Here is a 57,671-nt window from a genome sequence, read left to right on the forward strand (position 1 = left end):
CCTAAGGTCAAGCGAATATAAATACTACTATGATCCTTCATCCATTTTAAAAGAGGTGAATCTAAGATGAAAAGACAGGTGAAACCTAGTAGGAAAAGAAGACCTGCCTCCAGACTGCAGCCTAAACGTAGTTTAATTCTTAAAGCAAAAGCGCAAATCATTAACTTTGCGGTTATTGGTGATAGTCATGTGGGGTATGGAAACAGCTCAAGCATTTTTAGTAATCTTTTGCCTAAAGCTGTGAATAACGGGAATAAGAGATTTGTTATTTTTGGAGGAGATAATACGCAAGCGGGAGCTAATCATGGAAATAATGCGAATGCTTACTACAAGGACTTCAAGGATACGGTAACAAGCACGCTTGGGAGTATTCCTTATAAAGCATCTATAGGAAATTGGGAGGCAAGCACACAGTCCTTATTCACACAATATTTAGGTGCTGTTGAAGGTCAAATGAATTTTCCGGGTACGCAGGGGAAGGTCAAGTATGTATGGCTTAATTGTGCGCTTGGACGGTTTACTCCGGGTAGTATAAATTTGTTGAGAAATTTAGATGATAGTTTTTATTATATTATAGATTTTCATTGGCCTCTCAAAGTAAGTGGGATTACGGTGGACCCAACCCATGTATTAAGCGCATCGGAGACGAATAAGTTTTTTTCATCCATTCCTACAAAAGTGAGAGATAAGGTGTTAGCTATTTTTACGCATCATGGACATCTGTTTTACCGAAAGCTTAGTAATATATATCCCGGTTACAACAAAACTAAATTTTTCGTATGCGGATGTTCTGGGGAATATAAATGCAAAACAAATGGTGATCGGGGTTATTACAATGCCACATTATCCATCAACGGGACAACATTTAATGTAGATGCTTTTAAGGTAGCGGTAATTTAGTGAAAACTAAGCTGAAGCTGATTTTCGGGAGAAACCGGGGTCAGCTTTAGTTTTTTTAGCAAATAGCTAATAGAAACTCAACAATTCAGTCACAGGATAATAGTAAACTAGCAGGATTATTTAATATATTTGTATAATAGTTTATATATGTATTAAATGAATCATATTGGAGGGCTAACGATGAGAGGGTTAGTATTTAATTCTTTAGAACAGGCGGGTGTCTCGGCTTTTGGTGTGGAGCGTATTCGTACAGCCGCCGCACAAATGGTTGAAGACAATATCACACCTGCGCAAGTTATTGTTGCTGCGAGAAAGGGGACGCTGCTGGTCCATCAAGCGAATGGAAAATTCGGTCCTGAAGCAGACGCAGCAGATTTAACAGCGGATGCTATATTTCCACTCTGTTCCATCACAAAACTATTTACTGCAACCGCTATTATGATGTTAGTGGAACAAGGGAAAGTGGGCCTAAATAGGCCGGTTTCTGATTACATCCCCGAATTTACAGGGGAGAACAAAACAAAAGTATGCGTACATCATTTGTTGACACATACCTCTGGAATTGAGGTTAATGGCGGTTATGATGCACCACTAAGCCACGAGCCAGGTACTGTGATGTCTTACTGTGGATATGGTTATGAGCTGTTGGGTGAAATTATACGGCGAGTTAGTGGACAAGCTTATGATGTATTCGTAAAGGAAACCATTTTTAAACCACTTGGAATGGAAAATACATATTATCGTGTGCCAAAGGAAGTGCGGAACAGAGTAGTTAGACGTGCCCCTGAGGCAGCATGCGCGGAATGGGTAGACAGCGAATACAATTTGAATTCTGTATCTGCGGGGGGCGGCGCTTACTCAACGGCTATGGATTTGGCTGTTTTTAGCCAGATGTTCCTTAACGGCGGAATTTATAACGGAGTACGATTGCTTAGTCCGGTAACAGTAAAAGAAATGACCCGCAATCAAATTCCGGGCGTATCCTCACAATATAGAGACGAAGTTTTCCCTGAAGCATACTGGGGGTACGGATGGGCGATTAATGGCACGAAGCGTGACGGTGGAGATCTGCTCTCTGCAGATGCCTATTCACACTGGGGAGCGGCAGGTCCTTTCCTCTGCGTGGATCCGATTTATCAGACAGTGACGGTTCATTTATCCGTAGAGTTGGATCACCAGAAGCCATTTAAAAATATGTATGTTGATTACTTCAACAATACTGTTCTTGCAGCAATCACAGAGCTGTGATGTCAGCTGCTATTTTCATATCCATTTAGAATTTTTGTTGTGTCTACTTTTCTTAAAGTGTGTTTTCCCTATTTGTTCTAAATTGTTTAGGGGTGATTCCGGTATATTTCTTAAACACTTTGGTAAAGTAGCTCTGATCATTAAAATGTAGGCGTGAGGCGATGTCCGATAAGCTTATCTCTGGTACTTCTATTAGTCGTTTTGCCTCTTCAATCCGCTCCAATTGAATAAAATCGCTGATGGTGATGCCGGTCTCCTTCTTAAATAATAGGGAGAGATAACTTCTATTTAATCCTGCAACCTCAGCCAGTCTATCTAAGGAAAGTTCCTCATATAGGTGATTGAAAATATAGTTCTGACAGAGAGCCACGGTGCGCGACAGTTTCGCCATCCGGCTCTCTTTGACATGGTCTGCGAAATCGCAAAGGGCATAAAGAACGGCATGATCTACAGCGGGAATATCTTTTAGTTCTTCGATATGCTGGATATGAAAGTCGCTTAGGGTATAAGAAATTTCCCAGTACAGCCCTCCATCTATAGCTGCACGTGTAGCGAGTGTAATACAAGAGATTGCCAGATTCTTTTTGTTACGTAATTGGCTCCTTTTAGAGAGAAGCCCGTAACTCTCTTCGGAGAACGAAGCTTGAACGCGTAGCAGCTCAGTTTTATTGCCTTTTTTGACATAGTGAAAGAGATTTTTTTCTAGCATAGGCTCGTGGTGCAGCCACGTATTCTCACGGCGATAAGAAATATCCAAATCCAAACTGCCTGAGGGCAGTTGTTTATAGGCAAGAATGCGGGAGTCCAGCAGCAGTTCGCTAAGGGTCAAGGTTTTTCCAGTAACGAGCGAGTATAGCAGCATAGCGGTATGGTATAGTCTCATTTTATTTAACACGGTCAGGCTGCGGTAATAGTTAAGCCATTGCTCCTGAAACTTAAGGGGAACTTCATGATCACGCATCAGACTTGCCACATTATCCTCCGTAGGTTGAGCATACAATGAAGGGCCAATCACAATGCTTCCCTCGTTACTGTTGTCTGAGGGTAAATGGAGAATGATGTAATTCTCTAGAAAATTTGTGGTACGAACGATGGGTATGGTAGAAGTCCGTCCATTGCCATTAGAGTTGTTTTCACGATTAAAAGATTTAGTAATTTCAGAAAGTGGCTCATTAAGGTTATGAACCCAAGGGGCGCACTCGAAGGAGGAAGGCATAGCAAATTCAATTTCCCGATTGGCGTCGAGCAGGAACACGGGAATTTGCTGTGACTCATACATCACTTTACAGATATATTGGACTCTTTCCTTATCCTCCAAATGATCTAACATGTTATGACCTCCTCGCCTAACAAGAATACCAAAAACACGATAATAATGCCATAAATCAAGCATGAAGTATATTAAAATGGGGATAGTATACATTCAGAGGAGGCATTTTTATGAAAACCAAAATTCATGAACTCATATCACAATTGACCCTTGAGGAGAAAGCGGGACTCTGTTCAGGGCTTGATTTCTGGCATACCAAGGGGATTGAACGACTCGGAATCCCTTCTTTGATGGTAACGGACGGACCCCATGGTTTACGCAAGCAAAAAGAGAGTGCCGATCACCTCGGGCTTCATAACAGTGTTCCCGCAACTTGTTTTCCTTCAGCAGCAGGGTTGGCTTCTTCGTGGGATCGGGAACTAATTGAGCGAGTGGGGAAGGCGCTTGGTAAGGAGTGCCAGGCAGAAAACGTTGCTGTTCTGTTGGGACCGGGGACGAATATTAAACGCTCTCCACTGAACGGTCGTAACTTTGAATATTTCTCGGAAGACCCGTATCTTTCTGCCGAGATGGGGGGGAACCATATCAAAGGTGTGCAAAGCGAAGGAGTAGGAACCTCGCTTAAGCATTTTGCCGCCAATAATCAGGAACACCGGAGAATGTCGGTAGATGCGGTTATTGATGAACGGACGCTGCGGGAGATTTATCTGGCTAGCTTTGAAGGTGCAGTTAAGAACAGTCAACCTTGGAGCGTAATGTGTTCTTACAACCGGGTTAACGGTGAATACGCTTCTGAGAGTGAAACGCTTCTAACGCGGATTCTTAGAGATGAATGGGGTTTCGAAGGATTTGTAGTTTCGGATTGGGGTGCGGTCAATGAGCGAGTGAAGGCGCTGCAAGCAGGGCTGGAGCTGGAAATGCCGTCAACGGGAGGACTTGGCGATGCCAAGATTGTCGCAGCCGTGCAAAGTGGGGAACTAGCTGAAGAAACGTTAAACCTTGCGGTGGAGCGGCTGCTCACTTTTATTTTTAAAGCGGTAGACAATCGTAAAGATAATACTTCATTTAATGCTGAAGAGCATCACCAACTGGCACGGAAAGTGGCGAGGGAAAGCATGGTGCTTCTTAGAAATGAGGAGGAAGTTCTACCCTTATCTAAACAAGGTACTATTGCGATCATTGGGGAATTTGCTAAAAATCCGCGTTATCAAGGTGGGGGAAGCTCGCATGTGAATCCAACTCAATTGGATGATGCTTTTGAAGAGATGAGAGGTCTTGCGGGGTCTGCTGAGCTGCTATATGCCCAAGGATATGAACTGGAGCATGATGAGATTAATGAGGTTTTGCTGCAAGAGGCAAGAGAAACAGCGGCAAAAGGTGATGTAGCGGTGTTGTTCCTTGGACTGCCGGATAATTATGAGTCAGAGGGTTATGATCGCAGCCACTTGTCTCTTCCAGAGAGCCACAAAGCGCTGATCGATGTGGTAGCTGAGGTGCAGAGTAATATCGTTGTTGTACTCAGTAATGGCTCACCTGTAGAGATGCCTTGGATTGATAAAACAAAAGGAGTCCTTGAGGGTTATCTAGGTGGGCAGGCGTTTGGGGGTGCCGTAGCAGATTTATTGTTTGGAGAGGTCAGCCCAAGCGGTAAACTGGCAGAGACGTTCCCCATGAAGCTGAGCGACAATCCATCCTTTCTTAATTTCCCGGGGGAAGGGGACAAGGTAGAGTATAAGGAAGGTTTGTTCGTAGGTTATCGTTATTATGATAAAAAAGAGATAAAACCGCTGTTTCCTTTCGGCTTTGGTCTCAGCTACACAGAGTTTCAATACAGTCATTTAACAATTTCCAAGAGTAGCATAAAGGACACCGAGACTATTCAGGTTAAGGCTACTGTTAAAAATACGGGCACTCGCGCAGGAAAAGAAATCGTTCAGCTCTATGTTAGTGATGTGGAGAGCAGCGTGATCCGTCCACTGAAGGAACTAAAAGGCTTCCAGAAGCTAGAGCTTCAGCCTGAAGAAGAGCAGGAGGTAACCTTTGAGTTAGATAAACGCTCCTTTGCTTATTACAACGTTAACATTGGTGATTGGCATGTGGAAAGTGGAGATTTTGAAATTGCTATTGGCTCATCATCGCGGGATATTCGTCTGACAACTTGTATCGGAGTAGAATCGACCAATCCGCTTACGATGCGTTATCATCGGAATAGTACTATTGGTGATTTGCTGGATAATCCACGGACAGCGGAAAAAGTGAAGAAATTCAGCAGTGTTTTTGGCTTAGAGGGTGCGATGGATGATAACCCGGAAATGTACATGGCGATGATGAAATATATGCCGCTGCGGGCAATGATCGGTTTCGGCCAAGGGAAATACACGGAAGAAGATTTAGCCAAGGATCTGCAAGAATTTAATACATTGGCTACTAAGTAGAAGTAAGCCAGTGGCACATATTAGTCCTATCTAATATGTGCCACTGGTCTTATTTGTGTAAATTTCTTGTCTGGATACCGTTACCCATAAACTCGATAGGTGTGCCTCAACGTTTCCTTGAAGGAAATCCGTAATCTTTAGCGCGCCACGCTACTAGCAGCGCAAGAATCAATAGTATAAACATTACCCACGGGAAGGAGCGGACACCAAGTGTTTCAATAAGAATTCCGCCTATCACTCCGCCACCGCCAATAGCTAGGTTCCATGCCGTCACCAGCATCGATTGGGCCACATCTGCACTTTCGCCAGCGGTTTCGGCAACGGCTGTCTGTAGCAAAGTAGCTGCTCCTCCGAACGTCAACCCCCATACACCAACCACTAAATAGATCACTATGGGCTGGCTGCTACTAATGCCTAGTACAATGGATGACAAGGCAAAAGCAGCTAGGCTGATCAGAACCAATGGACGCAGTTTGCGGTCGATCCAAATACCGATGACCCAGATGCCAACAAGCGCTGTAATGCCGAAAACAAGCAATACCAAGTCAACCCGCTGGGTTAGCCCGGCCTGAGTAAGATAGGGGGCAATATAGGTATACAAGATGTTGTGTGCTAGTACCCATACCAGAACGACAAACAATACCGGCCGTACCCCCGGAATAACAAAAACCTTGTAGAGAGGGAGCCGTTTATCAGGGGCTTCTCCTGGATAGTCCGGTAGCTTCCAAAATACCCAAGCGATCAGCATGAGAGCTAATAGCGACATGAACCCGAAGATAGAGCGCCAGCCTACAAGGGTGCCAAGAAGGGTTCCAGCAGGGACACCGAGTGCCAGAGCGAGAGGTGTGCCAACCATCGCTACCGCCATTGCTCGTCCCTTGAGTGACTCCGGCACCATGCGCCGGGCGTAACCTGCTATCATGCCCCATAAGACTCCAGCGGATACGCCGGCGAAGAACCGAGCTGTTAGCGTAAGTATATAATTGGAAGAAAAAGTGGTGACGGTGTTGAATATGAGAAAACCAAGGATGCACATTAGTAGCAGTGGTCGCCGCCGCCATCCACGCGTCACGGTAGTTAAGGGAATCGCGGCCAACAGGGAACCAAGAGCATACAAAGTGACAAGTTGACCGGCAAGGGCCTCGGAGACACCAAGCCCCTCACCTATTTGGAGCAACAAGCCTGCCGGAATCGTTTCGGTAAGAATACAGATAAACCCCGTCATAGCTAAGGCAAGTAATCCAGCCCATGGCAGACGTTCAGAAGAGGGAGTGCTGGGGGCACTTTGTGTGGCAGAAGATGTGTTTTGGCTCATAGAGAAGCCCCTCTCTTATATAATTTTAGCAAACTCAATGATATAGACGACGAATAGGGTCTACTGGACAGAGAGCCTAGGCTGGTTCATTCCGGCCCCAGGCTTCTTGTGTTCATGCTCTATTTATTACGTCTATCATAAATGGCATCACAAAGGTCTACAGTAAACTGACCCGACATGCCTTCCAATGCGGTATTAGTGAAAGCGACGACACTGAGGCGTTGCTTGGGATCTACGAACCACGAATGACCATAAGTACCACCCATGCGCCAAGTACCCGGAGATTCTGGAGTGTCTGCGGCGACAGGATCCTTTAGTACCGTGATGCCTAGGCCAAAGCCTCGTCCTGGCCAGAAGGCCATTGGCAGATCACCGATCTGGTTGGTCGTCATATCGTGAACCAGTGACTCCGGTAGCAGCGGCGCTCCGCCCTTACGTAATGTTTCCAGCAGTTGCAAAAAATCTCCGGCGCTGCCGACCATGCCAGCTCCTCCAGAAGGATAGGCAGTAGTGTCAAGTGCTCGGCTAGGGGCAAGCAGGAACCCAGCCGTTCCCTCCACAAAGGCAATACTGTCGGGATCAAGTAAGGGCCGTGGCTCTGGAGTATCATTGGCATAGGAAGTGGCCAGCCGTTCTCGATCGACTGCAATAAAACCCGTGTCGCTCATGCCAAGCGGCTTGGTCACGAGTGAATGTACAGCCTCACTGAGCGGTGTTTCTGTGACCTTTGCAATTACTGCTCCCAGCACATCTGTCGCGATGGAATATTTCCACTCGGTACCTGGCGTATAAAGGAGGGGGACAGAGGCAAGACGGCGCAGGTTCTCTTCCAATGTGATGCCGGACTGATCCATACCATCTGATACCCCTGCTGACTGATAGGAACCCTTCTCTTCTTGGAAAAATCGGTAAGACAGGCCCGCGGTGTGCGTCATCAAATGACGAATCGTCAAGGAAGCGAACTCGCCATTCTGCAAACGCGGCTGAAACTCTGGAAGCCAACGATCAACGCGGTCGTCCAGTTGTAGACGACCTTGCGCAACTAATACTAGGGCTGCCGTTGAAACGATAGGTTTAGTAACTGAAGCGAGCCGGAATAAGGCATCTTCTCGCATAAGTCGGCCTAGCTCGCGGTCGGCAAAACCGGCAGCACGGCTATAAACCAGTTCCCCATCTATCGCCACTTTAATGACAGCACCGACCAAGCGCTTGTCAGCGAGGGTTCGATCGATTACTCTATCGATGCGACCTGATAAACATTCTGTAATTATTTTATTTGAATCCAATATACTCAACGGTCTTCATCCCTTCGGAATAGTTAAAGTCAAGAACACTTTACTATTGTAGGGTTATTATATATAACAAGTTATCTTGATTACATAAGGCAACTAAGCTAAATTAGCTTTATAACGGTTAATTACAATCTAGTTAATATAGAAAACCTTAAATTTAAAGGAGGCGATTTTGATGGACCATGTTGATAAGCAAATTCTCTTCCATCTTCAAAATCAAGCAAGAATTTCTATGACAGAGCTGGGCAAATGTGTCGGTTTATCGCAACCTGCGGTTACGGAGAGAGTTAGGCGTATGGAGGAAAAAGGCATCATCAGCGAATATCGCACCATAATTTCTCCTGAAAAGATTGGGAAACAAGCAGCTGCCTACATGTTATTTCATTCTAGGGATTGTAATGCATTCCTTGATTTCTGCCGCTCAAGTCCTGATGTCGTCGAATGTTACCGTATAAGTGGGGAACACAACTACTTATTGAAGGTAGTAACCGACTCTACACGAGCCCTCGAGGAGTTCGGAAATCAATGTGACAAATACGGTACTTACACGATTCTGATCGTGATGTCATCACCAATCGATCATAAATTTCTTATACCCTCGCTTGAAGAAGCAAGCCTAAACTTGCGGAGTTAGATTTTAAACATAATCCGTTAGCCTGTCGTAACAAAAAAAAGACTCTTCTATATAAATAGAGGAGTCTTTTTGGTTTAGATATTGTAATAAAAATGATTGCAGCTACTCCTTTTTCGTAGATACATCATGGACTTTCTATCTTATAAGTCTGGCGGTATTTTAGTGGAGAAAGCCCGGTGATTACCTTAAATACCCGACCAAAGTGAGTCATATTATCAAATCCAACATTTTCAGCTATCTTGGCTACTTTAAAGGCAGTATTGATTAACAAGGCACGAGCTTCCTTTATCCGCACATTATTCAAATATTCTGTAAAGGTGAAGCCTGTACTATCACGAAAAGTTTTGCAGAAGTAGGAAGGACTGATATAGAATCTGTTGGCAATATCGCGTATGGAATGACGTTGGTCGTAATAACGGTTGAGATAGTCAACAATTTCAAATATCTTTTTGTTCACTACACTGATTTCTTCAGTGATTGCAGGAGGCATCGCTTCCTGGTGGCGATAAATATAAATAAGCAGCTCAAACATAAGCGTTTTTAGATAGAATTCATAGCCGGGAGGTTGCTTCGTAAATTCAGAGACATTTTTATTGAATAATTTCTCGATAAAGTTTTGTTCAGAACCATTAAATCGAAGCAGATGACAATCTCGTGTAAAAGTGGACAGAAGCACTGGATTTCACCCTGCAAATCGTTGCAGCAAGTGACGTAGTTCTCGAAATTAATACTTCTGACGATAACTGTGTCCCAGATACGGCTTTTCTAGAAAGAGCTCTGTTTCATGGTGTGAAGGTCACGATTGGATCAGATGCACATGAACCCGAACGGGTGGGAGATCAGTTCGAAGAAGTCCGGAAAAACCTGCAGGCCATTGGCTATCGAGAATGGGCTACCTTCCATAAACGGGTAAGAACAATGGTTAGTCTAGACCAACTATAAAGTGAATCAAGTAGCCAAGCTAATGCCGGCATCACCTAGTTTCCAACGGCAGGTCATTATCAGCTTCTCACCCTCCAGTTCGGCTGTCAGCGTGCCACCCATTTTATTCATTAGACTTTTGGCGATGGAGAGACCCAGCCCGGAAGCTTGAGAAGATCGGGTACGGTCTGCGGTATAGAATCGGTCAAATAAGAGGTTAACATCGCTTCCGGCTAGTTCCTTCGCATCGTTTACTATCGTTAAGTCAGCTGTTTCCTGCCGTCGTTCGAAACGGATTTCCACATACCCGGTCGCGTGTTTGACCGTATTGACAAGTAAATTCTCGACAACTCTCCGCACAGCGGATTCATCGGCGTATACGGATACATTTTCCTCAGGTAGCCGTATATCCGGTGTAATATTGCGTTCGTTGAAAGAATCGTAAAATCCGACCAGAATTTCCGAGAGTAGGGCCGTCATCCCAAGCTTTTCGGAATGTAGAGGATAATCTAGCGATTCGATCAAGGAAAGCTCAAAAAAATCATTCAGCAGCGCCTGCAGCCGTTTCGTCCGATTTTTAACGATGGCAACATATTCAAGCTTTTCACCAGGGGTAATAGACTCATCCTCCAACAGTTGAATATAACCGAAGATGGAGGTGAGGGGTGTACGGATATCATGTGAAATATTTGCAACAGCCTGACGGAATTCTTGTTCGACACGTTTTCGCTGGGCGTCCGCTTCGACGATTAAATCAGATTGACGATTGATTTGTCCCGCAAGCGCCTCAAGCTTCTGGTCGAATAGAGCCACATCAATTTTTTTACCGGTTGCTCGCTCATTGTAGGTATGCAATTGCCCTGTTATCCGCCCTAGCTCTCGCCTTAACATCAACAAACGGAAAAGAAGGAGAGCTCCTGCCACAAACAATATGATTGTCAGAATAAGCAACACTCTCCTGCACCCCCCATTTGTTATTTGATTTCTTTTCTGTGGAATACGAGAATACCGAGTACCCCGGAAACGCCTATTGTCAACAACGGCACGAGTAGAAGCGCTGGCCAATCTCCGCTGTCGATACTGGGCTTACCGATATCGCTCACCAGTTTGAAGATGGAATAATCGTACAAATTACTAAAGAAAGAGATCTTCGAACCTATACTAGCTAAAACCGTATCGATCATAAGGAAGAAAATCATTGAGAAGCCGATAGTTTTGCCGCTGTCGGTTAGGATTACGGTGAACAGCGCCCCGATGGCTGCGTAACCAGCCGTGTACAACAACGTTAGCCCGAGGGCTCGCGGTATAAAAAGTGTAGTGCTTCCTTCCGGCAGATGACCGAAACCCGAAAGCAACGTGACTTCGACTGTGCTGACAATAGGAAAGACGAGCGAAATCGCCATGGCTCCAACTGCGAATACGATTAGTTTTGCTGCGAACAGCCGGCCTCTGGTGTTGCCCGAAGATGCGATCGTCTTCATGACCCCTGTGGAATATTCGTTAGAGATAAAGAATCCAGCCAGAATGGCTACGCCGAATTTAATAATGTAGGCATTGCTTGAAATAAAGGTAGTCAGAAATTCAGCGCCGGTGATCTGAGGTTCCCCATTGGACCGATGATCAAAATAATATAGCAATGGGTAAGCAAGTGAGAGGACGGAAAGTGCCAATAGAAAAGTCCAAAATGATCTATTCTTACGGAGCTTGAAAAACTCCACTCTGATCAGATTATACATTTGGATTCCCCCCAATCCGCTTCGTAAAATAACTTTCCAAGTCTTCACCCATAGGCATAAACTTCTCGATCTCGAGGCCGGCAGAGAATAACGCTGTTGATACTTTGCCTGGCTGTTCAAGGCGGCTATATAACTTGATGGTTCCATCCTGCATCACTTCGAAATCGGCCGTACCCAGCTCGTTCTGAATGACGGCTGTTGCCTTGCCCGGATCATCCACTTTGATAAATAAATACTGCTGACATTTCTCGTTTAATTCCTCCGCAGTGAGTTGTTCAAGCAACTGACCGTGATGAATAATGCCATAATGACTTGCCATTAAATGCAGCTCACTTAGAATATGACTTGAGATCATTATCGTAATGCCTAGCTCACGGTTTAGTCGCTTGAGCAGTTCGCGCATTTCGACGACACCCATCGGATCCAACCCATTGGTCGGCTCGTCCAGAATCAGAAATTCTGGATCTCCCAGTAAGGCGATGGCAAGACCTAACCGCTGCTTCATTCCAAGTGAGAAATTTTTGGCTTTCTTCTTGCCAGCGCCCTGTAGTCCAACTTGCTCTAGCATTCTAGGAACACAATCTTTGCCGGGAATACCACGTAGAATCCGGTTTGCTTCTAAATTTTCGCTCGCAGTCATATGGGGGAACAAAGCGGGGCTCTCGATAATCGAGCCGATTCGCTTACGAGCTTGGATCAAGGCCTGCTCTTCACTGGCTCCGAACAGCTCGATCGTCCCCTGAGTCGGAAAAGCAAGTCCGGTCACAATCCGGATTAATGTTGATTTTCCGGCTCCGTTTTGCCCAATAAAACCATAAATAGAGCCTTTACGGATTGACAAATTGACTTTGTCCAGCGCTGTATGGCCCTTGAACTTTTTGGATAGCTGATTTGTTTTTAATACATACTCGTACATCTCGTCTTGGCCTCCTTTTCGTGATAGACCAAGTATAGAATTGAAAACATAAGAAGAGCTAAAGCCAAATCTTAAGAATGTCTTAAGGCTTGAGCCGATAACCTATGCCCCATACCGTCTCGATAAATTCGCTTCCTGGCGCGGCCTTGGTTAGCTTGCTGCGCAAATTGCTCATATGGACATTGACCGTATTGTCGTCCCCGTAATATGGCTCGTGCCAGACTTTTTCATACAAATTCGCTTTCGTAAACACCTTTTTGGGAGCTGATAAAAGTAACGAGAGAATCTCAAACTCTAGAGCTGTGAGCGTCAGTTCCGCACCATTTGCCGTGACCGACATCGCATCTCGATGAAGTACAAGGCCCTGATGCTGGAGCAGGTTAGGCAAAGCCGATTGCGCAATCCGCGAATACAAACGTAGATGAGAATCGATCCGTGCAGAGACTTCTTCAACGTCGAAGGGTTTCGTAATGAAATCATCCGCCCCCGCCCGCAGAGCAGACACCTTGGTCTGAGGCTCACCCTTGGCAGAAATGATAATTACCGACATATTGTCCCGCCCGGCAATCCTCTCAAGTAGTTCCTCACCCGACATGCCAGGCAGCATCAGATCCAGTAGCAGCATGCTCCATTGACGTTGCTCCAGATAGAGAAGTGCCTCCGTTCCCGAGTAAGCAGGTTGGGGAATGTAGCCGCTTTTCTTAATTATGTTGCATAGCAATCGGTTGATGTCGCTGTCGTCCTCAGCAACAAGAATATGTATCGGGGTATTCATTTAATCTCCTTTTTTTACCTGAAATGGGTCGTTGTTCGGATGAATGTCTATTAAATAGGATAGCAGGTTTTAGATTCTGTATCCAGATCCAGTCAATTTGCATTTTGGTTATTCAAATCTATATCACCGATTCTCGTGAGTTTATTTTTATATAAGAAAGAGACTCTTCTATTTAAATAGAGGAGTCTCTTTGCGGTGTTAAGGTATTTAGATAAATAGATTATGACCCGACTGATCGGCTTGGCCGAGGTAATAACCAACGCCGCCGATTCCGACACCGTCAATCAGTTCTTCACGAGTGATGCCCATAAGATCCATGGACATTTGGCAGGCGACGATTTCCACACCCTGGTCGATAGCCATCTGAATCAATTCCTCCAAGGAAGAGATATTTTTGCTCTTCATTAAAGAGCGGATCATTTTCGAGCCCATGCCCATCATGTTCATATTTGAAAGCGTCAGCTTCCGGCTGCCGCGTGGCATCATGGCACCGAACATTTTACCGATGAAGTTTTTGTTCACAGGCACCTTCTCATCCTTGCGGATAATATTGAGGCCCCAGAAGGTAAAGAACATTGTGACTTTTTTACCGCTGGATGCTGCTCCGTTGGCAATGATGAAGGAAGCGATCGCTTTATCCAAATCCCCGCTAAAAACAACCATTGTGCTTGCGTTGCTAGTTTGAATTACTTGTGCGTCTGCTCCGGTTGGTGCTGATGCTGAAGTCTCGATAACTCCTTTGCGCAGATAAGCTTCGATCATGCCAGTAGGCAGCTTTGTTAGCTGCAAAAGCGTATTGTTGGACATACGAGCCCAAGCCTTGATATCCTCATAAAATCCGGGATCGGAAGCAGTTACCTTCAGGACTTGCCCTTCCAAGAGCGGGTCCATGCTCATTTTAACTTGGATCAGCGGCCCTGGGCAGCACAGTCCGCAGGCATCAAGCACGGAATCAGGTGCTAGTTCCGTTTCTAGTTTGGATGAAGGGGCACCTATTGTGCTGGAGGTAGCTGTGAAAGCTGCAGCGTTAACAGTGGGTGTAACTGTGCCAGTCCCAGTCGCAGTTCCAGTCCCAATCCCAATCGCAGTTCCAGTCCCAATCCCAGTCTCCGTCTCCGTCTCCGTCATTGCTCTTGTTGCTGCGATTTCTTTACTGGCTGCTGGTGTACCAACGTTTGGCGTCAAGTTATCTTTTTTTTTAGGCGTAAATTGGCTCATCTGATAGGTTTTATAACCGCCGGTCAGGTTTTTCACACGGTAACCTTTTTGCTGTAAAATCCGGGAAGCGGTGTAGCCTCTGAGTCCAACTTGGCAATACACCCAAATTTCGTTACTAGAGTCAAGCTCGCTTAGCCGACCACGCAGATCATCCACAGGGATGTTAATGGACCCTTCAATATGACCATTAGCATGTTCGATTTCCGAACGTACGTCAACTAAAATGGTGTTGTTATTGTCACGACCCTCTAAATCCTTAGGCACGAATACCGTAGTCAAACCTTGCAAAATATTTTCAGCAGCAAAGCCAGCCATGTTCACCGGATCTTTAGCGGAAGAATAAGGAGGGGCATAAGATAGCTCTAACTCCGTCAAATCAGTGACCGAACCTCTAAAACGAATAACTGTAGCGATATCGTCGATACGTTTGTCTACACCACTGTAACCCACAGCTTGTGCTCCTAGCACCGTACCTTTTGGATCAAAAATCAGCTTCATAGATATCGGAGTTGCCCCCGGATAATAGGTTGCGTGTGAGCTTGGATGTATATATATCACGTGATACGGCAGACCCAAACGTTGTAGCGTTTTTTCGTTATTTCCGGTAGAAGCACCTGTGACTCCAAAAACCTTAATAATAGAAGTCCCTTGTGATCCTTTGTAAGTTGTGCCGAGACCACTGACGTTGTCCGCAGCAATCCGCCCTTGCTTGTTGGCAGGACCAGCTAGTGGAATGGCGGTTTTTGTTCCGTTTACGAAATCAACCACCTCAACCGCGTCACCTACAGCGAACACTTGATCCAGATTGGTCTCCATCCGCTCATTGACTAAAATATGGCCGCGGGGACCGAATTCTAAGCCACTGTCCTTCAGAAAAGAGGTATCCGGAGAAACGCCGATAGCCAGCAGAACCATATCACTTTGCAGTACAGTGCCACTTGCTAATTGCACCTGTATTTGTTCTCCCACCTCAGCAAACCCTTGGACCATATCGGAAAAAATAAGATTAACACCATGCTCGTCGAGTTCTTTTGCCAAAATAGAAGACATTTCAGTATCGAATGGAGCTAATATTTGTGGTCCTGCTTCAATTAAGGAAACTTCCAGACCAGCTTCTCTAAGGTTCTCAGCCATTTCCACACCGATAAATCCACCACCGATCACCACGGCCGAACGTGTGCCTTCCGCAGCGACTTTAGCTTTGACTTTGTCAGTGTCGGGAATGTTACGCAACATGTGTATTTGGGAACTCTCGATACCGGGCAGATTCGGACGAATCGGTTTAGCACCTGGCGATAAAATAAGCGCATCATAGCTCTCTTCATAGGAGCCTTTTTCTATGCTTTCTACTCGCACTTTTTTGTTCACGGGGTCGATAGACACGACTTCACTTTGAATCCGAACATCGATGTTAAAACGTTTGTGCATCGCCTCCGGTGTCTGCACCAGCAGCTTGGAGCGGTCCTGAATGGACCCACCGATATAATAAGGAAGTCCGCAATTGGCAAAAGAAATGTACGGATCACGCTCAAACATTACAATATGCGCATCTTCATCTAATCTCCGAAGTCGGGCGGCTGCTGACGCGCCTCCTGCAACACCGCCAACAATTAATACTTTTTTACTCATGATGACTTATTCCTCCCCTAAAAATAACTGAATCAGATGTTTGATTTTTTCGTCTTTAACAGAATAGTTAATCTCCAGCCCATTACGTTCGGTTTCAACGATGCCTAGTGATCTAAGCTTCTGTAAATGCTGGGACACCGTAGATTGTGGAAGATCGAGACAGTCCTGCATGAAGCTCACGTTGCAGCTGCCCTTTTCCAGAAGTCCTTTAATGATGCACAAGCGCACGGGATGAGCTATAGCCTTTAAGGTTTCGGCGGTTTGGTTATAGGCTTTGAAATTTTTGTCCATGGTAACGAACACCTCGCTTTACAATATCCTTATATCGTAATATTATGATATAGTGATATGAAAATCAAGTTATTTTTATAAAGGTGAAGGAGAGATGCTCGATGTCTTTTAAAATTTCAAAGGAAATTACCCCACAGCAAGTGGCGGAGCGCTTGAAGAATGGCGAAACTCTTACCATGTTGGATATACGCGAACCCGCCGAATGGGTGGAGGGACATGTAATGGGTGCTAAACATATTCCGCTTGGACAGCTATTGATGCGCACAGATGAACTGGATTCTCATGGCGAGATAATTGTGATGTGCTTAAGTGGTGGCCGTAGTGGACTGGCTTGTGAGCTGCTGAGTGAAAAGGGGTATAACGTTGTGAACATGACGGGTGGATTAGGCGCTTGGACGGATGATTTTTTGGTACGGGAGTAATGATATGAGCATGATGGTTCGGATCCTACTGAGTATTTTAATTGTCTTTAGTATTGTGAGGTTTTTGCGTTATGCTTGGCCTGTTCGTTCACTTACTTATATAGAAGTTCGTGAGGTTCGCGAATTAGCGGATCAATCATTGGCTATGAAAATGCTCGATGTCAGGGATGCCGTTGATTACCAGAAGGACAGTATCCGTGGTTCGATAAATATTTCGCTGGGGCGGTTACCCTATGTCTGGCAGCACTGTCTATCTCCGGGCGACTCGGTTCTAATTCTTGCAGGAAGTTACTACAAAAGAAATAAAGCCGCGAGAATTCTTTATAAGCAGGGATTTCGTAAGCTATATGCGGTAAATGGTGATTTGTTAGGGAACAAAAGAACGCTCTCCGACATTTCTGTGAAAGGTTGTTGTGAAGGATAATGGATAATGGATTTAAGGTCAATGATTTGCCGTCTCGGGTTGAAGCTGGGGTGTCGAAGTCAGGGTGACGATGGAATGATCTCTTTTGATGCCTATGGGCAAGGCGCTCGGGCTGCACATTTGCTAGGTGAGGGAAGGCAGTGAAGAGGGAGCAATATGTCACTCTAGTTGAGCCGCTATATTAATGTTGCTAAGTCGTGATGGTGGCTAGGTCGCTAAATTAATGTTGCTAAGTCGCGATGATGTGGCTAGGCTGCTAAGTCAATGTAACTAAGTCGCAATGTTATAGCTAGGCGGCTAAGTCAATGTAACTAAGTCGCAATGTTGTAGCTAGGCCGCTAAGTCAATGTAGCTAAGTCACGATGTTGTAGCTAGGCCGCTAAATCAATGTAGCTAAGTCGCAATGTTGTAGCTAGGCTGCTAAGTCAATGTAACTAAGTCGCAATGTTATAGCTAGGCGGCTAAGTCAATGCAACTAAGTCGCAATCCATTCAGCCTCATCTCGAACTCAGTTTTAATTGCATTTTGTGCAGTTAAACTTCAGTAGTTTTAGGAAAAGTAACAGTTAACTGCACTTTGTACATCTAAATTTGATCATTTACGCTTAACTACCTAATGTTTCCTTTTTTAGTTGTAGAAAGTACAACTAAATGGACTTTTAGGGGGATAAGGGATAAATAGTTGCATGAAATACAATTAAATAGAAAAAGCATAGGTCGATAGCCAGTGAATAGTGGAGAATGGGAGACGATTTCGGACAATTTCAAAAAGGTAGGTCGAATAATATTATTCTAGCGGAACTTAGTCAAACCGAGATTACTTTAACGGAACCTACTATATAAAACCTACTATATTGAGCTAAATCTAGTCGTCTAACTCAAATGTAGTTTACTTAACCAAGATTGCTCTTGCTGAGTTCATTCTAACTGAACTGTAGTGATCTAACTCTAGCTGGACTCACTGTAGTGATCTGACTCTAGCTGAACTAACTTTAGTGATCTAACTGTAGCTGGACTACTGTAGTGATCTAACTCAAGCTGAACTTACTGTAGTGATCTAACTCAAGCTGAACTTACTGTAGTGATCTAACTCAAGCTGAACTTACAGCAGTGATCTAACTCTAACTGGACTTACTGTAGTGATCTGACTCTAGCTGAACTCACTTTAATGCAATATACTTTAACTAATGTGATTTTTTAATAGGTAAGCAAATTTATCTCGAGTGCTAACGTTGAATGTAGAGTGTCATTGACAGCATAAGAAGGCGAATACTATACTTCTGAGTAATAGGACGAAGCACGTCCCGCATCCATAATTGGGTGCGGGATTTTTTTATGCCAAGGAGGAGGGGGACGTTATGGGATTTACGGAAGAACACCGTAAGTGGGTGGAAGATCATATTAGTCGAAGAACGGGAGAAAGACGGGGGAGATTGGAGCGGGGACATGGGCATGGTGAGCGAATGTTTGCGGAGAAGGTTTGGTGGCCAATGATGGGTCATTTTAATGATCTTCATCCTGAATATGAAGTGTTGGATTGGCGGGGATGGCCTTATTTTGTTGATTTTGCGTGGAAGCCTGGGCAGGTTAAGTTTGCTTTTGAGGTAAAAGGTTACGGCCCACATGTGCAAAACACAGATCGGACGCGTTATCGGCAGGAATTGAATCGAGAGACTTATCTACAAATCGCGGGTTATCGGGTAGTGGCGATACCATATGATGATCTGGAAGCGAGTCCTGAGAATACTATTTTTTTGTTGAGATCATTACTGATGCCGTACCTCGCTTTAAGGACAGAAGAGAAGGAGGCGTTTAGTCGATTGGAGCGTGATATTTTGCAAATTGCGGTGCGTTCGAACGGGGACATTCGGCCTGTTGATTTGGTGAGAGAGCTTGGCATTGATCTGCGTACAGTTAGGAAATGTATGAGGTCACTTTGTGAGAAAGGTAAGTTTAAGCCGATAGTTTCCCAGGTGAGTGGGAGGGTTTGTCGCTATGAATATGTACATTCACTTAACGATACTCAGCTGTGGTGAATAAACGGTATAAATCCCGTAGATTGCGGGCGTGGAGCGAGAATAGGGCAAATGAACGGTATAAATCCCGTAGATTGGAGGCGTGGAGCGAGAAGTGAGCAAATGAACGGTATAAATCCCGTAGATTGCGGAGATGGAGCGGGAATTGGGCAAATGAACGGTATAAATCCCGTAGATTGTGGGCGTGGAGCGAGAAGTGAGCAAATGAACGGTATAAATCCCGTAGATTGTAGCTGTGCAGCGGAAATCGAGCAAATGAACGGTATAAATCCCGTAGATTGTGTGCGTGCAGCGAGAATAGGGCAAATGTACGGTAGAAATCCCGCAGATTGGAGGCGTGGCGCGAGAATAGGGCAAATAAACGGTATAAATCCCGTAGATTGTGTGCGTGGAGCGGGAATTGGGCAAATGAACGGTATAAATCCCGCAGATTGGAGGTGTGCAGCGGGAATTGGGCAAATGAACGGTATAAATCCCGTAGATTGTTGAGATGGAGCGAATAATGAGCAAACCCATGCACTCACACTCACATCATCCCCCCTAAATCTCTAATTATGACCTGATTTCTATTTAGATTGTTAAGGTGTTGCGGAGGAGGGGAATCTTCTATGATTAGATGGATAGGACGTATGGGTGTTTTTTCGAAGGAATGTCCTCGGGAATGAATGAAACCGCTATCAACAAGAGACGAAGGAGCGATTTTGATGGGAACAGATATAGCTAAATATCCATTTCAACAGATTGATTTACCTTTAAATGAGCGAGTGCAGGATCTGATCTCCAGACTAACACTTGATGAAAAAGTAAGCCTGATGCCTCAGTATCAAGCTGCCATAGAGCGTTTGGGTGTTGGGGCCTACAAGCATGGTACGGAAGCGGCGCACGGGATTTCTTGGCTTGGAAAAGCGACTTCTTTTCCTCAGCCGAGCGGACTGGCTTGTACTTGGAATCCAGAGCTGCTGAAGGAGATTGGTTCGGCCATCGGAGATGAAGCTAGAGCCTTTTACAAAAAGAATCCAACGGTTAACGGTCTGACGTTATGGGCGCCAACGGTGGATATGGAACGTGACCCGCGTTGGGGAAGAACCGAGGAAGCTTACGGCGAAGATCCAGAGTTGACCGGACGCCTCAGCACATCACTTGTGCAGGGAATCCAAGGTGATCACCCGGTCTATTTGAAAGCGGTAGCAACGCTGAAGCATTTCCTCGGCAACAATAATGAGATTGAACGCGGGAACTGCTCCGCGAGCATCGATCCGAGAAATATGCGGGAGTATTATCTGGAAGCGTTTAAGCCTGCTTTTCAAGAAGGTGGCGCACAGTCCATGATGACCGCTTATAACTCGGTGAATGGCGTGCCTGTTATTCTTCATCCGGCAGTAATGGATGTGGTTAAAGGCGAATGGGAAATGGATGGCTTTATCGTAAGCGATGCCGGCGATCTTTTTGGGATTGTGAAGGATCACAAGTATTATGAATCTTTTGCACAATCGATGGCTGAATCTATCAAAAATGGAATTGACAGCGTAACAGAAGAAACCGCAGAGACAATCAAGGTTCTTCACGAAGCACTAGACCAAGGCCTCTTAGCAGAGGAAGATTTGGATCGTGCGCTTGCCAACACTTTCAGAGTTCGTTTCCGTCTGGGAGAGTTCGATCCGGCTGAAGGGAACCCATACGCAGCAATCGACGATTCCGTAATACTTAGCAAAAAACATACCGCACTCTCCTTGGAAGCTGCGAAACAATCTATAGTATTGTTGAAGAATGACCAAGGCACATTGCCATTGAACAAAAGCAGTCTGAGCAAATTGGCGATTATTGGTCCGCTTGGTGATGAAGCCTTTAGAGACTGGTATTCTGGCACTTTACCTTATGGAGTGACTCCGCTGCAGGGGGTTAGCAAAAAGCTGCCTGGTAAACACGTTACTTTTGAGAGTGGCGCAGATCAGATCATTCTTACTTCAGCCGCAAACGGCCAAGCCATTGGAATCACAGGGGAGGACGGAAGACTGGCTGTACAACATGACATAGCAGAGCACGGAGAATTGTTCCATCATACAGCTTGGGGCTGGACTAGCAATACTCTGAAGGCGACAAGTCGCGGTCAGTATGTAACTTTAAGCGAAGCAGAGACTCTCACAGCATCTGCTGATGAAATTTACGGCTGGTTTGTAAAAGAATCGATTAACATCGTTCCGGAAGGCGAAGATACGGTATCTTTGCGGACCTGGAATGATAAAATGATCTCGGTGAATCCGGAAAATGGAACGCTGCAAGTGGCAGATCAGGATGCCAATGCGCAAGCAGGTCTTTTTAAAAAGAACATCGTAACTAACGGCATAGAGGCTGCAGTAGAAGCTGCCAAGGCTGCTGAAATCGCTGTGGTTTTTGTGGGCAACCATCCACTCCTTAACGGAAAAGAAGAAATCGACAGACCGGATATTGTGCTTCCAGAGGAGCAAGAGCGATTGGTTAAAGCTGTCTATGAAGCGAACCCGAATACGGTAGTGGTCATTGTCGGCAGTTACCCGATAACTTCCACTTGGATTGACGAGAACATTCCGGCTGTATTGTATACCTCCCATAGTGGACAAGAGCTGGGCAATGCGGTGGCAGAAGTTCTTTTCGGCGATTACAGTCCTTCCGGCAAGCTGAACATGACTTGGTTTCGTTCTGTAGAACAGCTGCCTGAGCTGATGGATTATGATATTATCAAAGGCAAAAGAACATATATGTACTTTGACGGAGAGCCACTGTATGCGTTTGGACACGGCTTAAGTTATGCCCAAATTTCCTACAGCAACCTAAGCCTAAGCGCTAAGGAGCTGCAAGCGAATGAGACGCTGAAAATTTCTGTTCAAGTAGAGAATACAGGCGTTGTTGATGGGGACGAAGTGGTGCAGCTATATGTGCAAGCTCTGAATTCCCGGGTCAAACGTCCGATTAAACAGTTGAAGGGTTTTGAAAAAGTAAACCTAACCGCAGGTCAATCGCAAACCCTAGAGTTTACGTTACCGGTTGCCGAGCTGGCATTCTGGGATGTTACCCGTGAGCAATATTGCGTGGAAAATGGAGAGTACATGGTTCTGATCGGCCGTTCATCTGCTGATATCCAATTATCCGCTCAACTATTAGTTCAAGGGGACGTTATTCCGTCGCGTAATCTGTATATCAATACCAAAGCAGAGAATTACGATGACTACGAAGGCGTATATCTGGACGAGTGCAAAGCAGGCGGTGCCTCCATACATCCGGTAAAAGATGGCGCTTGGATCGCTTTTAAAGATGTATTGTTCGAGCAAGGGGCAGGAGCTTTTGAAGCCTTGGTATCCTCTGCAAAAGGTGGCACCCTTGAGATCAGAACGGGCAGCCCAGCAGGGAAGCTGGTTGGATCTGTGACTGTAACGTCGGGTGGCGTGTTGCAGCAGTGGAACACACTTACTGGTGAAGTGTCCGTGGAATCTGAAACTACCGATGTTTATCTCATCTTTAATGGTGAGGTACTGCTTAACCGTTTTCAATTTAATCAATAAGATAAGCTAGAACGCTCCGTGCCGAAAAGTTATTAAGCCAAACTCAAGCTAAAATTCTCAGTATCATAAATGAGCATTAAAAAAAGGGCATTCCTGAAGGATCAGGAATGTCCTTTTCTTTTCGTTTCTTTTCATCTAATCACAACCGCCCCCGCCAGCATCTCCACCACCGAAGTCTCCACCGCCACTATGTCCGCCGTCTCCACCCCAGCTATGCCCCCCGCTGTCAGGTCCAGAATGGTGATGCGAGTGATCTCCGTAGTGATTATGGTGGTGGTTAGAATGATTAGAGTGGTTAGAGTGGTTAGAGTGGTTTGGATCCAGCAGATCCGGATGACTGGCAGCCATAAAAGACATGTTGGCGGCATCATTTTGCCTATTTCTATCAAAGGTACTTTTGTTTGAGCTCGAGCCATTACGTATTACGGCTTGTATAATAATAAATACAGCAACACCTACAAATAGTATCCCAAAAACCATAACGAGCCGCTCCTTTCAACTCCAAAAATTAGTTACTAGCTGCTTTCGTCAAAAACTCAAGATTTCTGTAAAAAATACTCCCATAATTCCAGCCCAGATAAGGCTCGGGAATTTCTATATGGTTCACATTCACATTCATGTCTTCGTGTATCAATGATTCGCTAATATGGATTATATCATTTATATACCGTTTTATTTGCTGTAGATAATGTTTTTGAGTAACGGGCCCATGACCGGGAACAATTATGTTCACATCTAAGCGCTCGACATAAGTAAGTGCCTCCAACCAGGATAACGGATTACCGTCTACTAATAATGGATGATTATCAACTGCGACAATATCTCCAACAAAAGCTAAAGAATCGGATGGAGAAAATAGAATAGAATCGCATTCCGTATGGGCAGTACCCACCGATAGGAGTTCAACGGTCCTTGCCGAGCCATGTATAGTCATTTTGCGGTCATAAGTTAGTTGGGGAAGGGTTACTTCAAGCGTTAGTATAGACTCTTTGATTTCTTGTAAATAACCTATTTGCGAAAGGAGCTCTCGTTGTTTGGAATCGTTCAGTTCGAGCTCGAGAGATGTATTAAGCTTCGTAAGATCTTCTTCAAGATTAGGAAGCAGTTTCTTCATTCGGGCAAGCCAGTCTGGTTGAGTTTTTATCATGAGCTCTCTAGTTCTACTGGAGGATATGATTACTTCATCCGAGAAGAATTGGTTCCCTCTAACGTGGTCTCCATGCCAATGGCTGTTGACGATGTATTTGATAGGTTTATTAAAATAATACAGAGCGGCATCCCTAAGATCTTTGCCAGCTTGTGGAGTGTTGAATGTATCAAAGATTAATGTGTAATCACCCATATCTATCAAACCGGCATTACTCATGGCTCCGCCTTGCTCCTTCGCTTCAAGGCAATAAATGCCTTCCACTAGAGGGACGCAGTTAAAATGTCTGGAAAGAAACATGAATTACCCTCTTTTCCTAGATAATCGAATGAAATTTATATCTATTTTATAATTTTATGGAATTTTATACTATGATTTAATTACGCTCGGAATAGAAAAGGTTGCTTTTATACGCCCGATTTGCTACCATACGATGTAACTTAATCATTTATTTGTTTTCTAGGGTTCCGCAGCGGGTGCACAGCTGGTCTGGTCCGAGGGAAAACGCACGAACATTAAGTTTGTGTCTACACGGAGGGATAAAAGCCCGGGAGGTATCGCCATTTGGCGATGACCTTCCGGGCTTATTTGTTTGTCCGTGGGCAATCATAAGTTATGGAGAATTGAAGGAGGGCTTGAAATGAAAAAGAATTCAGAGTGGCTGAAGGTAGTTGGCGCTGCGATTTTCGAAGTCATGTGGGTCATAGGTTTAAAGCATGCTTCAAGCGTATGGGAGTGGCTGATTACAGTTGTAGCCATAATCATAAGTTTCTATGTCATTATTTCAGCAAGCAGTAAATTACCGGTGGGTACCGTATATTCTGTATTTGTTGGGCTGGGGACGGCAGGAACAGTCATTGCGGACATGGTTTTATTCGGTGAACCCTTCAAGCTAATGAAGCTGGTACTGGTGGTTATTTTGCTGGCAGGAGTTATAGGTCTGAAAATGGTAACTAACGAAACCAAAGATATCAAAGAAACTGAAATAAAGGGGGAGTCTTAAATGGCATGGGCATTTTTGGTTGTTGCAGGATTGTTTGAAATGTTCGGAGTGGCTATGATCAACAGGTTGAATAAATACCGGAATCTGCAGTCGTTTTTGCTGCTCTTCCTTGGTTTTGGAGGAAGTTTTCTTTTTCTATCATTTGCAATGAAAAGTTTGCCTATGGGCACAGCTTATGCGGTATGGACGGGGATCGGTGCATCCGGTGGAGCAATTTTGGGGATGCTTTTATATGGGGAGGCCAAAGACTGGCGGCGGGTTATCTGTATTTTTATGATACTGGGAGCCGCAGTGGGGCTGAAGTTGATAGCGTAGTTAGCAATCAATTTGTTGCTTTTTCTCTCCTAAAGGAAAGATAAGTTATAAATTAGACACGATTCAGATGTTTCGAAAGGGTCATAAAGGTCGTATAAAGTAAGTATACAATTTATCGGTAAGGAGATTTTTACAATGACTAAGGATTCAATCGAGCATTTGGCTGAAATTGTGAAAGTGAACCGAGCTAACCGCATGCTGCTTCCAGACGGTACCTCTGTGCCTAGAATAGGACAGGGAACTTGGAATATGGGTGATGATGCTTCCCGTAGAGAGGAAGAAATTGCTGCTCTTAGATTAGGCGTGGAATTAGGCATGGATTTGATAGATACGGCGGAGATGTATGGGGAAGGAAACTCAGAGCTTTTAGTAGGTGATGCTATTAAAGGTATTCGGGATGACGTTTTCCTGGTATCCAAAGTATACCCACATAATGCCGGCAACGAGAATCTTATTCGCAGCTGTGAAGAAAGCTTGCAACGACTGAATACGGATCATCTGGATCTCTATTTACTGCACTGGCGGGGAGATATTCCGCTTGAAGTGACTGTGGAAGGCATGGAGAAACTGGTCTCTCAAGGTAAAATAGCAAGATGGGGTGTATCGAACCTCGATGTTGACGATATGAAAGAGTTGCTTAGTATAGCTGGGGGAACTCACTGTGCTATGAATCAGGTGCTGTATCATTTAGGGTCGAGAGGCATCGAAGCTGAATTGCTGCCATGGCAGAAAAGTCACCGCATGCCCGTAATGGCGTACTCTCCGCTTGCACAAGCAGGCGCGCTCCGCAAAGGGGTTATCGAGAGTGAGGCAGTTCAGGAAATTGCCCGTATTCATAACGCAACCCCACTACAAATTATGTTAGCTTGGACGATTCGCGAGGAGGAGATCATTACGATTCCGAAAGCTTCTTCACGTGAGCATGTAATTGAGAATGCTGCTGCAGGTTTAATTACGCTGAGTGAAGAAGAAAGATGGAAGCTGGATGAGGCTTTCCCGATACCTTCGTGGAAAGTGCCACTGGATATGAGTTGATATAGCTGTCTGAGAGTGGCTAAAGAGCTCGCCGTTGAGGCGGGCTTTTTTTATATGAAAAGAGATAGGGGGAGTCTCTATAGGACACAGATGATCTTAAACGCAGAATTATGCCACTTTTGGAGGAATATCGGACACCATAGTCGCTATTAGCATAAATGACACCGATTATGAGCCCATTTCTCTGGAATAGTGTCACTGAGGTCCGCAACTTTACTCAAAAGGCTCTAAATTAGCAAATAGCGTCATCTGAGTCCGGAAGCAACGTTGGGAGCGTAAGCAATAAACAATGTGTCGCCGTAAGCAAGCAACTTGAGAGCGTAAGCAATAAACCACGTGTCGCCGTAAGCAAGCAACTTGGGGAGCGTAAACAATAAACAACGTGGGTTCGTAAGCATCATGGGTCCGTCGTAGTACCAATGGCGGGATCAGCGGGCAATGGGGTTCATAAGCACAATTGGTTTTTAGAAGTAATATCGGGGTTTGTAAACACCACTGGGGCGCAAGTGACACAGGTCCGTAAGCCCCGACCCAAAAAAAGAGCAGCAATCCTTCAAAAAGGATCGCTGCTCTTTTAAAAATAAGAACTTAGCTGTTCTCAATAATCGTTTGCAGTGTAGTGCGGTCGAGGCCTTCTACCAGTTTAACTAACAGCTCTTTAGCAGCTTCGTAGTCATCGCTATGAATAACTGATGAAGCAGTATGAATGTAGCGGGAGCATATTCCGATGACTGCGGAAGGAACGCCGATGCCACTTACATGAACCTGACCTGCATCTGTTCCACCTTGGGAGACAAAATACTGGTATTTGATCTTGTGAGTATCCGCTGTGTCTTGTACATATTCGATTAAGCCGCGATGTGTAACCATCGTAGGATCATAAATGCGCAGGAGAGCGCCTTTTCCCAAATGGCCAAAGGCTTGGCTATCCCCGGTCATATCGGCAGCAGCGCTCGCATCCAAGCCGAAGAAAATGTCTGGGGACAGAAGATTAGCGGCTGTACGTGCTCCACGAAGTCCGACTTCCTCTTGTACAGTAGCACCAGCATAAACAGTATTAGGCAGCTTTTTGCCGTGTAATGACTTAACCAGCTCAATGGCGAGACCTACACCGTAACGGTTATCCCACGCTTTAGCCATGATTTTTTTAGGGTTGGCAAGCGGGGTGAACGGACAGATCGGCAGTATTTGTTGACCTGGTCTGACGCCAAAGCTTTCCGCTTCTTCACGGCTGTCTGCACCGATATCAATATACATTTTGCTAATTTCGCCCGTCTTGCCGCGTTCTTCTGCGCTTAGTAGGTGGATAGGCGTGCTGCCAACAACACCGGTCAATGTGCCTTTTGGTGTAATGATTTGGAGACGCTGGGAAGCAACAGCAGAAGCAAGCCATCCGCCTAGCGGTTGAAAACGAATCATCCCGGTGTTAGTAATTCCGGTGACCATAAAGCCCACTTCGTCAAAATGTCCAGCGACCATAATTTTTGGCCCGTTTTCCTCACCGCGCAATACGCCGAACAGACTTCCGAGACGATCCTGCACGAACTCTTCGGTATAAGGTGTCATAGCATCCTTGACGTAAGCGCGGAGTTCGCGCTCAAAGCCCGGGGCTGCAGGGAATTCGGTAAGTGTTTTGAATAGATCCAATGTTTCTTGATTCATTTGAAATCACTCCTTTATTAAAATATAAGGACGTATAAGCTTTGCGTTATACATCATCCTTATAGTTCTACGAGAAACGGTTGCGATCCAAAATGGACGACAACGTTATTTCTTCCTGCCACTTAGTATGAACATTGTGAGCTCACTTGTCCATGCTAAAGAGACAAATGAACACCCGGTGAACGCTCCGCGAATACAATGCAATAGGGGCTCTGGTGGCAGGAGCTTTAGAAAGGATGCGAAGGAAATGAGGGTAGCAGGTAGTGTACCCAAAAGAAGGGTGCAGGGAGGATACTCCAAAAGAAACCTAAAGGTTAGCGGAGCGCGCAGACGTTACTGGCGCCACAACTCTCTGGAAAAGGAAGCAGTGCTTATTCTTGTGCTGTTCTTGCTGCTGATAGTTGTGTTACTGTATTTTTCCTGAATTGGAGGGACATAACGAAGCGGGGTATGGCAAACAATAAGGAAAACTTCTAAGCGAAGAAACAACTTGAGGGGCTCAAAGTGAGTACTACTATGAAGCTTGTCAGCCCCCTTCGCCTAACTTTCAGGAGGTGCCCTCAATGCCGGCGAAAACGAAAAAATCGGGTGTCAAGCTGAAGCTTGATACCCTGACCCCGCAAGATTACGAGAAATTGTCCAAGCCCTTTGTACCCGCTAGGCCCGTATTCAAAAACTGTGTGCGAGCATTTCTTGCTGGCGGCCTAATCTGTGTAATTGGACAAGGGATTCAGGAGGCTTATATGGCAATATTCGATATGACCTCCAAAGAAGCCGCAAGTCCAACTGTAGCGACGATGATTCTACTTTCTGTAATCCTGACCAGCTTTGGCGTGTATGACAAACTGGCGCAATGGGCCGGTGCAGGAACTGCGGTTCCGGTTACTGGTTTTGCAAACAGTATGTGCTCAGCAGCTCTTGAACATCGTGCGGAAGGACTTGTGCTCGGTGTGGGCGGCAATATGTTCAAGCTGGCGGGTTCAGTCATCGTATTTGGTGCCGTTGCTGCTTTCATAATTGGTATCGTCTATCTCTTTTTAGGCGTTGGCGGAGGTGCACATACATGAAACAGCTTGGCAGTCAGACTTGGGAGTTCACGAGCCGTCCCGTTATTTTAGGCTCTTCCGCTGTAGTGGGTCCTGAAGAGGGAGAGGGTCCATTAACGTCAGATTTTGATTTTATATTTGATTCCTTGGAAATGGGTGAAAAAACATGGGAAAAGGCTGAGCGGGCTCTTTTCGAAAAAGCCTCCCTACTGGCACTGATTAATGCAAACCTGGATAAGGAGAAGCTGGAGTTTTTTGTTGGCGGAGATTTGATGAACCAGATTATCAGCAGCTCCTTCGCGGCAAGAAAATTAGGTGTGCCTTATCTTGGAGTTTTCGGTGCTTGCTCCACTTCCATGGAGAGCCTTGCAATTGCCTCTATGATCGTAGATTCCGGAGGCAGCAAATACGTGCTCGCGGGAACATCCAGCCATAACTGTACGGTGGAGAAGCAATTTCGTTATCCTACCGAATACGGTTCACAGAAGCCGCCAACGGCGCAATATACGGTCACAGGCTCGGGCTGTGCTGTAGTAGGACAGAATGATGGGACTGGCAACAATCCGGTAGTGGTCTCGGCTACCCTTGGTCGAATAATGGATCTCGGTTTGACAGATCCTTTTAATATGGGAACAGCGATGGCACCGGCTGCGGCGGATACGATCACTGCGCATTTTCGGGATACCGGACTATCCCCCGGGCATTATGACTTAATTGTTACAGGTGATCTTGCATCTGTAGGCTTGCCCATTGCGAAAACCTTATTAGCTAAAGAAGGGATTCCAATGGAGCAAACAACCTTTGATGATTGTGGTTTGCTTATCTACAATTTGGAGAAACAGAAGTATGTGATCGCCGGAGGAAGTGGTTGCGGGTGTTCCGCGGTAGTGACTTATGGTCATATACTCAAGCGTATTAAAAAAGGTGAACTAAAACGGGTGCTGATTGTGGCAACTGGAGCCTTATTATCCCCATTGTCATACCAGCAGGGAGAGAGCATTCCGTGTGTGGCTCATGCTGTTGCTATAGAAAGTGGAGGTGGAGTTTAATGATGATTTACTTATGGGCTTTTCTGATCGGAGGAGCCATTTGCGTTATAGGCCAGCTGATGTTTGATGTATTGAAGCTGACACCTGCACATACGATGAGTACATTAGTTGTAGCTGGAGCGATTGCTGATGCTTTTGGCATCTATGATCCACTTGTGAAATTTGCGGGTGCGGGCGCAACCATTCCAATCACAAGCTTCGGTAACTCTTTGGTCCATGGAGCATTGACAGAGCTGGAAAGGGATGGCTGGATCGGTGTAGTTACAGGGATTTTTGATATCACGAGCGCAGGGATTTCGTCAGCGATTGTGTTCTCTTTCCTGGCTGCATTGGTTGTTCGGCCTAAAGGATAATGGGATTTTAGCGCTTTAGATTAGAACCTGCGGGACATTTTGTCCTGCGGGTTTTTGGTTTGTTTACACTTCGTAAGCTTCAACAATGTACTTTGGGTCCCCTAATCATGTAAAATATAAATATTACTGCTTATTCTGACCTAGGAGGATCATATATGCCCGTTCGTCAAGAATCAATGCACATCATGAATGCTGTCCGTAATAATCTAGAATCCTGCATACTTGGAAAATCATTTGAAATACAATTGCTGCTAACAGCGCTGCTTGCCGGTGGTCATGTTCTGATCGAGGATGTACCGGGAACAGGAAAGACCCAGCTTATTCGCGCACTTTCCAGATCAATGTCCGGAGAGTATCGCCGGATACAATGTAATCCGGATATTCTTCCGAGTGATATTACCGGTGTATCTGTGTATCATCCGAGAGACGAGATGTTTCATTTCCGCCCAGGTCCAGTGATGACGAATATCCTGCTGGCCGATGAAATTAACCGAGCCACCACAAAGACACAATCCGCCCTTCTGGAAGTGATGGAGGAACGAAATGTAACCGTAGATGGGGAGACCTATCCGCTGCCGCATCCATTTATGTTGTGCGCCACCCAGAATCCGATAGATTTTGAGGGAACCTACACGCTGCCGGAAGCTCAGTTGGATCGGTTTATGCTAAGAATTAGTCTTGGTTATCCTGATGCAGCAACCGAAAAAAATCTATTGCTGAGCCATCAAGAAGGTCAACCAGTGGACAGGCTTACGGCTGTCACTAGTATGGAGCAGATCGCTAGTATTCAGGAGGAAATTCGTGAGATTTATATGAGTGATCCTGTACTGAATTACTTGTTAGATATTGTGCGCCAGACAAGAGAGCATCCGCTTGTATTGCTCGGTGCAAGTCCACGAGCTTCGTTATCGTTTATGCTGGCTTGTAAAGCTTATGCTTTCTTACAGGGAAGAGATTATGTGCTTCCAGATGACGTAAAGGTGCTTACTCCATTTGCCTTGGGTCATCGTATATTGCTGCGTCCAGAGTCGCGCCTAGATAATGTTAGCGTAGATTCACTGCTTCAAAAGCTTCTGCAGAGCATTCAAGTGCCTGTTACGATGAGGCAATAATATGAGACGTTATTTGTCTACGGTGGCAGCTCGCATTCAGCCTACTAAGTTCGCCAGCATCCTTGTAATTTGGAGTATTACGCTCTTATATGTACTATTTCAGGGCGGTAAAACTGCATTTATGTTGTTTATTATGGTCTCTGTACTTATTGCATATCTGATTGCTGGAGGTTTGGGAGGCGTTCGGCGGGCTAAGGGTGTTCGCAGTTTTTATGCCGAACAGGATAAGGGAGATTTGCTCTCTGCCGGTGGGTATCTTCGTGTAGGTCTGAAGGTCACAATCCCGGGGATTTTGCCTTTACCTTATGTAGTTGTTAGGGAAGTTCTGAAACGGCATAATGGCGAATCCTGGGTATTTGAGGAAAGCCTGATTCCCAGCCTCAGAGGACTTGGGGAACTGCGGTTTCAGACACCAGTTCTCGAACGGGGCACTTATACATTTTCAGATACGGATATCATCAGCCAAGATATTTTTGGCCTTGTTGAGCATAAAGGTACTTTTCTGGCTGAAGGCCAGTTTCAGGTGTTGCCTCGTGCAATCTATGTTCCGCGGTGGCAGTTATATGAAAGAAAATCCCGTCTTTCTGGGCCACAGACCTCTGTTGTTCAATCACGACGTGAGACTACCCAAATTAACGGTGTACGCGACTACGTATATGGCGACCGCCTAACACGCATTCATTGGAATGCAACGGCAAAGACAGGCTCGTGGAAGTCCAAAGAGTTCGAGCATGAGTCGATTCCCAAGACCATTCTAGTTCTGGACGGCTCTGCTTCTGCTTATACGAATTCGAATCAATTTGAACTCGCAGTCTCCGTCGCAGCCTCACTACTTGGATTCGGCATTCGAGAGCGAATTGGGATCGGTCTTTGCTGCTTGGATAAGACCACGAAGGTATTTGCACCTGTTGAAGGTGCTGCTGAGCGTCAGAAAATGATTCAATATTTGATCGATCTTAACGCCGAAGGGCATGGTCCACTCATTTCCCGTTTGGAAAAAGGTTACCGTATGTTCCCTAAAGGCTCATACTTCGTGCTAATTAGTCCTCAACGTGGTCAGCCTGTACTGGATGCACTACGTTGGGCTGACAGCAGAGGGATGACTCCGTCGCACATTCATATAGGGAATTTATCAGAAACGAATAGCAGCACAGATTGGACAGACGTTCTAAGATCACGGGGGATTACAGGCTACAGCATTAGCTCACTGCAAGAGCTTCCCATAGTATTAGGAGGGGAAGTCTGATATGAGAAACTGGTGGAATCAGATGAAATTCTCCTGGCACCGTTCTTTAGGTCTATTGTGGCTTTTGATTATAGCCCACCAGTGGGTCTCTTATACGGAGCCTATCTGGTTAAGACAGACAACTGCTGTTGTGTGGGCTGCATTAATAACGATCACCGTGATTGAAATCATAATTCCTGTAAAAGTTCAGATAAGGCTCTTTATTGAAGCGGCAGCTATTATTTATATCGTTTATCGGATACTTATCAATTATGGTTTATACGTTGCTGATCCTTGGGCAACAACCCTCCCGGACAGACTGCAGGATATTGCAGTTCATATGGTGCCCTATATCTGGTTTGCCCTCGGAGCCTCAGCCCTGCTGCTGTTGTCGTCTTGGTGGGCATCCTCAAAAAGACGTATTTTATGGTTTATAGGAATGAACATAGTGGCCTTGGCTGCCTTGGATTCCTTTACATCTATTGTTTTGTGGCAGGAAGTAGCCTGGACGGTATTTGCGGGGATGGGCTGGCTGGTCAGCCAGCATCTGAGAAGCTTCCAGCTTCAATATCCGCGTGGTTGGGTGCATCTGCTGAAATATCCCACGAAAATAGTCATTAATATTGCCATCGTCTTCTCTTTGGTCATCCTAATTGGAGTGAATATGCCTGGGGTAAGGCCTACCCTAACCGATCCTTATACCGCTTGGCAAGAATGGAATGGGATTGGGAAGTCTTCTGGGAAGGGCACAGTTGGGACCACGAAATCTGAGATGGGTTCTGTCTCCCCTACTAACAATACTTCGTCAGGCTACAGTCTGAATGATGATCAACTAGGTGGCGGCTTTACCTTCGATTATACACCGGTGATGACAGTGGTTTCTGATTTGCGTATTTATATGCGGGGAGAAACGCGCAGATTATATTCCGGAAGAGGTTGGGTCGATAGAGATCGGTTAAATCGGGGACCTCTAGAAGCGGTGGATGTAGGTGAAGCTTTAGAGAGCAGTGTGGGTTCTAAAGTAAATACACGAACACTGAAACAAACAGTAACCGTGCTTAATAATAATGAATTTCCCGTACTATTTGGCACTTATTCAGTATCTTCGGTGGATTCTTTAAATGGGGAAAAAGCTGGAGATGGACTCTCCTGGAGAAGCCGAGACAGCGAGCTGATCTGGGATGTGGATGGGAAGAAACTCGCTTATCCGTCTACTTTTGAGGTGACGTCTGAGGTTCCTGTAATTCCTGTTCAAGAATTGACAACAAAGACGTATGAGGAGCTATATAAAGGGAACGATTTGGAGAAAATGTTTCTTCAACTGCCTAACGATTTTCCTAAAAGAGTCAGAGAGCTGGCTGAGGAAATCACGGCTGAAGGAAAAACGCCGTATGAAAAAACAGCGCTTTTGCAACAATACTTACAACAAACCTTTCCATATACCAATAATCCAGATATATCACGTGTCACAAGCAACGATTTTGTAGAAGGGTTTTTGTTTGAGTTAAAGGAAGGTTACTGTGATTATTATTCTACGGCACTGGTTACTATGGCGCGCTCTCTGAACATCCCTGCACGATGGGTTAAGGGGTACGCACCTGGGGAACAGCCAGAAATCCCAATGAATCCGGCACAACAGCAATCCGGCACAGTGAATAATAACTATACAATTACCAATGCGGATTCCCACTCTTGGGCTGAGGTTTATTTTGGTGATTATGGTTGGATTCCAGTTGAAGCTACACCTGGATTTAATATTCCGCTTCTAACTCAGAGTGAGCAAACCCCTGAAGTCGAGCCAGAAGATCAAGAAGAGCAGGCAGAACCTACACCAGCGCCTGTGAATAATGCACAAGAAGATCAAGGGTTTCATGTAGGTCTATGGGTTGTTGTGGCAGCTGTAGTGGTTTTGCTGTCCTGGGCGATTTTTATAGTTTGGCATAGACGCTTTAAGCTTCGCTTCTTCATGCAGCAGCTGCGCAATGGCCGGCCTTTAACGCCAGATCAGAAAGTAGTGGTGGAAACTGAGCGTTGGGTAAGGTATTTGCATCGCAAGGGAATGCTAAAAGAAGAACACGAAACTTTACGTGAAGCCGTAGATCGCTGGAGTGGAGAACGGCCGGCAGTGGCTGATCATCTATACTCACTACTAACAATGTTCGAAAAGGCGAAATATAGCCCTGAGGTTATTGAAGACAAAGACTGGCAGAGCGTGTATACTGAAGCTTTGTGGGTGCGGAGAAAAATGAGATCCAAGAAATAACACTTTGCGTGAAAGTATAGCTACAGATTTATTTGCGATGCGCAAGGAGTATGTTATAGTTTTTTGTATGAAATCGAGGTGAACGTATTGTTTGAAATGTTAGTTCCCAAACTCCGGGTGAATACGGTATTCGATATTGCTCTGGACGAGCTGTATAGACAGGGATATCGCGGAATCATCACGGATCTGGATAACACACTGGTCGGTGCCAAAGCGCCTGTGGCTACTCCGGAGCTGTTGTTATGGTTCGAAAAGGTGAAGGAACTGGGCTTTAAGCTCATCATCGTATCTAACAATAACATGGAACGGGTGTCCCGCTTTGCAACACCGCTTAATATTGAATTTGTGCACCAGGCTCGTAAACCGAGTAATGCTCCTTTTCTCAAAGCGATGAAGCAGATGGAGCTGCCCCCTGAACAAACGATTGTGGTGGGAGACCAAATGCTTACTGATGTATACGGCGGCAATCGCCTTGGCCTGTATACTGTTTTGGTACTGCCAATCTCCGTCAAGGACGAGGGGTTCGGCACAAGGTTTAATCGCCGGGTAGAGCGGGTTGCTCTGACACGGCTTCGCAAAAAAGGATTGTGGCACGAGGAGGATAAATAGTAATGAACGAACAAAGCGAAACACAGCGTCCTGAGAAGTGCAGCGGTTGCGGCATCAAGCTTCAGACGGAGCATAAGGATCAACCAGGATACCTTCCGGAGGTTGCACTTGAACGGGACCCGGTGATTTGCCAACGCTGTTTCCGGATTAAAAATTATAATGAGGCTTCATCTGTTTCGGTGAATCAGGATGAATTTCTTCGCCTGCTGAGTGGAGTAGGAGAGAAGAATGCGCTTGTTATTCATATTGTCGATATCTTCGATTTCGAAGGCAGTCTGATTTCCGGCCTGCAGCGGTTTGTTGGTAATAACCCTGTTATTCTTGCAGTGAATAAATGTGACTTGCTGCCGAAGGTTACAAACTGGAACAAGTTGCGTAACTGGATGCAGCAGCGCTGTAAAGAGGAAGGCTTGCGGACGGCTGAAATCGTACTTTGCAGTGCGAAACGCAATCAAGGTTTTGACCGTTTGCTGGAAGCCGTAACGGAGTTGCGCGGTCAACGCGACGTATATGTAGTAGGTGCTACCAATGTGGGCAAATCCACACTTATTAATCGTCTGATTTCGGACTATAGCGATTTAGAGCAGGAGTTAACGACTTCACGTTACCCTGGCACAACACTCGATACGGTCAAAATTCCACTGGATGACGGCCACTACATTATAGATACTCCAGGGATTGTGTATCCTTGGCGTTATAGTGAATTAGTTGAGCGTCAGGATCTGGATGCAGTTATGCCTGCCAATCCTTTGAAGCCGACAGTCTATCAGTTGAACGAAGGACAGACTCTTTTCTTCGGTGGATTGGGACGTTTTGATTTCGTACAAGGCCCGCATCAATCCTTCACTTGCTTTATTAGTGGTACTTTAAAAATCCATCGCACGAAGCTGGAACGCGCAGATTCCCTCTATCAGGATCATCGCGGTGAAATGCTGTCTCCACCGGGAAGTGACCGGATGGACAAGCTGCCACCTTGGCAGCGGCATGAGTTCCGGATTAACCGGGGCAGCAGAGCCGATCTGTATATTTCGGGTCTGGGCTGGATTAAGGTTAATGGAACTGAAGGTGCAGTTGTGGCCATTCATGTTCCGCGTGGTGTGAAGGTGCTTACCCGCCCTTCGATGATTTAACGAGGGAGGATAATCTATTGTCTACAACTGCAGTCGAAGGCTACAATAGCGGTAATATTCTACTCGGTGTAATGGGAGATCCTATTATACAATCCAAATCTCCAATTATGCATGAAGCAGCGCTGCAAGCGCTGGGAATTCCGGGTGCTTATGTACCGCTTCACATCCGCCCGGAGAAGCTGGGCGATGCGGTGCAAGCGATCCGTACGCTTGGTTTCCGTGGAGTGAATGTGACGATTCCGCATAAGGTTGCGGTGATGCAATATTTGGATGTATTAGATGAGAGTGCAGTAGCCGTTGGTGCAGTCAATACGATTGTTAATGATAACGGAGTGCTCACCGGATATAATACGGATGGGATCGGTTATGTGCGTTCGCTCAAAGCGGAAGCTATTTCTGATTTGTCTGGTGTGAAGATTATGGTTATCGGGGCCGGTGGAGCAGCAAGAGGAATTGTTTCCGCACTACTTCAGGAGAAGCCTTCTTCAATCATTATTGCTAATCGCAGTGTTGATAAGGCAGAGGACTTGGCGTCACAGTGCCGGAGCAAAGGGAATGTCATCGGGATTAGCATGAACGAAGTAGCAGAAATGTTAAGTGGTGTAGACGTGCTGATCAATACTACCTCCGTAGGTATGTATCCTCATATGGATGAGACACCGATAGATCCTGGACTGCTTCGTGAAGGAATGGTCGTAAGCGATCTGATTTATAATCCGCTGCGTACGCGGCTATTGTTGGAAGGACTCGAACGGGGCTGTACGATTCATGGAGGCCTTGGTATGTTTGTCTATCAGGGAGCTTATGCACTGGAGTATTGGACAGGGCAGCCTGCACCTACGGAAATCATGCGGCAGACCATTCTCGATTGCTTGGGTGGAAATGAGTAAGAAATGGATTCATCAAGTTAGGGTAATAATAGGTAATAATATATGTTAATTAAGGAGTTATTCATTTATGTTAACTGGTAAACAAACACGGTATCTTCGTTCATTGGCGCACCATCTCGATCCTATTTTTCAAGTGGGCAAAGGTGGAGTAAATGATCACCTCGTACGCCATATTGAAGAAGCTATTGAGAAGCGCGAGCTTATGAAGATTAGTATACTGAGCAATAATATTGAGAATCCCAAGGAAATTGGCGCTGCTCTGGCTGAACAATCGGGTTCTGAGCTTGTGCAAGTGATCGGTAAGACTGTCGTTCTATACAAAGAATCACGTGATAACAAAACCATTGAGCTGCCGCGTTAATAGCTGTAAGTATACCTTACCGAGGAGGTCGTCCTCTTGAAAGTTGGAATTATGGGAGGTACCTTTGATCCTCTTCATATCGGTCATATGATGGCAGCGGAAGCCGCAAGAGATACTTATGGTCTGCAAGAGGTATGGTTTATGCCTTCACATATCCCGCCTCATAAACATGAGGCGGGTGTATCTGGAGAAGACCGACTAGCCATGGTGCAGGAAGCGGTGAAGAATCACGAAGCTTTTTGCACATTAGATTGGGAAGTTGTCAGAGGTGGCGTCTCCTATACCTATGAGACCATAAGACGTCTGCAAGAGGAGTATCCGCATTTCGATCTTTATTTCATCATTGGAGCGGATATGGTTCAGTATTTGCCGAAATGGAACGAGATTGAAGAACTGGTGCAGCGGCTTACATTTATTGGTGTGGGTCGTCCGGGAACACCTCTTGATCTAGATGCATTGCCAGACTTTATAGCAAAAAAGGTATTGCTTGCAGATATGCCACTGGTTGATATTTCGTCAACGATGTTAAGAGAACGGGCGGCAGCAGGTAAATCTATTCGTTATATGGTTCCAGAGGCAGTGTTCAATTATGTTCAAAGGAGTGGATTGTATGGCATACAGCCGCGAAGCACTGATTGAAGCGGTCTCCGCACAGATGCCTGATAAGCGCTGGAAGCATACACTCGGCGTGATGGAGACATCTATTCAACTGGCGAAGCAATATGGTGCTGACCCTGAGCGTGCAGAGACAGCAGCAATTCTGCATGATGTGGCTAAGTATTGGCCGGTTGAGCGTATGAAGGAGATCATTGAACAAAATCAATTAAATTTGGATCTTCTGGTGTATGACAAGCAGATGTGGCATTCGGAAGTAGGCGCCTTTGTAGCTGAGAAAGACTATGGGATTACGGATCCTGATATTATCAATGCGATTCGTTTCCATACCTCAGGCCGTGAAGACATGAGTTTACTTGAAAAGATCGTCTGCCTAGCTGACTACATCGAGCCTGGGCGTGATTTTCCCGGGGTTGATAAGATACGCGAGAAGGCACAAGTAAGTTTGGAAGAAGGATTAGTCGCTGGGTTCGATTCTACGATTAGTTTGTTACTGGAGAAACGCCGGGTGATTTTCCCCTTAACGGTACTGGCGCGTAATGATTTAGTTAGAATATTGGAGGATAAAATATGAGTGTACAACCAAGCAAGCTGTTAGAACTGGCCCTTAAGGCTGTTGAAGATAAAAAAGCAATGAACGTCGTGGCACTAGATCTACGTAATGTTTCACCAATCAGTGATTACTTTATCGTATGTCACGGTAACTCGGATATTCAGGTACAGGCGATCGCTACCGAAGTCCGTAAAGTGGTTCATGAAGCAGGCGGAGTGATCAAAGGGATTGAAGGCATGGATTCAGCACGCTGGGTGCTGATGGATCTTGGCGATGTTATCGTTCATATATTCCACCGCGATGAGCGTGAATATTACAATATCGAGCGTCTGTGGTCCGATGCCAAGGTTGTGGAGACTGTATGAGCCTGATTGCAGGAACTACGGTTACACTTCATGTAGAGCGGGAAGTTTCCCCATACGGATTTTTTCTGAATGCTGGAGACCAGGATGTTATGCTGCATTATACGGAGCTGACAGAGAAGGTAAAAGCCGGCGATAAAGTTGAAGTTTTCATTTTCTTTGATACCGAGGACCGTCTTGCGGCAACGATGAAAAAACCATTTCTGACGCTGGGCGAGATGGCGTTATTGGAAGTGGCTGATATTCATCCGCGTCTGGGCTGCTTTTTGGAGATGGGTCTTGGACGTCAGCTGCTGCTGCCTATCCGTGAGCTTCCAGAGCTTCCAGAGCTGCGTCCGCAGGTTGGGGACTATGTGTTTGCGATCATGGAGCATGATAAACAGGGGCGTCTGCGTGCCAAGCTGGCCGGAGAACAGGAGCTTGCTCCTCTAGCTCTGCCTGCACCTGAATCTTGGATGGGGCAGACTGTAACAGCCCGAGTGTATAAGCCGCTGCAAATGGGTACTTTTGTACTTGTGGATGCGGGTGTGCTAGGCTTTGGGATTATCGGTATGGTCCATTCCTCGGAGCGGAGCCGTCTGCTGCGTCTTGGTGAGCAGTTTGAAGCACGTGTCTCTCATATCCGTGAAGATGGACGTGTTAACCTTTCTATGGGTCTTCGTAAAGAAGTGGGGATGGATGTAGATTCCGCCGCACTTTTGGAGTTCTTAAATGCTCGTCCAGGTGGAGCGATGCCTTATTCGGATGCTACGCCGCCAGATATTATCAAACAACGATTCGGAATCAGTAAATCCGCGTTTAAGCGTGCACTTGGGAAGCTGATGAAGGAAGGCCATATTACTCAAAAAGAGAATTGGACGTATCTTGTTGCTAAGGAGAATGAAGAAGGAACAACCGAAGGACAAGAAGAAACGACGGATTAAGTTCACGATTCAATAGACGGAATTTATAAAATGTTGTTATAGAAAGCGGTGTAATTGTGTCTTCCTATGGGAAATTTGCTTATGTATACGATGAGCTTATGGCAGATATGCCGTATCCAGATTGGATATCCTTTGCTGAAGCCGCATGGAGTAAATACGGCAAGCCGTTAACTGTAGCCGAGCTTGGCTGCGGAACTGGAAGTATTACAATTCCTTTGGCGGGTTCAGGATATCATATGACCGGAATCGATTTATCTTCTGATATGCTCTCAGTGGCACAGCGCAAAATGGAGGAGCATCCCCAGGGACGGCGTTTTTTGCGCGAAGGCAGTGTTCGTTGGATTAGACAAAACATGAAGGAATGGGAGCTTCCGGAGCTGGTGGATTCTGTAATTTCCTTTTGTGATTGTCTGAATTATGTGTTGGAAGAGGATGACATCAGCGCTGTTTTTGCCAGTACCTATGCAGGGTTAAAGCAAGGCGGAACCTTCCTGTTCGATGTGCATCATCCAAACACACTAATTCGTTATGAAGAAGAACAGCCCTTTATTCTGGACGAGCCATCTGTTTCTTATATTTGGACTTGTGAGATGGATGTTCCACGCCGCGAAATTGAACATCATCTGTCCATTTTTGCCCGTGAAGACGGACATAGCGAACGCTATCGCCGATTCGAAGAGACCCATATTCAGCGCGCCTACGATCCTAACTGGATGAAGGAAGAGCTGCTTAAGGCTGGGTTTAGTGATGTGAAGATCTACGCCGATTTCGAGTGGGTAGAGGCAGAAGATGATGCTGAACGATTATTTTATGTAGCTATAAAATAATTATTCAAAATGTTAAGAGGGGCTGTCCCATAAGCTATGAAAATAGCTGCTGGGACAGCCCCTTTTTTTGACTTTAGCTTATTGCTGGCGGAAGCGAGTGGAATGCTGCTGTTAGAAGCACATAGGTTGACGCTGCCGGAAACAAGTAGGTTCTCGCTATTGAATGCTCATGCATTGCCGCTTTGCGGAAGCGTGTGGGTTCTCGCTCTCGAATGCTCATATATTGCCGCTTTGCGGAAGCGTGTAGGTTCCCGCTCTCGAATGCTCATATATGCCCATTGCGGAAGCGTGTGGGTTGCCGCTCTCGAATGCTCATGCATTACCGATTGCGGAAGCGTGTGGATTCCCGCTATCGAATGCTCATGCATTACCCTTTACGGAAGCGTGTGGGTTTTCACTACCCAACACGCATGCATGCACAACTACCATCAGATATACGTATTAGTAGTAGCGATCGGACCCAGCGGACCTTATACGCAGCATTTTCCAATATTTTGGGTGCTATCGGACTCCATTGCAGCTATTGGCTTGAAAAACGTCCAATATTGGTCTTTTTCCAATGGATAGCGTCACTGGAGTCCGAAAACATGCTCCAAGAGCTAAAAATATGCAAATAACGTCATCTGGGTCCGTAAGCCACGTAAGTCACGTAAGCCGCGTAAGCCACGTAAGTCACGTAAGCCACGTAAGCCGCGTAAGCCAGTAAGCCACGTAGCCACGTAAGCCGCGTAAGTCACGTAAGTCACGTAAGCCGCGTAAGACACGTAAGCCACGTAAGCCACGTAAGCCACGTGAGATGATGGAGACAAGGTTGGAGCAACCAGCCAGAGACCCAATCATAAACAGCGCTTCTCCGATATCAGGAGAAGCGCTGTTTTTTTATGACATCATCTGTTGGAGCAGCTTGTAATTGCGCCAACATAAGAAATACAAAATAAACCGGGCAGTGTTCATACCACCCGGCATCTTCCAATCCTTACCGATGCTCAAACAGATCAATGGCACCCAATACGACATGAGCCAGACCAAATCCAAGTACGCCTGTTGCTGCCATCTTATACTTGCTTCCAAGAAAAGCGGCGCTAGAAGCGGTTACGACGGTTCCAAGAACAGCGGGAATTAGACCTTCACGCATTCGAAACACTCCTTCTCGGTGGTTTGGGAGACAAAGTTATTATGGTTCAATATCGAAAAAATATACGAAGCACAAAAAGACCCTAAATCAGCGTTAGCTGAATCTAGGGTCTTTTTATTTAAGCGGGGTTACTCTGCTATTATAACAGCGTTACGAGGGAGGCCCTCTCCAACTTCATGTACATCATACAACACACGTGCCAGTAGGTCCTGGCTATAATTGCCGAAATGTTTTCCGTAAATCGTGAGTCCACGTTTGTTTGTAGGCTTGTCGGTTACTGCGATACGGAAAGTGAGTTCACTTTTGTAATCCAATTGGATATCATCAAGGGTCACGTCAGAAATCCGACAGCCATCAATAAAGCTGCCTTCATTATTGATACGGATCAGCTTCAGCATACCGTATTGGTTTAGGTGCGGAGGCCACCAATCGGGGTTAAATGTTCCCCGGGTATCTCCGAAATCGCCAGGGCTAGTCCAGAATCCGATTTCAATTCCATTTAAATAGAAATAAAGGTCGGACGGATAGTTATCGTTAGACCCAGGAGCTTCAGAGCCGATCTCCATCGAGAACTGAATTTCGCGGAACGTTTGGTTGGCTTTAAGGTAGTTCGGAATTCTATATTCGAGGAACCCTTCAGCCATCCAAATAATTTCGGATTCAATTCGCTGCGGATCTGCAAAATAACGCGGCTCGTCGAAATCCCCGATGATGCTGTCTTTGGTAGCCAGTCCACAAGTTGGAACAGCCTGATAGTTGCTGTAATGACCTACTTGAATTTCTACTTCGTAAAGATTATCAACATCCTTGCTGCGAAGGTCAACAATAAGCTTGTCCTTATTTAAATAGCAGACCTTTTGAATACCGTGTTTACCCACTGATGTGTTTATCTCAATGAGACCGCTTTCTTCTAACTTTTTAATATGCATGGTGATGGCGCCGTTGCTGAGGTTCAGTTTTTTGGCAATTTCATTAAGGTTCAAGGCTTGATTGGTGGCAAGGAGCTCTAAAATGAGGATTCTGATTTCTGAGCTTAGTGCCTTAAAAATTTCTAATCCACTCATTAAATCTTTAATATAGATCATTTTATCAATACCTTCTTCCGATTACGTCATAAATTATACTATTTTATAAAATTATAAACTAATAAGGCATATAAATAAAGTATACTTCCTTATTTTGTAGAATGTACGAATATAAGAGGGATTTTTGGCATGATTTTTATTTGATTTAGTAAAATTTAAACATATAAAGAATTAATCTAAAGAAAAAGGCTGTTATTTCGCCATAATTCATTTATTTCGAGTTTAATTTTATATAAATATAAAAAGGTTTATAGAAATATATTTACAAGGCTTTTTATATATGTTATTTTATATTGTAAGCGAATACATATTTTTTCATTTTAAATTTAATATTTATTGCTGTTCAATCTGTTGCTATTTCTGAGGTGATAATTTAATGGTAAAAAAAACATCAGATCTTGTCTTTCCAAGTTCCCCGGGGAACATGCCAATGTATGATCTATCAGTGATTGATATCGAGTCTTTATGGACGATTCACAACACACATGATCCAGGCATTATTAAAACAGATGAGGGTTACTATGTTTTTTCTACCGACATAAGAGTCGGAGGAGAATTACGTCCAGGCGTAATGGTTCGGAAATCACAGGATCTTATCCATTGGGAATGGGTTCATTATGCGCTGCCGGGAATTCCCCAAGTTGCGAAGGAATGGGCAGGGGCTACTAATTTATGGGCACCCGATGTGGTGAAATACGGTGAACAGTATCGAATGTATTACTCGGCCTCATCTTTCGGAAGTAGACAATCACTAATCGGACTTCAAACTTCAGCTTCTATTGAGGGACCTTGGACCGATGAAGGTGTAGTGATTCAGACGCGTGCTGAAGATTCACTGAATGCGATTGATGCCAATGTGCTTACGGATGCAGATGGGCGAATGTGGATGGTGTATGGTTCTTTTTTTGGTGGAATTCATATCATTGAGCTGAATGCGGAAACAGGCAAACCGAAGCAAGAAGGTTTTGGTACGCTGATCGCTAAACGGGATAATACCATTAAAGATGGAGCAGTTGAAGGACCGTACATAGTGTATAACGAGCAATTCAAAAAATACTATTTGTTCGTCTCCTATGACTCCCTGTTTGAGGATTATAACGTTCGTGTCGCTCGTGCAGATACTATTACCGGCCCATATGTGGATTATAACGGACGAGATATGACTGATAGTGCGCATCAACCCCGATATGAGGTCGGCAATAAAATACTGGGTGGCTATCGCTTTGGACAAGATCCAGGTTGGATAGCTCCCGGCCATAACTCAGTTCTTCATGAGGATGGCAGCTATTATATAGTTCATCATGCACGTGGTGAAATCGATAAACATTGGTCCTATTTACAGGTTCGTCGAATTCTGTGGACAGAGGATGGTTGGCCTGTTGTATCTCCAGAACGGTATGCGGGTGAAGTGGAACAGGATATTCCAGAACAGCTAATCGCAGGACAGTGGGAATGGATTGTAATGGACCCCCCAGCGGATGGCCAGATTCAGTCTGCCGTCATAAGTCTATCCTCTGACTTTAAGCTGGAAGGTGCGAATGGAAAGGGAAGCTGGTCTTTTGATGGATGCAGAGTCCTGACCTTGGTCTGGAATGATGTTGTCGAGGGTGAAGGCCGGATAGAGAAGGTGCAATTGCTTCCGTCATGGGATTGGGAGAAAGAAACTCAGACCCTTGTATTTACTGGATTAAATGAAAATGGAATTTCCATCTGGGGTAAGCAAAAGAATGGAGAAGAGAATAGATGACTACGATCAAGCTACATGCAGGTAAAGGAATTAATAAGATCAGCAAATATCTATATGGTCATTTTGCCGAGCATTTGGGCAGATGTATCTATGACGGGATCTATGTGGGGGAAGATTCACCGATTCCGAACACCAAGGGCTTCCGCAATGACATCCTAGCAGCACTCAAAAAAGTTAATATTCCTGTCCTTCGTTGGCCGGGGGGCTGTTTTGCCGATGAGTATCATTGGAAGGATGGCGTCGGTCCAAAAGAAACCCGTAAGCGGATGGTGAATACGCACTGGGGCGGTGTCGTCGAGAATAATCATTTTGGGACGCATGAATTTTTTGAATTATGTGAGTTGCTGGATTGTGAACCGTATATCTGCGGGAATGTTGGCAGTGGCACTGTTCAGGAGATGTCGGAGTGGGTTGAATATATGACCTTTGAAGGCGAATCACCGATGGCGGACTGGCGTCGTGAAAATGGGCGTGAAGAGCCGTGGAAGTTGAAGTATTTTGGTGTAGGTAATGAGAACTGGGGCTGCGGCGGCAATATGCGTCCAGAATATTATGCAGATTTGTACAGACGTTACCAGACATATGTGCGCAATTATGGTGCAAATCAGATCTATAGAATCGCTGGTGGCGCCAACGTTGATGATTATAATTGGACGGAAGTGCTAATGCGCGAAGCTGGACGGTTTATGGATGGTCTCAGTCTTCATTCGTATACGATTCCTGGAAGCTGGGAAGAGAAACGTTACGCTTTAGGTTTTGACGAAGCCGAATGGTTTGAGACTATGCAAAAAACCTTGCATATGGATGAATTGATTACTAAACATTCAGCGGTTATGGATAAATATGACCCGGATAAGCGGGTTGGAATGATTATAGATGAGTGGGGAACTTGGTTCTTCAGTGAACCTGGTACGAATCCAGGGTTCCTGTATCAGCAGAATACACTCAGAGATGCATTGGTAGCAGGGGTAACGCTGAATATTTTCCAAAAGCATAGCAGTCGTGTGCAAATGGCGAATTTGGCTCAAGTGGTCAATGTACTGCAAGCCCTTATCCTGACGGAGGGCGACAAGATGATTCTAACGCCTACCTATCATGTATTTGAAATGTACAAAGAGCATCAGGATAATGAACTGCTTGAAGTTACTATTGAGAGCCCTGATTATACGTTTGGGGAGCTTACAATTCCACAGATTAGCGTTTCTGCATCTCGTGATACGAATGGCAAAGTATATGTTTCACTCTGTAACCTGAGCCATAATGACAGCGCATCGCTAAGTATTGGTATTGAAGAGGTTAGCTTTAGCAAAGTGACAGGTCAGATTTTAACGCATTCCGTGCTGGGAGCGCACAATACGTTTGAGGCACCGGATACAGTTACTCCAGTAGCTTTTGAGGGTGCGTCTTTATTAGGTGAAAAGCTGAGCTGCGAGCTTCCACCTGCTTCCGTGGTAGTCTTGACTCTGGAATAACATCATGTCAGATAACCAAGAAAAAAACCGTCGCTGCAAAAGCTGTGATGAGAACATGAGAATAAGCCCAGAAAAACTGGAGCGTTTAATAGAGATAGCCACTAGAGAAAGACCTTTAGCGCCGGAGGAGCAATATTTGCAGCGTATTGAACATTGCCGAGATTGCTCTGGCCTGCAATTTGGTAGCACTTGCCGTTATTGCGGCTGTCTCGTAGAGGTAAGAACAAGATTGCAGGACTCTACTTGCCCCTATCCCTCGGCACCTCGCTGGGAGTGAATACTAAGTTTTTGAAAAGGACGTGAAAATCATCACACAAAATTTGTTAGCTGCTACGCCCCCGATGGGCTGGAATAGTTGGGATTGTTACGGAGCCAGTGTAAATGAAGAAGAAGTAAGAGGCAACGCAGAATATATGGCTACCCATTTGAAGGACTTTGGTTGGGAATATGTAGTTGTGGATATTCAGTGGTATGAGCCTGGAGCAAATTCTTCGCAGTACCGCAACTTTGTACCGCTGGTTATGGATGAGTACTCCAGACTTCAACCTGCTGAGAACCGGTTTCCTTCCGCAGCGGGAGGCAAAGGGTTTGCGCCACTCGCTGAATATGTACATGGATTGGGTTTGAAATTCGGCATACACATTATGCGCGGAATCCCGCGTCAGGCTGCTCATGCAGCCAGTGCCATTCTAGGATCTGAGCAAACCGCACGCGATGTGGCTCATCCAAATTCTATTTGTCCATGGAATACGGACATGTATGGAGTAGATGCTTCAAAAGAAGGCAGTCAGGCGTATTATGACTCGCTGTTCCAGTTGTATGCCAGTTGGGGTGTGGATTATGTGAAAGTGGATGATATTGCCGCTTCTCGCATTTATGGATATCACAAAGAAGAAGTTGCTATGATCCGTAAGGCTATTGACCGCAGCGGTCGCGAGATGGTACTCAGTCTTTCGCCTGGACCTGCTCCAGTGGAAGAGGCTGAACACTTAGCCGGACACGCTAACCTTTGGAGAATGACCGATGATTACTGGGATCATTGGCATTTGCTGCGCGGGATGTTTGAGCGCTGTGAGAAATGGGCTCCTTATGTGCAGCCGGGCCATTGGCCGGATTGTGACATGCTGCCGTTAGGTCATCTGGGCATTCGTTCTGTAGATGGCGGGGGAGACCGGTTCACGCGGTTTACTCATGACGAGCAGGTCACCATGATGACACTATGGAGTATTTTCCGCTCCCCGTTAATGTTTGGAGGAGAACTTCGGGACAATGACGATTGGACATTATCTTTATTGACCAATAAGGAAGTGCTTCATCTGCATCGTTATGGTAAAGGCGGCAGTCAGGTAGCGCTAAATGAGGCGCATGCGATCTGGACATCTGAGGATGAACAAGGTAACCACTATGTAGCTTTGTTTAATCTTAGCGATGAAGCTTTAACGCTTCAGGTGTCGTTCGAGCAACTTAAGGTTTCAATTCCTAACACTATACGTGATCTATGGCAGAGCCGCGATTTGGAAGTGGTTAACGAAGGTATTTCTCAAACTCTTCCACAGCATGGTTCTGTATTGTTAAAGTTTAAATAGAGGAGAGAGATTATGAATACGAGTGTAGAATATAAAAATCCATTGGTGGAGCAACGTGCTGATCCATGGGTATATAAACATACAGATGGTTATTACTACTTTATTGCTTCTGTTCCAGAATACGACCGGATCGAAGTACGGAGAGCAACAACAATCGAGGGATTGGCTGCTGCAGAACCGGTTGTAGCTTGGCGTAAATATGAGACGGGTCCGCTTAGTGCAAACATTTGGGCACCAGAGCTCCATTATATTGACGGGAAATGGTACATTTATTTCGCAGCGGCGCGTACTACGGAGACGAAGGATGGATTATTCGATCACCGTATGTTTGCTCTTGAGAATGAATCTGCCAATCCTTTAGAAGGAACATGGGTAGAAAAAGGCCAGGTAAAAACCGCTTGGGAATCCTTTGCATTGGATGCAACCACCTTTCAACACAAAGGAAAATTGTATTATGTATGGGCACAGAAGGACCTGAATATTGAGGGGAATTCTAATCTGTATATTTCGGAAATGAGTAATCCATGGACGCTAACCGGTCCTCAGACCATGATTGCTACTCCTGAATATGACTGGGAGATTATTGGGTACAAGGTAAACGAAGGAGCTGCAGTGCTTAAACGTAACGGCCGTATCTTTATCAGCTTCTCGGCTAGCGCTACGGACTTCAATTACTGCATGGGACTTTTGGTTGCAGATGAGGACAGCGACCTGCTGGATGCCACTTCATGGACCAAACTGCCGGAACCGGTATTCCAGACCAATGAAGAGAATGGACAATATGGACCGGGTCATAACAGCTTTACTGTAAATGAAAATGGGGAAGATGTACTCATCTACCACTGCCGCAATTATAAAGAAATTACCGGCGATCCGCTGTACGACCCGAACCGTCATACTCGTGCTCAAATCTTCCATTGGAATGAAGATGGTACGCCGAATTTTGGGGTTCCCGTTAAGGATGCAGCTAAACAATAATTCGTTAAGGAAATAAAAAAAGAGGGTTACTTATAAGCCATGTGTGATATGCTCCCCATATAGTAGACAGGTGAAATAATAAAAACCTGTCGCTGTATGGGGAGCATTTTTATGGAACAAAAGAAGTTTACAGCACTGGAAAAGTTAACGATTCTCCAAGAAATTGAACGGGGCGACATTGGTTTGAAAACTGCGACCCGGAAGTATGGAATATCCAAAAACTCATTAGTGAAGTGGCGGCAACGTTATCAATTGTATGGATACGAAGGGCTGGAAGTCCGAAGCTACAATCGTACATATTCTGCAGAACTTAAACTCCATGCCGTTAAGGACTATCTCGAGGGAGGATTGTCGCAAAACCAAATCATCTGCAAGTATAAGATTGCAAGTTCAACCCAACTCGCCAACTGGATTAGGAAGTATAATGGTCATAGCAACAGCTTAACAGCTCATTCAGGAGGAACTAAAGCTATGACCAAAGGACGCGTAACCACTTGGAAGGAACGGATAAATATCGTGCTGTACTGCCTTTCGAACAGAGAAGACTATGCGAAGACGGCAAGCCATTTTCACGTGTCTTACCAACAAGTATATAGCTGGGTAAAGAAGTACGAAGCTGGTGGTGAAGAGGCGTTACGAGACGGTAGAGGACGCACTAAAGCGCCTGAAGAACTTACGGAAGCAGATCGCCACAAACTCGCGATGCAAAAGCTGGAATACGAGAATGCACGCCTGCGTGCGGAGAATGCTTTTCTAAAAAAGTTAGAGGAACTCGAAAGGAGGAGGCGTTAAGGACCATTCGCCAGGTGAACATCTACCTGGCCATTCAGGCCGTACAGCAGGAACAGTCTTGCTCCATTCGGCTTTTGTGTGACATCGCAGGGATTTCACGGTCAAGTTATTACAAATGGTTGAATCGCAAACCCAGTTCTCGAGAGGCTGACAACGAGAAACTGACAGAGGCTATGCTCCTCTTGTATGAGAAGGTGGAACGAACCTTTGGGTATCGCCAATTGACCCTGCATTTGCGCAGACAAATGGATAAATCTATTAACGCAAAGCGAGTGTACCGGCTGATGAGATGCCAAGGCATCCAATCAGTCATCCGCAGAAAGAGAAAGAAGTATGTAGGCTCCACGCCTCAGCAGGTTGCAGAGAATGTGCTGAACCGTAATTTTGAGGCTGAAGCTCCAAACCAAAAATGGGTAACGGATGTAACGGAATTCAAATACGGCAACGGCAAGAAGGCGTATTTAAGTGCAATAAAAGATCTGTATGACAAGTCGATTGTTGCTTACGTTCTGGGTCATTCCAATAATAATTCGCTAGTTTTTAACACACTGGAATTAGCTTTGAAGGCAGCACCGGAGAGCCGAACCTTACTCCATAGCGACCGTGGTTTTCAGTATACCTCTCTGCATTTTAAAAAGATGCTGGACGATGCAGAACTGAAGCAAAGCATGTCCCGAGTAGGCTGCTGCATTGACAATTCGCCGATGGAATCCTTCTGGGGAACATTGAAATGTGAGAAGTACTACTTACATACCTACCAGACCTTTGAAGAACTCCAAACAGATATTGATACCTACATTCACTTTTACAATAACGAACGGTTACAGGCAAAACTAAACGGCCTCAGTCCCATTGAATTTAGGACTAAGGCCGCTTAAACTACTTTTATTTTTTGTGCTGTCTACTTGACGGGGTGCAGTTCATGTGCATGGCTGCTGAGTAACCCTCTTTCTTATGTTGCACCTTAAGGTATATATTGTTGAACGATAGAAGTAATTACGCCGTCCTGAATGGTGATGTGATACGGAAACTGGCTCAAGTCGATGACATCCGTTTTATTAAATTGATCCATAAATTGCTGTAAGGTGATGGACTCATTCCAGTTGATATCCAAGTCATCCATATTGCCAGTGTGATCAAAAATTTGCATCGTCACTGTGGCGTTATCCGCAATCGGATAAGTTGTCAGAGTATCAACATCATTTACAATATAATAACTGTCTGGAGCTCCGCCTATTTCTGCTGCAGCTTCTGGATCTCTTTCAGCAAAGATTCGATCGGCATCAGCACCCTGATACCAGTTTATTTCATCGGTCGTACCGGAGAGCTTGCCATGGTCGGATTCAATAGTATGAAAGTAAACTGTTTGATGCTGGGTCTTGTCACTATCTTGCGCATCTACCCGTGTTCCAACGGTACTTGCAGAAGTAATGAGGGAAAGAAACAACAGAACAACAACCGGTAACACATACGCTGACTTTTTCTTAAACATTATTAATCTCCCCCTTGAGATATGTAAGACGTTGTATAAAACTTATTACCCGCTCTGTTTTTTCTTAAACGGGTTTTATATTACTCTTTACGTGAGAAGAGCAGTTTTTGTTGCATTTTTTTAAAAGTTTTTTTAAAAAGCAATGAGAAGTCATGAGTTCCCTAAAATGAATAGTAAAAGCTTGTCTCCTCGGGCATATTAAAATATCAAAACATGCAGATTAGGGGGAGCAGCGAATGGGCGGAATACTACGGATTTATAGGAGCGATTGGCGTAACTTATTCAGAGTTCCTGTGGCCGTATTGCTGGTTGCCGCTTTGGTGGTATTGCCCTCCGTGTATGATTGGGTGAACGTTGCGTCAGTATGGGATCCTTATAGCAATACTTCTGGCATTAAAATTGCTGTTACCAGCTTAGATGAAGGTACTAAGGTGCAGGAGAAGGATTTTAATATCGGCAATGAGGTCATGGAAAGTCTTCGGAGCAATAAAAACTTGGGCTGGACCTTTGTAGATGCAGAGACTGCACATAATGGTGTCAAACGCGGAGACTACTATGCCAGTATTGTTATCCCTGCTAATTTCTCCAAACGAATGACTGGAATTCTTGAAGGAACGATTGTGAAACCAGAGATCGAATATACCGTCAATGAGAAAATAAATGCGATTGCTCCTAAAATCACGGATAAGGGCGCCACTTCAATCACCACACAGATCAGTGAGAATTTCACGGAAACGATTAGTGAGACGGTATTTACTGTTTTAAGTCAAATCGATAAGGAATTTCAATCTGAATTGCCCATTATACGCAAGGTAGAAAAAGGATTGTTTAAATTAGAGGCGAGCCTGCCAGAAATTGAAACCGCAGGTAAACGAGTATTAAAAATTCAGGAAAATTGGCCGCAGATTCATGCCTCAGCAGAGCGTATTTCCACATTGGAGAATAAGCTGCCAGAGGTGGAAAAAGCGGGTGAGGCTTTAGAGAAAATTGCTGAGCATTGGCCGCAAATCGCGAGTACCTTAGATCATTTAGGGGGGCTACAGGACAAGCTGCCCAAGATTGAAGAAGCGGCACAGCTAATCGTTCAACTTGATAACCATTATGGTGAAGTTGAACAGATCATGGCTCAGGCCTCGCAAGGTCTTACGGAAGCGCATAAAATCGTTAATGCTGCCTTAACAGCACTGCCTGAGGCAGAAAAGATTGCCACTGCCGGAAATGATTTTGTTCTGGAGCTTCAACAATTTTTGGAGAAGAGCAGTGCTGCATTTGAAGCTGTTCCAGCAGCTGTCAAACAGAATCTTAATCTCCTACAGCAAACGGAGAGCTCAGTGGTCAAGCTTGCTGAACAGTTAAAGGGAGAGGATAACGAGCCACAAGCTGTACGTGAGCAGTTGGAGGTACTCTCAGCACAGTTGGCTGCAGGAAGCAGCGTGATTGAACACACACTTTCTATGTTAAATGCATTGAACACATTTTCCCCTGAAACAGTGTCTATTGCTGATCTTGCGGCATTGAAAGGTGTAGACAGTGTTTTGAACAGTCAGAAGTCCTTGGTAAATGCTATGGCGGCTGACCTTCAGAATAAGGATAACGCTGATTCCAGTGCAATTAACCAATTGTTCCTAAAGTCTGGTCTTGGGAAGCTGGCAATTGCGAAGCTTATCTCTGGGTATGATTCGTTAACTATCCCTGCCATAAAAAATACACTGGAGCAAATAACTTCGGCGGCAGATGTCACAGCCACCGCATTGCAGCAGGTGCCAGATCGTATACCCGCGCTGGGTACCCTACTGGAAGAGACGATGTCGGCGATTGAGTTCGGGCAGACAAGCTTAGCTAGTCTGCAGCAGGATTTGCCAGCTATACGCGAAGCGGTCCACACAGCAGCCAGTGGGGTTGCCGATCAGACCCAGGGCTTTGGTGCTTTCATCCGAGGTACACTTCCGCTATTGGAGAGCAGCTTACCTACTGCAGGGGAAAAGATACAGCAAGCTGCGAATTTCGTGCGTCAGGATCTGCCTACTGTAGAAGAGCGGGTTCATCAGGTCTCGGAGTTGATTCGTACAGGACTCCCCCGTGCAGACAAAGGAGTGGCGCTTGCCGCAGATTTGGTGAGAAATGATCTTCCAGTACTGGAAGACTCGATTCGAAAAGCCGCCTCCACGATCCGCCAAATTAAAGAAGAGATTGATCTGGGGGAAATTGCGCAACTGCTCGGAGGAGATATTAAGAGCAAAAGTGATTTTTTGGCCAATCCGGTAGTGTTAAAAGAGAATAAGTTATATCCCATTCCGAATTACGGCTCAGCAATGACTCCTTTTTATGTCGTACTTTCCTTATGGGTCGGAGGCACACTGCTTGTCTCTCTTCTCCGCACAGGTGTGGATACGGGGGGGCTAACGTATAAAAGATATCAACTGTATTTTGGCCGCCTGCTGACCTTCCTTACGGTGGGAATTCTTCAGGGGCTGGTGGCTGTCCTGGGCAACATTTTTATTCTGCACTGTTATGTGGTGAATAAGGTGTGGTTTGTACTTTTTGGAGTGTTAATCAGCATCGTGTTCGTAACCATTGTATTTACGCTTGTCGCTGTATTTGGCAACCTGGGAAAAGGAATAGCAATCGTGTTCATGGTGCTTCAATTCTCTAGCTCCGGCGGTACATTTCCGATTAGTACGACTGGGCGTTTTTTTCAAATATTAAATCCGTATATGCCGTTTACCTATGCAATTAGTCTGATGCGGGAGGCGGTTGGGGGAATTCTGCCGGAAGTGGCGATTCGTGATGTGATTTATTTGATTATCTTCGGTGTGCTGGCACTCTTGCTGGCATTACTCCTCAAGAAACCACTGGAGCCTTTTATCCATAAGGCTTCTGAACAAGCCGAAGAGTCTAAATTGATTTCTTAAAGAAAAAGAGGATGTGCCTAAGCCATGGTGATGGCTTTTGGCACAACCTCTTTTGTGTACTATATGGCAATTGTGCAAAAGGTTATCTGGCAGGAGCAAAATCAGCTACCGGCTTAAGAATCTCCTCGATTTGCTGTAAAGTATCTGCGGAGAGTACCGTATCTACAGCTTTAGCATTTTCTGCAACTTGCTCTGGTTTACTGGCACCAATTAATGCTGAACTTACACCAGGCTGGCGTAGAATCCATGCCAATGCCAATTGCGAAAGCTTCAGGTCTAAACTGTGAGCGAGTTCATCCAGCTGTCCAACCACAGACAACACATCATCACGGAGGTAGCTGGAGATCACACCATTAACTGAATTATCCGCTGCACGGGTTCCTGCTGGAGGTTGTTGCCCCGGTTTATATTTGCCAGTCAGAATTCCTTGCGCTAGAGGAGAGAAGACCACTTGGCCCAGCCCCTCACGCTGGGATACTTCAAGGACCTCATCTTCAATATAACGTTCGAACATATTATAGATGGGTTGATTCGAGATCAGTGGACGCAGGTTCAGTCTGCGGCTGATACCAGCTGCATTGGAGATTTGGGCTGCGCTCCATTCGCTAACAGCGGAGTAGAGAATCTTACCTTGAGCCGTCAGATCATCCAGCGCGCGTAGAGTCTCCTCTACAGGGGTCTCTGTATCAAAGCGATGACAAAAATATACATCAATATAATCGGTGCCTAAGCGGCGGAGGCTGGCTTCACATTGCTCCATAATATGCTTCCGGGACAAACCACGGTTATTAACATCGTCTCCCATGGGGAAAAAGACCTTTGTACTTAGCACATAAGATGATCTTTCATAGGAGCGTAGAGCAGCACCCATCGCTTTTTCGCCTTCACCACGGTTATATGCATTAGCCGTATCAAAGAAATTGATACCGCATTCAAAAGCTTTGCTGATACAAGCATCGGCTGCCTTTTGCTCTGCTGCTGTTCCATATGTAAGCCAACTGCCTAGTCCGATCTCACTGATTTTGAGCCCTGAATTGCCTAGTCTTCTATATTTCATTTTTCTCTTTCCTCCTTGTATTCTATATGATAACTTTACTTGTATTATAGGAGACATTCAAGTTGAATGATTAATATACTAGTAATCAAGGAGATGAAAGATTCAATGACTAATCCAGCTACTAAAAAATCAAAAGTGATCTTATTTCAGGGTGACTCCATTACGGATGGGAATCGGGGTCGTGATGAAGACCCGAATCATATTCTTGGGCATAGCTATGCGTATATCATCGGAGGCAAGCTAGGGAATGAGCGGGCAGAAGATAATCTGGTATTCTATAACCGCGGAGTGAGTGGAGATCGAATCTCCGATTTATATGCACGCTGGAATGAAGATGCAATTAGCTTGCAGCCTGACATCATTAGTATATTGATTGGGGTTAACGATATTTGGAGAATGATGAAAGGGGAACCAAGTGGAGTTACGGACCGTTTTGAACGCGCTTACCGTCATGTACTTGAAGAAACACGTGAAGTTCTGCCACATACGAAGCTGATTTTATGTGAGCCTTTTATTTTAAATACCGGAGCTCCAGCTGAACAGTGGTCAGAATGGGAAGCGAAGATTAGACATTATCAGGGAGTGGTTAAGCAGCTGTCTGAGCAATTTGATACGGTCTATGTACCTTTACAGGATGCTTTCAATGCAGCTGCGGAGAGAGCAGAAGCAGCCTACTGGCTGTGGGATGGCGTTCATCCGACGACTGCCGGGCATGATCTGATTGCTGGGGAATGGCTGAAGGTCGTCTTGGAAAGGGGGCTTTTAAACAACTAAGTTATAAAGTTATTATCTCTCTTTATCTATGCACCTGCTGATCACTCAGCGGGCGCATAGATAAGAGATACATGGTAATTATTTAAGAAATCGGTCCATTCCTCAGAAGGCTTCTGATCTGTAACGATATAATCCACTCTATCAAAGCTGAACAACTTAATGAACGCAGTCCGGTCAAATTTGGAGTGATCTACGAGCAGAACCACTTTATTTGCCTGCTGCTGCATAAGCACCTTCAGTTCGCTTTCTTCTTCATTTGAATCACTTAGCCCGCCTGTCATGGACAATGCTTTACAGCTGAATATGGCTACATCCACATTATATTTTCGAATCGTCTGTGAAGCGGTATTTCCAACAAAGGAGCTGGTCTCGGGGCCTAAAATTCCACCTGTGGAAATCAGCTTTTGACCGGAGTGTTGAAATTCGGATAATACCACCAGAGAGTTCGTAATAATTGTCAGATTATTTTTCTCCTCAATAATTCTACGCAAGGCTTCAAACACCGTTGAGCTCGTATCCGTCACCAAGCTGTCTCCATCATTGATTAATTGCAGTACATTATCGGCTATGATTCGCTTTGCTTCAATATTGACCTGATGTCTGCTGATGTAGGAAGGATCTTCATTGGTATGGGCGTTGAGAATGGCTCCACCATAATTTTTTTTGGCAAGACCTTCTTTGTCCAGTTTATCTAGATCCCGCCGAATGGTCTCTTCCGAGACGTTGAATTTTTGCGCTAGCTCTGCGACATGGACCTTCTTCTGTCTGTAAAGCTCTTTAATAATTAGATCCCGTCGTTCAAATGCTTTCATTCATTCACTCACCTTTATATATAAATCGTCTGCTTTCTAGTGTACTACATTGTTGTTTAAATCTAAAAATAATTACATATTCACATAAAACCACAATATATAATAATTATATCACATAAAACCACACTTTTGTTTAGGTAATATGTTGTTTTGTGTTGACTAAAGCGCTTGCAGATTTTATGATGAAGGAGAAATAGATCTATTAACGATGACTCTAAGATGATCTTGAGGAGGAACGGCATTGATAGAAAACTATCCGAAAATTGGTATCCGCCCAACCATTGATGGCAGAAGAAGAGGCGTTCGTGAATCACTGGAAGAGCAAACGATGGGCATGGCTCAGCGGGTGGCT

At 45.2% G+C, this 57,671-nt stretch carries 56 protein-coding genes and 1 riboswitch (1 of these 57 cut by a window edge); of the genes, 37 read left to right on the plus strand and 19 right to left on the minus strand.

What is annotated here, in order from left to right; genetic code table 11:
• The first annotated feature begins 66 nt into the window (after nt 1–66).
• Nucleotides 67–900 carry a metallophosphoesterase gene (locus tag MKY54_RS07905; protein ID WP_076125230.1) on the plus strand — a complete coding sequence of 278 codons (834 nt, stop codon included), beginning with the start codon at nt 67–69 and terminating at the stop codon, nt 898–900.
• A 180-nt stretch (nt 901–1,080) separates the two neighbouring features.
• A complete protein-coding gene (locus tag MKY54_RS07910) occupies nt 1,081–2,148 on the plus strand; it encodes a serine hydrolase domain-containing protein (protein WP_076125228.1) in 1,068 nt (355 codons plus the stop codon).
• A 52-nt stretch (nt 2,149–2,200) separates the two neighbouring features.
• Here MKY54_RS07910 and MKY54_RS07915 read toward each other — a convergent pair whose 3' ends face one another.
• Complete coding sequence (locus tag MKY54_RS07915; protein WP_076125226.1) at nt 2,201–3,478, minus strand: AraC family transcriptional regulator; 1,278 nt, start codon at nt 3,476–3,478, stop codon at nt 2,201–2,203.
• A gap of 110 nt (nt 3,479–3,588) precedes the next feature.
• On the opposite strand from MKY54_RS07915, the gene MKY54_RS07920 reads away from it, so the two are divergent.
• A complete protein-coding gene (locus tag MKY54_RS07920) occupies nt 3,589–5,853 on the plus strand; it encodes a glycoside hydrolase family 3 C-terminal domain-containing protein (RefSeq protein ID WP_076125224.1) in 2,265 nt (754 codons plus the stop codon).
• A 106-nt stretch (nt 5,854–5,959) separates the two neighbouring features.
• Here the strand turns inward: MKY54_RS07920 and MKY54_RS07925 are convergent, their stop codons facing one another.
• Together MKY54_RS07925 and MKY54_RS07930 are read right to left on the minus strand one after the other, a co-directional pair.
• Nucleotides 5,960–7,168 carry an MFS transporter gene (locus MKY54_RS07925; RefSeq protein ID WP_339190120.1) on the minus strand — a complete coding sequence of 403 codons (1,209 nt, stop codon included), beginning with the start codon at nt 7,166–7,168 and terminating at the stop codon, nt 5,960–5,962.
• 119 nt (nt 7,169–7,287) lie between these two features.
• Nucleotides 7,288–8,463 carry a serine hydrolase domain-containing protein gene (locus MKY54_RS07930; RefSeq protein ID WP_254857088.1) on the minus strand — a complete coding sequence of 392 codons (1,176 nt, stop codon included), beginning with the start codon at nt 8,461–8,463 and terminating at the stop codon, nt 7,288–7,290.
• A 172-nt stretch (nt 8,464–8,635) separates the two neighbouring features.
• On the opposite strand from MKY54_RS07930, the gene MKY54_RS07935 reads away from it, so the two are divergent.
• The gene (locus MKY54_RS07935; protein WP_076125220.1) at nt 8,636–9,094 is read left to right on the plus strand and encodes an Lrp/AsnC family transcriptional regulator; all 459 of its coding nucleotides are present in this window, start codon (nt 8,636–8,638) and stop codon (nt 9,092–9,094) included.
• Nucleotides 9,095–9,218: 124 nt separating this feature from the next.
• Here the strand turns inward: MKY54_RS07935 and MKY54_RS07940 are convergent, their stop codons facing one another.
• Complete coding sequence (locus tag MKY54_RS07940) at nt 9,219–9,770, minus strand: AraC family transcriptional regulator (protein ID WP_339190122.1); 552 nt, start codon at nt 9,768–9,770, stop codon at nt 9,219–9,221.
• Nucleotides 9,771–9,883: 113 nt separating this feature from the next.
• On the opposite strand from MKY54_RS07940, the gene MKY54_RS07945 reads away from it, so the two are divergent.
• Nucleotides 9,884–10,036 carry a hypothetical protein gene (locus tag MKY54_RS07945; protein ID WP_179086789.1) on the plus strand — a complete coding sequence of 51 codons (153 nt, stop codon included), beginning with the start codon at nt 9,884–9,886 and terminating at the stop codon, nt 10,034–10,036.
• 6 nt (nt 10,037–10,042) lie between these two features.
• On the opposite strand, the gene MKY54_RS07950 is transcribed toward MKY54_RS07945, so the two are convergent.
• The 6 genes from MKY54_RS07950 to MKY54_RS07975 form a co-directional block, all read right to left on the minus strand.
• Nucleotides 10,043–10,969 carry a HAMP domain-containing sensor histidine kinase gene (locus MKY54_RS07950; RefSeq protein ID WP_256716041.1) on the minus strand — a complete coding sequence of 309 codons (927 nt, stop codon included), beginning with the start codon at nt 10,967–10,969 and terminating at the stop codon, nt 10,043–10,045.
• A gap of 20 nt (nt 10,970–10,989) precedes the next feature.
• On the minus strand, nt 10,990–11,751 hold the full coding sequence (locus MKY54_RS07955; protein ID WP_076308000.1) for an ABC transporter permease: 762 nt from the start codon (nt 11,749–11,751) through the stop codon (nt 10,990–10,992).
• Nucleotides 11,744–12,667, minus strand: a complete 924-nt coding sequence (locus MKY54_RS07960) for an ABC transporter ATP-binding protein (protein WP_076307999.1) — start codon at nt 12,665–12,667, stop codon at nt 11,744–11,746. Before MKY54_RS07960 ends, MKY54_RS07955 begins: the two co-directional genes overlap by 8 nt.
• An 82-nt stretch (nt 12,668–12,749) precedes the next feature.
• On the minus strand, nt 12,750–13,442 hold the full coding sequence (locus MKY54_RS07965; protein ID WP_076307998.1) for a response regulator transcription factor: 693 nt from the start codon (nt 13,440–13,442) through the stop codon (nt 12,750–12,752).
• A 207-nt stretch (nt 13,443–13,649) separates the two neighbouring features.
• Complete coding sequence (locus tag MKY54_RS07970) at nt 13,650–16,289, minus strand: FAD-dependent oxidoreductase (RefSeq protein ID WP_339190127.1); 2,640 nt, start codon at nt 16,287–16,289, stop codon at nt 13,650–13,652.
• Between the two features lie 6 nt (nt 16,290–16,295).
• The gene (locus MKY54_RS07975) at nt 16,296–16,580 is read right to left on the minus strand and encodes a metalloregulator ArsR/SmtB family transcription factor (RefSeq protein ID WP_036675735.1); all 285 of its coding nucleotides are present in this window, start codon (nt 16,578–16,580) and stop codon (nt 16,296–16,298) included.
• A gap of 101 nt (nt 16,581–16,681) precedes the next feature.
• Here MKY54_RS07975 and MKY54_RS07980 point away from each other — a divergent pair, with 101 nt between their 5' ends.
• From MKY54_RS07980 to MKY54_RS07995, 4 genes are all read left to right on the plus strand, one after another.
• Nucleotides 16,682–17,002, plus strand: a complete 321-nt coding sequence (locus tag MKY54_RS07980; protein WP_076185313.1) for a rhodanese-like domain-containing protein — start codon at nt 16,682–16,684, stop codon at nt 17,000–17,002.
• A 4-nt stretch (nt 17,003–17,006) separates the two neighbouring features.
• Nucleotides 17,007–17,426 carry a rhodanese-like domain-containing protein gene (locus MKY54_RS07985; protein ID WP_076185312.1) on the plus strand — a complete coding sequence of 140 codons (420 nt, stop codon included), beginning with the start codon at nt 17,007–17,009 and terminating at the stop codon, nt 17,424–17,426.
• 6 nt (nt 17,427–17,432) lie between these two features.
• On the plus strand, nt 17,433–17,570 hold the full coding sequence (locus MKY54_RS07990; protein WP_339190129.1) for a hypothetical protein: 138 nt from the start codon (nt 17,433–17,435) through the stop codon (nt 17,568–17,570).
• A 1,213-nt stretch (nt 17,571–18,783) separates the two neighbouring features.
• Nucleotides 18,784–19,461, plus strand: a complete 678-nt coding sequence (locus tag MKY54_RS07995) for a winged helix-turn-helix domain-containing protein (RefSeq protein WP_339190131.1) — start codon at nt 18,784–18,786, stop codon at nt 19,459–19,461.
• Here the strand turns inward: MKY54_RS07995 and MKY54_RS08000 are convergent.
• Nucleotides 19,435–19,977 carry a hypothetical protein gene (locus tag MKY54_RS08000; RefSeq protein ID WP_339190132.1) on the minus strand — a complete coding sequence of 181 codons (543 nt, stop codon included), beginning with the start codon at nt 19,975–19,977 and terminating at the stop codon, nt 19,435–19,437. The genes MKY54_RS07995 and MKY54_RS08000 overlap by 27 nt on opposite strands.
• A 188-nt stretch (nt 19,978–20,165) precedes the next feature.
• Between MKY54_RS08000 and MKY54_RS08005 the strand changes: the two genes are divergently transcribed.
• The gene (locus MKY54_RS08005) at nt 20,166–22,997 is read left to right on the plus strand and encodes a glycoside hydrolase family 3 C-terminal domain-containing protein (RefSeq protein ID WP_339190134.1); all 2,832 of its coding nucleotides are present in this window, start codon (nt 20,166–20,168) and stop codon (nt 22,995–22,997) included.
• Between the two features lie 135 nt (nt 22,998–23,132).
• Here the strand turns inward: MKY54_RS08005 and MKY54_RS08010 are convergent, their stop codons facing one another.
• Both MKY54_RS08010 and MKY54_RS08015 read right to left on the minus strand, forming a co-directional pair.
• Nucleotides 23,133–23,477 (minus strand): hypothetical protein, encoded by a 345-nt coding sequence (locus MKY54_RS08010; protein WP_339190135.1) that lies wholly within the window; start codon nt 23,475–23,477, stop codon nt 23,133–23,135.
• 28 nt (nt 23,478–23,505) lie between these two features.
• Nucleotides 23,506–24,444 (minus strand): MBL fold metallo-hydrolase, encoded by a 939-nt coding sequence (locus MKY54_RS08015; protein ID WP_339190137.1) that lies wholly within the window; start codon nt 24,442–24,444, stop codon nt 23,506–23,508.
• Between the two features lie 148 nt (nt 24,445–24,592).
• Nucleotides 24,593–24,700: riboswitch (guanidine-I (ykkC/yxkD leader) on the plus strand.
• 84 nt (nt 24,701–24,784) lie between these two features.
• Between MKY54_RS08015 and MKY54_RS08020 the strand changes: the two genes are divergently transcribed.
• The 3 genes from MKY54_RS08020 to MKY54_RS08030 all read left to right on the plus strand — a co-directional run bounded on the left by MKY54_RS08020 (nt 24,785) and on the right by MKY54_RS08030 (nt 26,497).
• Nucleotides 24,785–25,147 carry a multidrug efflux SMR transporter gene (locus tag MKY54_RS08020; protein WP_036675723.1) on the plus strand — a complete coding sequence of 121 codons (363 nt, stop codon included), beginning with the start codon at nt 24,785–24,787 and terminating at the stop codon, nt 25,145–25,147.
• On the plus strand, nt 25,148–25,462 hold the full coding sequence (locus tag MKY54_RS08025; RefSeq protein ID WP_076125196.1) for a multidrug efflux SMR transporter: 315 nt from the start codon (nt 25,148–25,150) through the stop codon (nt 25,460–25,462).
• Between the two features lie 135 nt (nt 25,463–25,597).
• A complete protein-coding gene (locus MKY54_RS08030) occupies nt 25,598–26,497 on the plus strand; it encodes an aldo/keto reductase (RefSeq protein ID WP_076307070.1) in 900 nt (299 codons plus the stop codon).
• Nucleotides 26,498–27,085: 588 nt separating this feature from the next.
• On the opposite strand, the gene MKY54_RS08035 is transcribed toward MKY54_RS08030, so the two are convergent.
• On the minus strand, nt 27,086–28,159 hold the full coding sequence (locus MKY54_RS08035) for a M42 family metallopeptidase (RefSeq protein ID WP_076185305.1): 1,074 nt from the start codon (nt 28,157–28,159) through the stop codon (nt 27,086–27,088).
• Nucleotides 28,160–28,722: 563 nt separating this feature from the next.
• Between MKY54_RS08035 and spoVAC the strand changes: the two genes are divergently transcribed.
• From spoVAC to MKY54_RS08110, 15 genes are all read left to right on the plus strand, one after another.
• Nucleotides 28,723–29,226, plus strand: a complete 504-nt coding sequence (gene spoVAC, locus MKY54_RS08040; RefSeq protein ID WP_076125192.1) for a stage V sporulation protein AC — start codon at nt 28,723–28,725, stop codon at nt 29,224–29,226.
• Nucleotides 29,223–30,254, plus strand: coding sequence for a stage V sporulation protein AD (gene spoVAD, locus MKY54_RS08045; RefSeq protein ID WP_076185304.1), 1,032 nt, complete (start codon nt 29,223–29,225; stop codon nt 30,252–30,254). Before spoVAC ends, spoVAD begins: the two co-directional genes overlap by 4 nt.
• Nucleotides 30,255–30,256: 2 nt before the next feature.
• Complete coding sequence (gene spoVAE, locus MKY54_RS08050; protein ID WP_036675923.1) at nt 30,257–30,607, plus strand: stage V sporulation protein AE; 351 nt, start codon at nt 30,257–30,259, stop codon at nt 30,605–30,607.
• A gap of 155 nt (nt 30,608–30,762) precedes the next feature.
• On the plus strand, nt 30,763–31,719 hold the full coding sequence (locus tag MKY54_RS08055; protein ID WP_076125188.1) for a MoxR family ATPase: 957 nt from the start codon (nt 30,763–30,765) through the stop codon (nt 31,717–31,719).
• 1 nt (nt 31,720) lies between these two features.
• Entirely contained in the window at nt 31,721–32,965 is a 1,245-nt protein-coding gene (locus MKY54_RS08060) for a DUF58 domain-containing protein (RefSeq protein WP_076301931.1), read from the plus strand.
• Between the two features lies 1 nt (nt 32,966).
• On the plus strand, nt 32,967–35,207 hold the full coding sequence (locus MKY54_RS08065; protein WP_339190139.1) for a transglutaminase domain-containing protein: 2,241 nt from the start codon (nt 32,967–32,969) through the stop codon (nt 35,205–35,207).
• 87 nt (nt 35,208–35,294) lie between these two features.
• On the plus strand, nt 35,295–35,816 hold the full coding sequence (locus MKY54_RS08070; RefSeq protein ID WP_036675921.1) for a YqeG family HAD IIIA-type phosphatase: 522 nt from the start codon (nt 35,295–35,297) through the stop codon (nt 35,814–35,816).
• A gap of 2 nt (nt 35,817–35,818) precedes the next feature.
• A complete protein-coding gene (gene yqeH, locus MKY54_RS08075; protein ID WP_076125182.1) occupies nt 35,819–36,946 on the plus strand; it encodes a ribosome biogenesis GTPase YqeH in 1,128 nt (375 codons plus the stop codon).
• A gap of 17 nt (nt 36,947–36,963) precedes the next feature.
• Nucleotides 36,964–37,836: a shikimate dehydrogenase gene (gene aroE, locus MKY54_RS08080; protein WP_339190141.1), complete on the plus strand. Its 873-nt coding sequence runs from the start codon at nt 36,964–36,966 to the stop codon at nt 37,834–37,836.
• 67 nt (nt 37,837–37,903) lie between these two features.
• Nucleotides 37,904–38,197 (plus strand): ribosome assembly RNA-binding protein YhbY, encoded by a 294-nt coding sequence (yhbY, locus tag MKY54_RS08085; protein ID WP_036675703.1) that lies wholly within the window; start codon nt 37,904–37,906, stop codon nt 38,195–38,197.
• 36 nt (nt 38,198–38,233) lie between these two features.
• On the plus strand, nt 38,234–38,836 hold the full coding sequence (locus MKY54_RS08090) for a nicotinate-nucleotide adenylyltransferase (protein WP_339190143.1): 603 nt from the start codon (nt 38,234–38,236) through the stop codon (nt 38,834–38,836).
• Nucleotides 38,808–39,386, plus strand: a complete 579-nt coding sequence (gene yqeK, locus MKY54_RS08095) for a bis(5'-nucleosyl)-tetraphosphatase (symmetrical) YqeK (RefSeq protein ID WP_076125176.1) — start codon at nt 38,808–38,810, stop codon at nt 39,384–39,386. The genes MKY54_RS08090 and yqeK overlap by 29 nt, the downstream gene beginning before the upstream one ends.
• Nucleotides 39,383–39,730 (plus strand): ribosome silencing factor, encoded by a 348-nt coding sequence (rsfS, locus tag MKY54_RS08100; protein WP_036675699.1) that lies wholly within the window; start codon nt 39,383–39,385, stop codon nt 39,728–39,730. Before yqeK ends, rsfS begins: the two co-directional genes overlap by 4 nt.
• Complete coding sequence (locus MKY54_RS08105) at nt 39,727–40,650, plus strand: S1-like domain-containing RNA-binding protein (RefSeq protein WP_248547714.1); 924 nt, start codon at nt 39,727–39,729, stop codon at nt 40,648–40,650. The genes rsfS and MKY54_RS08105 overlap by 4 nt, the downstream gene beginning before the upstream one ends.
• 56 nt (nt 40,651–40,706) lie before the next feature.
• Nucleotides 40,707–41,477, plus strand: a complete 771-nt coding sequence (locus MKY54_RS08110; protein ID WP_339190146.1) for a class I SAM-dependent methyltransferase — start codon at nt 40,707–40,709, stop codon at nt 41,475–41,477.
• A 976-nt stretch (nt 41,478–42,453) separates the two neighbouring features.
• On the opposite strand, the gene MKY54_RS08115 is transcribed toward MKY54_RS08110, so the two are convergent.
• Complete coding sequence (locus tag MKY54_RS08115; protein WP_036675694.1) at nt 42,454–42,612, minus strand: hypothetical protein; 159 nt, start codon at nt 42,610–42,612, stop codon at nt 42,454–42,456.
• A 128-nt stretch (nt 42,613–42,740) separates the two neighbouring features.
• Nucleotides 42,741–43,697 (minus strand): winged helix-turn-helix transcriptional regulator, encoded by a 957-nt coding sequence (locus MKY54_RS08120; protein ID WP_036675692.1) that lies wholly within the window; start codon nt 43,695–43,697, stop codon nt 42,741–42,743.
• A gap of 430 nt (nt 43,698–44,127) precedes the next feature.
• Between MKY54_RS08120 and MKY54_RS08125 the strand changes: the two genes are divergently transcribed.
• The 6 genes from MKY54_RS08125 (at nt 44,128) to MKY54_RS08150 (ending at nt 51,150) form a co-directional block, all read left to right on the plus strand.
• Nucleotides 44,128–45,444, plus strand: a complete 1,317-nt coding sequence (locus tag MKY54_RS08125) for an arabinan endo-1,5-alpha-L-arabinosidase (protein ID WP_339190148.1) — start codon at nt 44,128–44,130, stop codon at nt 45,442–45,444.
• Nucleotides 45,441–46,916 (plus strand): alpha-N-arabinofuranosidase, encoded by a 1,476-nt coding sequence (locus MKY54_RS08130; protein WP_339190149.1) that lies wholly within the window; start codon nt 45,441–45,443, stop codon nt 46,914–46,916. The genes MKY54_RS08125 and MKY54_RS08130 overlap by 4 nt, the downstream gene beginning before the upstream one ends.
• A gap of 4 nt (nt 46,917–46,920) precedes the next feature.
• Entirely contained in the window at nt 46,921–47,193 is a 273-nt protein-coding gene (locus MKY54_RS08135) for a DUF6171 family protein (protein WP_339190151.1), read from the plus strand.
• 31 nt (nt 47,194–47,224) lie between these two features.
• Nucleotides 47,225–48,502 carry a glycoside hydrolase family 27 protein gene (locus MKY54_RS08140; protein WP_143759877.1) on the plus strand — a complete coding sequence of 426 codons (1,278 nt, stop codon included), beginning with the start codon at nt 47,225–47,227 and terminating at the stop codon, nt 48,500–48,502.
• 12 nt (nt 48,503–48,514) lie between these two features.
• Nucleotides 48,515–49,480, plus strand: coding sequence for a family 43 glycosylhydrolase (locus MKY54_RS08145; RefSeq protein ID WP_339190152.1), 966 nt, complete (start codon nt 48,515–48,517; stop codon nt 49,478–49,480).
• Nucleotides 49,481–49,591: 111 nt separating this feature from the next.
• A protein-coding gene (locus MKY54_RS08150) for an IS3 family transposase (RefSeq protein WP_339189271.1) occupies nt 49,592–51,150 on the plus strand; the annotation gives its coding sequence in 2 pieces (ribosomal slippage) (nt 49,592–50,225 and nt 50,225–51,150; 1,560 coding nt in all).
• A gap of 86 nt (nt 51,151–51,236) precedes the next feature.
• Here MKY54_RS08150 and MKY54_RS08155 read toward each other — a convergent pair.
• Nucleotides 51,237–51,764 (minus strand): hypothetical protein, encoded by a 528-nt coding sequence (locus MKY54_RS08155; RefSeq protein ID WP_076185295.1) that lies wholly within the window; start codon nt 51,762–51,764, stop codon nt 51,237–51,239.
• 236 nt (nt 51,765–52,000) lie between these two features.
• On the opposite strand from MKY54_RS08155, the gene MKY54_RS08160 reads away from it, so the two are divergent.
• Nucleotides 52,001–54,676, plus strand: a complete 2,676-nt coding sequence (locus MKY54_RS08160) for a YhgE/Pip domain-containing protein (protein ID WP_339190154.1) — start codon at nt 52,001–52,003, stop codon at nt 54,674–54,676.
• Between the two features lie 82 nt (nt 54,677–54,758).
• Here the strand turns inward: MKY54_RS08160 and MKY54_RS08165 are convergent, their stop codons facing one another.
• On the minus strand, nt 54,759–55,733 hold the full coding sequence (locus tag MKY54_RS08165; RefSeq protein ID WP_076280513.1) for an aldo/keto reductase family protein: 975 nt from the start codon (nt 55,731–55,733) through the stop codon (nt 54,759–54,761).
• 66 nt (nt 55,734–55,799) lie between these two features.
• Between MKY54_RS08165 and MKY54_RS08170 the strand changes: the two genes are divergently transcribed.
• The gene (locus MKY54_RS08170) at nt 55,800–56,507 is read left to right on the plus strand and encodes an SGNH/GDSL hydrolase family protein (RefSeq protein WP_076185293.1); all 708 of its coding nucleotides are present in this window, start codon (nt 55,800–55,802) and stop codon (nt 56,505–56,507) included.
• Nucleotides 56,508–56,548: 41 nt separating this feature from the next.
• On the opposite strand, the gene MKY54_RS08175 is transcribed toward MKY54_RS08170, so the two are convergent.
• Nucleotides 56,549–57,319 (minus strand): DeoR/GlpR family DNA-binding transcription regulator, encoded by a 771-nt coding sequence (locus tag MKY54_RS08175; protein WP_076130709.1) that lies wholly within the window; start codon nt 57,317–57,319, stop codon nt 56,549–56,551.
• A 241-nt stretch (nt 57,320–57,560) separates the two neighbouring features.
• On the opposite strand from MKY54_RS08175, the gene MKY54_RS08180 reads away from it, so the two are divergent.
• A protein-coding gene (locus MKY54_RS08180) for an L-fucose isomerase (protein ID WP_076277111.1) crosses the window boundary here: on the plus strand, nt 57,561–57,671 show its 5' portion. Its footprint extends 1,656 nt past the window's final position; only the first 111 of its 1,767 coding nucleotides appear in the window; its start codon is at nt 57,561–57,563; its stop codon lies beyond the right edge, outside the window.

It is taken from the genome of Paenibacillus sp. FSL P2-0121 (assembly GCF_037975345.1).
GTDB lineage: Bacteria > Bacillota > Bacilli > Paenibacillales > Paenibacillaceae > Paenibacillus_AQ > Paenibacillus_AQ odorifer.

Excerpts from the sequence above, each read along its gene's own strand:
- MKY54_RS07905 (WP_076125230.1), top strand. The coding sequence starts at position 67 with ATGAAAAGACAGGTGAAACCTAGTAGGAAAAGAAGACCTGCCTCCAGA.
- MKY54_RS07910 (WP_076125228.1), top strand. The coding sequence starts at position 1,081 with ATGAGAGGGTTAGTATTTAATTCTTTAGAACAGGCGGGTGTCTCGGCT.
- MKY54_RS07915 (WP_076125226.1), bottom strand. The coding sequence starts at position 3,478 with ATGTTAGATCATTTGGAGGATAAGGAAAGAGTCCAATATATCTGTAAA.
- MKY54_RS07920 (WP_076125224.1), top strand. The coding sequence starts at position 3,589 with ATGAAAACCAAAATTCATGAACTCATATCACAATTGACCCTTGAGGAG.
- MKY54_RS07925 (WP_339190120.1), bottom strand. The coding sequence starts at position 7,168 with ATGAGCCAAAACACATCTTCTGCCACACAAAGTGCCCCCAGCACTCCC.
- MKY54_RS07935 (WP_076125220.1), top strand. The coding sequence starts at position 8,636 with ATGGACCATGTTGATAAGCAAATTCTCTTCCATCTTCAAAATCAAGCA.
- MKY54_RS07955 (WP_076308000.1), bottom strand. The coding sequence starts at position 11,751 with ATGTATAATCTGATCAGAGTGGAGTTTTTCAAGCTCCGTAAGAATAGA.
- MKY54_RS07960 (WP_076307999.1), bottom strand. The coding sequence starts at position 12,667 with ATGTACGAGTATGTATTAAAAACAAATCAGCTATCCAAAAAGTTCAAG.
- MKY54_RS07965 (WP_076307998.1), bottom strand. The coding sequence starts at position 13,442 with ATGAATACCCCGATACATATTCTTGTTGCTGAGGACGACAGCGACATC.
- MKY54_RS07970 (WP_339190127.1), bottom strand. The coding sequence starts at position 16,289 with ATGAGTAAAAAAGTATTAATTGTTGGCGGTGTTGCAGGAGGCGCGTCA.
- MKY54_RS07975 (WP_036675735.1), bottom strand. The coding sequence starts at position 16,580 with ATGGACAAAAATTTCAAAGCCTATAACCAAACCGCCGAAACCTTAAAG.
- MKY54_RS07980 (WP_076185313.1), top strand. The coding sequence starts at position 16,682 with ATGTCTTTTAAAATTTCAAAGGAAATTACCCCACAGCAAGTGGCGGAG.
- MKY54_RS07985 (WP_076185312.1), top strand. The coding sequence starts at position 17,007 with ATGAGCATGATGGTTCGGATCCTACTGAGTATTTTAATTGTCTTTAGT.
- MKY54_RS07990 (WP_339190129.1), top strand. The coding sequence starts at position 17,433 with ATGGATTTAAGGTCAATGATTTGCCGTCTCGGGTTGAAGCTGGGGTGT.
- MKY54_RS07995 (WP_339190131.1), top strand. The coding sequence starts at position 18,784 with ATGGGATTTACGGAAGAACACCGTAAGTGGGTGGAAGATCATATTAGT.
- MKY54_RS08000 (WP_339190132.1), bottom strand. The coding sequence starts at position 19,977 with ATGGGTTTGCTCATTATTCGCTCCATCTCAACAATCTACGGGATTTAT.
- MKY54_RS08005 (WP_339190134.1), top strand. The coding sequence starts at position 20,166 with ATGGGAACAGATATAGCTAAATATCCATTTCAACAGATTGATTTACCT.
- MKY54_RS08010 (WP_339190135.1), bottom strand. The coding sequence starts at position 23,477 with ATGGTTTTTGGGATACTATTTGTAGGTGTTGCTGTATTTATTATTATA.
- MKY54_RS08015 (WP_339190137.1), bottom strand. The coding sequence starts at position 24,444 with ATGTTTCTTTCCAGACATTTTAACTGCGTCCCTCTAGTGGAAGGCATT.
- MKY54_RS08020 (WP_036675723.1), top strand. The coding sequence starts at position 24,785 with ATGAAAAAGAATTCAGAGTGGCTGAAGGTAGTTGGCGCTGCGATTTTC.
- MKY54_RS08025 (WP_076125196.1), top strand. The coding sequence starts at position 25,148 with ATGGCATGGGCATTTTTGGTTGTTGCAGGATTGTTTGAAATGTTCGGA.
- MKY54_RS08030 (WP_076307070.1), top strand. The coding sequence starts at position 25,598 with ATGACTAAGGATTCAATCGAGCATTTGGCTGAAATTGTGAAAGTGAAC.
- MKY54_RS08035 (WP_076185305.1), bottom strand. The coding sequence starts at position 28,159 with ATGAATCAAGAAACATTGGATCTATTCAAAACACTTACCGAATTCCCT.
- spoVAC (WP_076125192.1), top strand. The coding sequence starts at position 28,723 with ATGCCGGCGAAAACGAAAAAATCGGGTGTCAAGCTGAAGCTTGATACC.
- spoVAD (WP_076185304.1), top strand. The coding sequence starts at position 29,223 with ATGAAACAGCTTGGCAGTCAGACTTGGGAGTTCACGAGCCGTCCCGTT.
- spoVAE (WP_036675923.1), top strand. The coding sequence starts at position 30,257 with ATGATTTACTTATGGGCTTTTCTGATCGGAGGAGCCATTTGCGTTATA.
- MKY54_RS08055 (WP_076125188.1), top strand. The coding sequence starts at position 30,763 with ATGCCCGTTCGTCAAGAATCAATGCACATCATGAATGCTGTCCGTAAT.
- MKY54_RS08060 (WP_076301931.1), top strand. The coding sequence starts at position 31,721 with ATGAGACGTTATTTGTCTACGGTGGCAGCTCGCATTCAGCCTACTAAG.
- MKY54_RS08065 (WP_339190139.1), top strand. The coding sequence starts at position 32,967 with ATGAGAAACTGGTGGAATCAGATGAAATTCTCCTGGCACCGTTCTTTA.
- yqeH (WP_076125182.1), top strand. The coding sequence starts at position 35,819 with ATGAACGAACAAAGCGAAACACAGCGTCCTGAGAAGTGCAGCGGTTGC.
- yhbY (WP_036675703.1), top strand. The coding sequence starts at position 37,904 with ATGTTAACTGGTAAACAAACACGGTATCTTCGTTCATTGGCGCACCAT.
- yqeK (WP_076125176.1), top strand. The coding sequence starts at position 38,808 with ATGGCATACAGCCGCGAAGCACTGATTGAAGCGGTCTCCGCACAGATG.
- rsfS (WP_036675699.1), top strand. The coding sequence starts at position 39,383 with ATGAGTGTACAACCAAGCAAGCTGTTAGAACTGGCCCTTAAGGCTGTT.
- MKY54_RS08105 (WP_248547714.1), top strand. The coding sequence starts at position 39,727 with ATGAGCCTGATTGCAGGAACTACGGTTACACTTCATGTAGAGCGGGAA.
- MKY54_RS08115 (WP_036675694.1), bottom strand. The coding sequence starts at position 42,612 with ATGCGTGAAGGTCTAATTCCCGCTGTTCTTGGAACCGTCGTAACCGCT.
- MKY54_RS08120 (WP_036675692.1), bottom strand. The coding sequence starts at position 43,697 with ATGATCTATATTAAAGATTTAATGAGTGGATTAGAAATTTTTAAGGCA.
- MKY54_RS08125 (WP_339190148.1), top strand. The coding sequence starts at position 44,128 with ATGTATGATCTATCAGTGATTGATATCGAGTCTTTATGGACGATTCAC.
- MKY54_RS08130 (WP_339190149.1), top strand. The coding sequence starts at position 45,441 with ATGACTACGATCAAGCTACATGCAGGTAAAGGAATTAATAAGATCAGC.
- MKY54_RS08135 (WP_339190151.1), top strand. The coding sequence starts at position 46,921 with ATGTCAGATAACCAAGAAAAAAACCGTCGCTGCAAAAGCTGTGATGAG.
- MKY54_RS08145 (WP_339190152.1), top strand. The coding sequence starts at position 48,515 with ATGAATACGAGTGTAGAATATAAAAATCCATTGGTGGAGCAACGTGCT.
- MKY54_RS08155 (WP_076185295.1), bottom strand. The coding sequence starts at position 51,764 with ATGTTTAAGAAAAAGTCAGCGTATGTGTTACCGGTTGTTGTTCTGTTG.
- MKY54_RS08160 (WP_339190154.1), top strand. The coding sequence starts at position 52,001 with ATGGGCGGAATACTACGGATTTATAGGAGCGATTGGCGTAACTTATTC.
- MKY54_RS08165 (WP_076280513.1), bottom strand. The coding sequence starts at position 55,733 with ATGAAATATAGAAGACTAGGCAATTCAGGGCTCAAAATCAGTGAGATC.
- MKY54_RS08170 (WP_076185293.1), top strand. The coding sequence starts at position 55,800 with ATGATTAATATACTAGTAATCAAGGAGATGAAAGATTCAATGACTAAT.
- MKY54_RS08175 (WP_076130709.1), bottom strand. The coding sequence starts at position 57,319 with ATGAAAGCATTTGAACGACGGGATCTAATTATTAAAGAGCTTTACAGA.